The sequence below is a fragment of the Shewanella sp. AC91-MNA-CIBAN-0169 genome (assembly GCF_040310165.1).
Classification (GTDB): domain Bacteria; phylum Pseudomonadota; class Gammaproteobacteria; order Enterobacterales; family Shewanellaceae; genus Shewanella.
On sequence record NZ_JBEOPM010000005.1, the window covers coordinates 115,344 to 173,014 of the forward strand.

General features: G+C 41.4%; 49 protein-coding genes (2 of these 49 cut by a window edge). 32 read left to right on the forward strand and 17 right to left on the reverse strand.

Annotated features, from left to right (window positions below):
• Positions 1-978 carry the 3' end of a peptidase U32 family protein gene (locus AAEY98_RS06865; protein WP_335691958.1) on the forward strand. Its footprint begins 1,263 nt before the window's first position, so 978 of the gene's 2,241 nt are visible here — the last part of the coding sequence; its start codon lies beyond the left edge, outside the window; its stop codon occupies positions 976-978.
• 251 nt (positions 979-1,229) lie between these two features.
• Here AAEY98_RS06865 and AAEY98_RS06870 read toward each other — a convergent pair whose 3' ends face one another.
• Positions 1,230-1,358 (reverse strand): hypothetical protein, encoded by a 129-nt coding sequence (locus AAEY98_RS06870; protein WP_351015851.1) that lies wholly within the window; start codon positions 1,356-1,358, stop codon positions 1,230-1,232.
• Between the two features lie 270 nt (positions 1,359-1,628).
• Between AAEY98_RS06870 and AAEY98_RS06875 the strand changes: the two genes are divergently transcribed.
• Positions 1,629-4,613: a TonB-dependent receptor gene (locus tag AAEY98_RS06875; RefSeq protein ID WP_351015854.1), complete on the forward strand. Its 2,985-nt coding sequence runs from the start codon at positions 1,629-1,631 to the stop codon at positions 4,611-4,613.
• A gap of 596 nt (positions 4,614-5,209) precedes the next feature.
• A complete protein-coding gene (locus tag AAEY98_RS06880; RefSeq protein ID WP_101087147.1) occupies positions 5,210-6,088 on the forward strand; it encodes an NAD(P)-dependent oxidoreductase in 879 nt (292 codons plus the stop codon).
• Positions 6,089-6,787: 699 nt separating this feature from the next.
• Here AAEY98_RS06880 and AAEY98_RS06885 read toward each other — a convergent pair.
• Genes AAEY98_RS06885 through AAEY98_RS06895 form a run of 3 tightly spaced genes read right to left on the reverse strand, consistent with a single transcriptional unit; the run spans position 6,788 to position 9,949 of the window.
• Entirely contained in the window at positions 6,788-8,533 is a 1,746-nt protein-coding gene (locus AAEY98_RS06885) for a PAS domain-containing sensor histidine kinase (RefSeq protein ID WP_351015982.1), read from the reverse strand.
• Between the two features lie 3 nt (positions 8,534-8,536).
• Positions 8,537-9,538 carry a GAF and PAS domain-containing protein gene (locus AAEY98_RS06890; protein ID WP_351015857.1) on the reverse strand — a complete coding sequence of 334 codons (1,002 nt, stop codon included), beginning with the start codon at positions 9,536-9,538 and terminating at the stop codon, positions 8,537-8,539.
• A gap of 3 nt (positions 9,539-9,541) precedes the next feature.
• Positions 9,542-9,949, reverse strand: coding sequence for a response regulator (locus tag AAEY98_RS06895; protein ID WP_192114970.1), 408 nt, complete (start codon positions 9,947-9,949; stop codon positions 9,542-9,544).
• Between the two features lie 219 nt (positions 9,950-10,168).
• Between AAEY98_RS06895 and AAEY98_RS06900 the strand changes: the two genes are divergently transcribed.
• From AAEY98_RS06900 to AAEY98_RS06925, 6 genes are all read left to right on the forward strand, one after another.
• Positions 10,169-10,849 (forward strand): Hpt domain-containing protein, encoded by a 681-nt coding sequence (locus AAEY98_RS06900; protein WP_351015860.1) that lies wholly within the window; start codon positions 10,169-10,171, stop codon positions 10,847-10,849.
• Positions 10,850-11,092: 243 nt separating this feature from the next.
• Positions 11,093-11,446: a YkgJ family cysteine cluster protein gene (locus tag AAEY98_RS06905; protein WP_101031310.1), complete on the forward strand. Its 354-nt coding sequence runs from the start codon at positions 11,093-11,095 to the stop codon at positions 11,444-11,446.
• A gap of 247 nt (positions 11,447-11,693) precedes the next feature.
• A complete protein-coding gene (locus AAEY98_RS06910) occupies positions 11,694-12,284 on the forward strand; it encodes a hypothetical protein (protein ID WP_351015863.1) in 591 nt (196 codons plus the stop codon).
• An 80-nt stretch (positions 12,285-12,364) separates the two neighbouring features.
• Positions 12,365-12,952 (forward strand): class I SAM-dependent DNA methyltransferase, encoded by a 588-nt coding sequence (locus AAEY98_RS06915; protein WP_335691964.1) that lies wholly within the window; start codon positions 12,365-12,367, stop codon positions 12,950-12,952.
• 10 nt (positions 12,953-12,962) lie between these two features.
• Complete coding sequence (locus AAEY98_RS06920; protein WP_351015866.1) at positions 12,963-15,851, forward strand: DEAD/DEAH box helicase family protein; 2,889 nt, start codon at positions 12,963-12,965, stop codon at positions 15,849-15,851.
• 328 nt (positions 15,852-16,179) lie between these two features.
• Positions 16,180-17,475: a Xaa-Pro dipeptidase gene (locus AAEY98_RS06925; RefSeq protein ID WP_351015869.1), complete on the forward strand. Its 1,296-nt coding sequence runs from the start codon at positions 16,180-16,182 to the stop codon at positions 17,473-17,475.
• 372 nt (positions 17,476-17,847) lie between these two features.
• On the opposite strand, the gene AAEY98_RS06930 is transcribed toward AAEY98_RS06925, so the two are convergent.
• Positions 17,848-18,744 (reverse strand): CLCA_X family protein, encoded by an 897-nt coding sequence (locus tag AAEY98_RS06930; protein WP_351015872.1) that lies wholly within the window; start codon positions 18,742-18,744, stop codon positions 17,848-17,850.
• 611 nt (positions 18,745-19,355) lie between these two features.
• On the opposite strand from AAEY98_RS06930, the gene AAEY98_RS06935 reads away from it, so the two are divergent.
• The 7 genes from AAEY98_RS06935 (at position 19,356) to AAEY98_RS06965 (ending at position 26,074) form a co-directional block, all read left to right on the forward strand.
• Entirely contained in the window at positions 19,356-19,679 is a 324-nt protein-coding gene (locus tag AAEY98_RS06935; RefSeq protein ID WP_351015875.1) for a heavy metal-binding domain-containing protein, read from the forward strand.
• A 173-nt stretch (positions 19,680-19,852) separates the two neighbouring features.
• Entirely contained in the window at positions 19,853-20,305 is a 453-nt protein-coding gene (locus AAEY98_RS06940) for a DUF302 domain-containing protein (RefSeq protein WP_351015878.1), read from the forward strand.
• A 427-nt stretch (positions 20,306-20,732) separates the two neighbouring features.
• Positions 20,733-21,440 (forward strand): SDR family oxidoreductase, encoded by a 708-nt coding sequence (locus AAEY98_RS06945; RefSeq protein ID WP_351015881.1) that lies wholly within the window; start codon positions 20,733-20,735, stop codon positions 21,438-21,440.
• Positions 21,441-21,932: 492 nt separating this feature from the next.
• The gene (locus tag AAEY98_RS06950) at positions 21,933-22,763 is read left to right on the forward strand and encodes an EAL domain-containing protein (RefSeq protein WP_351015884.1); all 831 of its coding nucleotides are present in this window, start codon (positions 21,933-21,935) and stop codon (positions 22,761-22,763) included.
• 773 nt (positions 22,764-23,536) lie between these two features.
• On the forward strand, positions 23,537-23,923 hold the full coding sequence (gene gloA / locus AAEY98_RS06955; RefSeq protein WP_101087107.1) for a lactoylglutathione lyase: 387 nt from the start codon (positions 23,537-23,539) through the stop codon (positions 23,921-23,923).
• Between the two features lie 13 nt (positions 23,924-23,936).
• The gene (locus AAEY98_RS06960; RefSeq protein WP_351015887.1) at positions 23,937-25,037 is read left to right on the forward strand and encodes an alkene reductase; all 1,101 of its coding nucleotides are present in this window, start codon (positions 23,937-23,939) and stop codon (positions 25,035-25,037) included.
• Between the two features lie 176 nt (positions 25,038-25,213).
• A complete protein-coding gene (locus AAEY98_RS06965; protein WP_351015890.1) occupies positions 25,214-26,074 on the forward strand; it encodes a DMT family transporter in 861 nt (286 codons plus the stop codon).
• Positions 26,075-26,455: 381 nt separating this feature from the next.
• Here AAEY98_RS06965 and AAEY98_RS06970 read toward each other — a convergent pair whose 3' ends face one another.
• Together AAEY98_RS06970 and AAEY98_RS06975 are read right to left on the reverse strand one after the other, a co-directional pair.
• Complete coding sequence (locus AAEY98_RS06970; protein WP_409085805.1) at positions 26,456-27,220, reverse strand: mechanosensitive ion channel domain-containing protein; 765 nt, start codon at positions 27,218-27,220, stop codon at positions 26,456-26,458.
• Positions 27,221-27,574: 354 nt separating this feature from the next.
• Positions 27,575-28,408 carry a hypothetical protein gene (locus tag AAEY98_RS06975; protein ID WP_351015893.1) on the reverse strand — a complete coding sequence of 278 codons (834 nt, stop codon included), beginning with the start codon at positions 28,406-28,408 and terminating at the stop codon, positions 27,575-27,577.
• A gap of 622 nt (positions 28,409-29,030) precedes the next feature.
• Here AAEY98_RS06975 and hyaA point away from each other — a divergent pair.
• The 12 genes from hyaA to AAEY98_RS07035 all read left to right on the forward strand — a co-directional run bounded on the left by hyaA (position 29,031) and on the right by AAEY98_RS07035 (position 41,581).
• Positions 29,031-30,167, forward strand: coding sequence for a nickel-dependent hydrogenase small subunit (gene hyaA, locus AAEY98_RS06980; protein ID WP_101087103.1), 1,137 nt, complete (start codon positions 29,031-29,033; stop codon positions 30,165-30,167).
• Between the two features lie 2 nt (positions 30,168-30,169).
• A complete protein-coding gene (gene hyaB, locus AAEY98_RS06985; RefSeq protein WP_351015896.1) occupies positions 30,170-31,873 on the forward strand; it encodes a nickel-dependent hydrogenase large subunit in 1,704 nt (567 codons plus the stop codon).
• A gap of 31 nt (positions 31,874-31,904) precedes the next feature.
• A complete protein-coding gene (gene cybH, locus AAEY98_RS06990) occupies positions 31,905-32,573 on the forward strand; it encodes a Ni/Fe-hydrogenase, b-type cytochrome subunit (RefSeq protein WP_101087101.1) in 669 nt (222 codons plus the stop codon).
• A 15-nt stretch (positions 32,574-32,588) separates the two neighbouring features.
• A complete protein-coding gene (locus AAEY98_RS06995; protein WP_101087100.1) occupies positions 32,589-33,143 on the forward strand; it encodes a HyaD/HybD family hydrogenase maturation endopeptidase in 555 nt (184 codons plus the stop codon).
• Positions 33,130-35,154 carry a NiFe hydrogenase gene (locus AAEY98_RS07000; RefSeq protein ID WP_351015899.1) on the forward strand — a complete coding sequence of 675 codons (2,025 nt, stop codon included), beginning with the start codon at positions 33,130-33,132 and terminating at the stop codon, positions 35,152-35,154. Before AAEY98_RS06995 ends, AAEY98_RS07000 begins: the two co-directional genes overlap by 14 nt.
• 55 nt (positions 35,155-35,209) lie before the next feature.
• Positions 35,210-37,621: a carbamoyltransferase HypF gene (gene hypF, locus AAEY98_RS07005; RefSeq protein ID WP_351015902.1), complete on the forward strand. Its 2,412-nt coding sequence runs from the start codon at positions 35,210-35,212 to the stop codon at positions 37,619-37,621.
• Positions 37,622-37,907: 286 nt separating this feature from the next.
• Complete coding sequence (gene hypB / locus AAEY98_RS07010) at positions 37,908-38,627, forward strand: hydrogenase nickel incorporation protein HypB (RefSeq protein ID WP_059743617.1); 720 nt, start codon at positions 37,908-37,910, stop codon at positions 38,625-38,627.
• A gap of 2 nt (positions 38,628-38,629) precedes the next feature.
• Entirely contained in the window at positions 38,630-38,872 is a 243-nt protein-coding gene (locus AAEY98_RS07015) for a HypC/HybG/HupF family hydrogenase formation chaperone (protein ID WP_011637566.1), read from the forward strand.
• Positions 38,869-39,996 (forward strand): hydrogenase formation protein HypD, encoded by a 1,128-nt coding sequence (hypD, locus tag AAEY98_RS07020; RefSeq protein ID WP_162023212.1) that lies wholly within the window; start codon positions 38,869-38,871, stop codon positions 39,994-39,996. The genes AAEY98_RS07015 and hypD overlap by 4 nt, the downstream gene beginning before the upstream one ends.
• Positions 39,986-40,993 (forward strand): hydrogenase expression/formation protein HypE, encoded by a 1,008-nt coding sequence (gene hypE / locus AAEY98_RS07025; protein WP_351015905.1) that lies wholly within the window; start codon positions 39,986-39,988, stop codon positions 40,991-40,993. The genes hypD and hypE overlap by 11 nt, the downstream gene beginning before the upstream one ends.
• On the forward strand, positions 40,993-41,337 hold the full coding sequence (locus tag AAEY98_RS07030) for a hydrogenase maturation nickel metallochaperone HypA/HybF (protein WP_162023214.1): 345 nt from the start codon (positions 40,993-40,995) through the stop codon (positions 41,335-41,337). Before hypE ends, AAEY98_RS07030 begins: the two co-directional genes overlap by 1 nt.
• A gap of 79 nt (positions 41,338-41,416) precedes the next feature.
• Positions 41,417-41,581 carry a hypothetical protein gene (locus tag AAEY98_RS07035; RefSeq protein ID WP_174839639.1) on the forward strand — a complete coding sequence of 55 codons (165 nt, stop codon included), beginning with the start codon at positions 41,417-41,419 and terminating at the stop codon, positions 41,579-41,581.
• 199 nt (positions 41,582-41,780) lie between these two features.
• Here the strand turns inward: AAEY98_RS07035 and AAEY98_RS07040 are convergent, their stop codons facing one another.
• Positions 41,781-43,538 carry an acyl-CoA dehydrogenase C-terminal domain-containing protein gene (locus AAEY98_RS07040; RefSeq protein ID WP_351015908.1) on the reverse strand — a complete coding sequence of 586 codons (1,758 nt, stop codon included), beginning with the start codon at positions 43,536-43,538 and terminating at the stop codon, positions 41,781-41,783.
• Between the two features lie 371 nt (positions 43,539-43,909).
• On the opposite strand from AAEY98_RS07040, the gene AAEY98_RS07045 reads away from it, so the two are divergent.
• Complete coding sequence (locus AAEY98_RS07045; protein ID WP_351015911.1) at positions 43,910-44,845, forward strand: hypothetical protein; 936 nt, start codon at positions 43,910-43,912, stop codon at positions 44,843-44,845.
• A gap of 86 nt (positions 44,846-44,931) precedes the next feature.
• Here the strand turns inward: AAEY98_RS07045 and AAEY98_RS07050 are convergent, their stop codons facing one another.
• From AAEY98_RS07050 to aroA, 9 genes are all read right to left on the reverse strand, one after another.
• Complete coding sequence (locus tag AAEY98_RS07050; protein WP_101087092.1) at positions 44,932-45,483, reverse strand: DUF2058 domain-containing protein; 552 nt, start codon at positions 45,481-45,483, stop codon at positions 44,932-44,934.
• 27 nt (positions 45,484-45,510) lie between these two features.
• Positions 45,511-46,368: an SDR family oxidoreductase gene (locus AAEY98_RS07055; RefSeq protein WP_351015914.1), complete on the reverse strand. Its 858-nt coding sequence runs from the start codon at positions 46,366-46,368 to the stop codon at positions 45,511-45,513.
• Between the two features lie 109 nt (positions 46,369-46,477).
• Entirely contained in the window at positions 46,478-47,176 is a 699-nt protein-coding gene (pyrF, locus tag AAEY98_RS07060) for an orotidine-5'-phosphate decarboxylase (RefSeq protein ID WP_182743503.1), read from the reverse strand.
• Between the two features lie 68 nt (positions 47,177-47,244).
• Positions 47,245-48,405: a lipopolysaccharide assembly protein LapB gene (gene lapB / locus AAEY98_RS07065; protein WP_351015918.1), complete on the reverse strand. Its 1,161-nt coding sequence runs from the start codon at positions 48,403-48,405 to the stop codon at positions 47,245-47,247.
• 1 nt (position 48,406) lies between these two features.
• Positions 48,407-48,703 carry a LapA family protein gene (locus tag AAEY98_RS07070; RefSeq protein ID WP_162023219.1) on the reverse strand — a complete coding sequence of 99 codons (297 nt, stop codon included), beginning with the start codon at positions 48,701-48,703 and terminating at the stop codon, positions 48,407-48,409.
• A 122-nt stretch (positions 48,704-48,825) separates the two neighbouring features.
• Positions 48,826-49,113: an integration host factor subunit beta gene (ihfB, locus tag AAEY98_RS07075; protein WP_011637578.1), complete on the reverse strand. Its 288-nt coding sequence runs from the start codon at positions 49,111-49,113 to the stop codon at positions 48,826-48,828.
• A 77-nt stretch (positions 49,114-49,190) separates the two neighbouring features.
• Positions 49,191-50,858: a 30S ribosomal protein S1 gene (gene rpsA / locus AAEY98_RS07080; RefSeq protein WP_059743635.1), complete on the reverse strand. Its 1,668-nt coding sequence runs from the start codon at positions 50,856-50,858 to the stop codon at positions 49,191-49,193.
• A gap of 114 nt (positions 50,859-50,972) precedes the next feature.
• Positions 50,973-51,662, reverse strand: coding sequence for a (d)CMP kinase (gene cmk, locus AAEY98_RS07085; RefSeq protein WP_101087087.1), 690 nt, complete (start codon positions 51,660-51,662; stop codon positions 50,973-50,975).
• 180 nt (positions 51,663-51,842) lie between these two features.
• The gene (gene aroA, locus AAEY98_RS07090) at positions 51,843-53,123 is read right to left on the reverse strand and encodes a 3-phosphoshikimate 1-carboxyvinyltransferase (RefSeq protein ID WP_335691995.1); all 1,281 of its coding nucleotides are present in this window, start codon (positions 53,121-53,123) and stop codon (positions 51,843-51,845) included.
• 489 nt (positions 53,124-53,612) lie between these two features.
• Here aroA and AAEY98_RS07095 point away from each other — a divergent pair, with 489 nt between their 5' ends.
• The 3 genes from AAEY98_RS07095 to AAEY98_RS07105 form a co-directional block, all read left to right on the forward strand.
• Positions 53,613-54,803 (forward strand): amino acid aminotransferase, encoded by a 1,191-nt coding sequence (locus AAEY98_RS07095; RefSeq protein ID WP_101087085.1) that lies wholly within the window; start codon positions 53,613-53,615, stop codon positions 54,801-54,803.
• Between the two features lie 503 nt (positions 54,804-55,306).
• A complete protein-coding gene (locus AAEY98_RS07100) occupies positions 55,307-56,668 on the forward strand; it encodes an SLC5/6 family protein (protein ID WP_101087084.1) in 1,362 nt (453 codons plus the stop codon).
• Between the two features lie 212 nt (positions 56,669-56,880).
• Positions 56,881-57,671, forward strand: the 5' portion of a protein-coding gene (locus AAEY98_RS07105; protein ID WP_351015923.1) for a methyltransferase. Its footprint extends 289 nt past the window's final position; 791 of the gene's 1,080 nt are visible here — the first part of the coding sequence; the start codon lies at positions 56,881-56,883; the stop codon falls past the right edge of the window.

A 57,671-nucleotide genomic window follows, 5' to 3' on the forward strand; every position in this document is an offset into this window, starting at 1 on the left:
ACTGATTTAAGCCTGCCGTTTAGCCAGTTAACTCAGCTTAAAAACCAACTGTTATTACAGCTAACACAAAGAGAATACATAGGCGCAGTAACCTTACCCAAGTTACCTAAACATCCTAAAGTGACCGACACACCGACATTGTCTTTGCTTATTAGTGATGAAAAAGACGTCAACTTGTGTGATGTTACCGATGCCGATATTTACTTTAAGCTGCCAGAAAGCTTTAAGAAAAACGACAACAAGTATATTGATATCTTTTTACGTAACCCAAGGTTAATTCCGTGGTTTCCGGCAGTGCTTATCGGCAAAGATTACATCGAAGCGGTAAGAGTGTTAGAAGTAGTAAAGCCTAAGCGTATTGTCACAAATAATACTGGCGTTGCGTTTAAAGCCTATGAAATGGACATCGAGTGGATTGCGGGGCCGTTTTTAAACACCACTAACTCGTATGCCTTGCTAACATTACAAGAGCAATTGAATTGTGCTGGTGCGTTTATTTCGAACGAGATAAATCGTAACCAAATTAAAAACATCGCCAGACCAGAAAACTTCAAACTGCTTTACAGCATCTATCACCCTATTTTGATGATGACCAGCAGACAATGTTTTTTCCAACAAACGGTAGGCTGTAATAAGCCCAGCATTGAAGACGGTTGCATGCTCAAGTGTGAAAAAGCCACTACCATCACTAATGTGAAAGGTATTTCGTTTGCAGTAGACAAACAAAAAGGCGGTTACCCGAGCATCTATAACCACGAGCAGTTTTTAAACATCGAAGCCGTTGAAGATCTATCACACTTATTTGATGAGTTCTTTATCGACCTCACCAACATAGGATCTGGCTCAAAAGCGGAAATCGATAAAACTCAGCTGGTCGCTCACTTCGAAAACGTCCTTAAAGGCGTCACCGAATCTAAAGTAGAGCTAAATCAACTTGTGACCATTTCTACTAACGCCCAGTATCAGCAAGGTTTGTAATAAAATTTGTTAATGACTCAATCAATAGAATATGTAAATGGTTAACTCAATAACCTCAACTCGTGATAGAGATGAGAATATAGTTACTCTGTATTGATTGTCCATCATAGAAACAACAAGGGTCGCATTAGTGCGACCCTTGTTGTTTCTGAAGTGATCCACGGTTAATTCCGACAGAAACACTTTTTATCGACATTAATTTCAAGCTAACATATTGGCAAGCTATCTCGCGAAAAACCTCTAGCAACCTTCTAAAAGTGGCTACTTTGATGTGTTAACCACTGCAACGACAACACCCATCGACCACTTGTAATACCAATATACAAACCTACCTTACCAATATTTATCTCTAAATCTGACTCTGTAAAACCAGTATTCATCGCATATAAGCCTTATATCGACCGCATCAAGTGAAGAATCTCTGTTTTAAACGCGATAGTCACAAGCCAGAGTATGACTGCATTGTAGAATAATGGCTGACAAGTAACTCTCATCAACATAAAGATTAGTGCGATTAATTTTGGTAAGACAAATAAAATTATTTGGTAATGATCAATTGCAATTGTTGGTAACGTGTTATATAAATGTATCTGTTGATTAAAACAACAACATTGGTAATACCAAATCAAAAAATTTCTTTGGGGGGAATTATGAAGTTGAATAAAATAAGCGCCATGTTCAGTGGCGCAAAAAACAAAGCCAACAATATAACCATTTTTGGCGCGACTTTAACAGCCATGTTAACGATGCCAGCATTTGCAGCAGAACCTGTAGCACAAACTGAAGCGGAAAAAGTTAATACAAGTGAAATTGAAGTTATAGCCGTTCGAGGTATATTTGGCAGTTTAAAAGCCGCTAACTTACTTAAACGTACTGACGAACGTATTGTCGATGTTATCGTTGCTGAAGATATTGGTAAATTACCTGACAACAACATTGCCGAAGCATTGCAACGCATTACAGGTGTTTCTATTGAATCTGATTTTGGTGTCGGTGAATCTGTCACTATCCGTGGTGTATCAGAAAACCTTATTCTGCTCAATGGCCGCTCAACAGCAGGCCCAGGACGTGGCGGAATTAGTTTAGATGACTTCCCTGCTAGTTTCTTAAAAACAGTTGAAGTGATTAAATCTCCAACGCCTGAAATGATTGAAGGTGCTTTAGGTGGCACAGTTAACATGCAGACAGTACGCCCATTAGAACTTAGTGAGCCGCTAATTGCGATTACCCTCGACGGTGAATACGCAGACAAAACTGAAAATGTTGCACCTAACTTTACCGCCGCAATCGGTAATAGCTGGGATTTAGGTGATGCCGGTACCTTCGGTGCTGCAGCTAACGTATCGTACCAAGACCGTGAATTACGTCGTGACGAGTATTTTAACAAGGTCGATTTACAAGACGATATCGATTTAGACGGTGATGGCACTGTTGATGTATCTGGTGGCCCTAACGGCAAATACCTTCGTAGAACAGAAAGTACAGTAGAGCAAAAAACAGAACAACGTGAACGTACTGCATTTGGTTTATCACTACAGTGGGCACCAACCAGCGAAGAGCTTAATTTCTACGTTGACATGAACTCGACAAAACTGGATGGCGGCCAAGCAGCTTATTCAATTCTCGATGTTGGTGGTACCGTGGTGCCAAGAAGTGATTCCTACTACGATGGTAATGGACAACTGCAAAATTACGACCTAAGTGGCGTATTGGTTATTCCTAAAACCTGGAGTGACTTTACAACATCAGAAACAACTTCTCATGCTATTGGTGGTGAGTGGAATATTACTGATAACATCGAAATCTCAGGCGAATATTCAATTTCGAAATCAGAAGAACGTCAAACAGCTTCTGAATTTAACTTACGTCCAATTGAACGCACAGACCCTACCCTTGATTTAGTCACACATACCAGCACAGCAAGCATGACTAATGGTAGTGGCATTCCATCTTATGTCTTTGAAGACACAGGTATGTTAACTAATCCAGACAACTTGGTATTCCGTGAGTTTTACCACAAAACATTAGACACAGATAACGAAGAACAAGCATTACGCTTTGACTTTAAAATCCATGATGTAGGTGTAGATTTTATCTCTGCAATAAAAACGGGTGTTCGTTTTACCGATAGAGATTACAGTTCAAATCGCTTTGACTTAGCACCTAACGGAACCACGCTTAAAGATGCTTATAAAAAAGCTAAAAACGCAGACGGTTTATACAGCCCAACCTGGATTGATAACCCAATTATCAGCGATAGCTTTAAAACAATAAACGCCAGTAACTCGTTCGACCAAACCGGTATTGCGGGTCAAAACGACTTATTAACATACAACGTGTATGACGCTGAAAAGCTGCAAGATGCTCAAGCAACCTATTTGTTAGCTCAGCAAATGCTAGCAGGTACCACTTATGCAATGAACGGTACTTTAGCTGACAACATGGTTGAAGACACTGGCGCCTATAAGTTCATCAACGAAAAGACTCGTGCTATCTATGCACAGTTTCATTTAGATTTTGATGACATTACTGCAGTGGTTGGTGGGCGTTATATTCAAACAGAATTAGAATCAAGCATTGTCGATTCTGTAGACAGTAACGGTAACAAAATCCTCAATACTGGTAGTAACGATTATTCAGACTTTTTACCTAGCTTGAATGTCACTTATACTTTATCAGAAGAAACATTAATGCGTTTTGCGGCTGCTAAAGTGATGCGCCGTGCTGATTTTGATGAACTAAGTCCTGCATTATCAATCGATAACTCTTTAGTTACCGGTACTCAAGGTTCGTACCAGTTAGAACCGTATCGTGTTACTCAATATGACCTTTCTGTAGAGCATTACTTCGGCGACGGTGGTTTACTTTCTGCAGCAATTTTCTATAAAGACGTTAACTCGTTCACGCAAACCGACAGCAGCTGTTTAGCTGACTCAAGCACGATAAGCGGACAAAATACCACGCAGTGGAATAATATTTGTTTACTTAACACCGCGGGTCAAAGCCAAGGTGACATTGTTAATGCGACTCAAGACCAAGGTTTAGCATATGTTGATGCTCAAAAAGCCGCAGGTCAAACGGGTATCGTCATCGACACTGATGTGAATGGTGGTAGCGGTGAAGTCAGAGGTTTGGAATTAGGTTACCAGCAACAGTTCAGCTTTTTACCCGGCATTTGGGCAGGTTTAGGTGTTAACGCAAACTATACCTATGCAGATAGTGAACAACCCGATGGCAATCCATTACTGAATATTTCTAAGCACACCGCTAACACTCAAGTTTACTGGGAAGGTGAAGAAGTTCAGTTACGTTTAGCCTACAACTGGCGTGACCGTTATTTAGACGACCAAAGCACCAAGCGTGTACAAACTGTTGGCGCTTTAGGTTATAACGTTTTCAACCAGAATGACCCTTCTGCTGACAACTACGACCCTACCGTGGGTAACAGCTACCGAGAAGATAGAGGCCAACTTGATTTTTCAGTTAGCTGGGATATCAACGAAAACTTCACTGTTGTAGCCAATGCGGTAAACCTAACGGGTGAACCAATTGTTTATACTACTGAGCTAGATTCTATCTGGGCTTTCAGTGAAGCAGACCGTCGCTACACTCTTGGTGTTCGAGCTAAGTTTTAATCAACTGATGTCTTAAAGTAGAGCCTATCAAATTGATAGGCTCTACCATTAACGACAACAATATTATTGACCGTCACTACAAACGATATTAGAGCGTTAAATGGACCTGACACTAGCAGCGGCTTAACGCGGTACGTATGTGCAGGGTCATATAAACGATTTATTAGTTGATATAAATGTCGAATTACAAATAGCGATACCTTGCTACCACACCATCATTAATTCTAGTTTTAGTTAACAACCAACAACGCCATCCTTACCAATCACATTTTTGGTATAACATTGGCAAGATAATTGGTTGACAACAATCTTAGTATTACTTACAATTTTGTAATACCACTTGATAACCAATTCAAGCAAGAGTAAGCATCATTGTTACCGATATTTTCAGTCCGGCAATATTAAATGATAAATAATGAGTCGTTTTGAAGAGTAAACAGGAATACACCATTTGAAAGGACATTAACCCACTCAATTGGCTTATAGCAATCCTGAACTCAAGATGGCTCTTTATACAAATTACATAGCGCACTGGCACATTCGGTGAGCTGAATAAAATTGAAATACGCATTTACCAATATATTTAGGAGTTAGACATGACAAAACCAGTCATCGGTTTTATCGGCCTTGGCCTTATGGGCGGCAACATGGTTGAGAACTTACAAAACAGAGGTTACCAGCTAAATGTAATGGACCTTAATAAAGAAGCGGTTGCTACATGTGTTGCTCGCGGTGCAAAAACCGTAACGACAGCAAAAGAACTTGCTGCATCTAGCGACATCGTTATGCTGTGCTTAACCACATCTGCCGTAGTTGAAAAACTGGTTTATGGTGACGATGGTATTCTAGCGGGCATTAAAGAAGGTTCTGTACTGGTTGATTTTGGTACATCAATTCCGTCATCTACGCGTAAAATTGGTGCAGACCTTGCAGCAAAAGGCGCAGGTATGATTGATGCCCCACTCGGCCGTACTCCTGCTCACGCTAAAGACGGTTTACTAAACATCATGGCAGCTGGCGATCTTGAGACCTTTAATAAGGTTAAGCCAGTATTAGACGAGCAAGGCGAAAACGTATTCCATTTAGGTGCATTAGGCGCAGGTCACACGACTAAGCTAATCAACAACTTTATGGGTATGACTACCGTTTGTGCTATGTCTCAAGCCTTTGCTGTTGCAGATCTTGCTGGTGTTGACCGTGCGCAACTGTTCGACATCATGTCAGCGGGTCCATCTAACTCACCGTTCATGAAATTCTGTAAAAACTATGCAGTAGACGGTGTAAGCGATTTAGGCTTCTCTATTGCTAACGCTAACAAAGATCTTGGCTACTTCTTAAAAATGGTAGAAGACCTAGGTACTGAATCTAAAATTGCAGAAGGCTCTTCAGCTAACCTACAAGCTGCATTTGACGCGGGTTTAGGTAACGGCAATGTACCTGAGATATTTGACTACTTTGTAAAACTTGCCAAGTAATTCATAAAGCTGAGTGAATAAAACCTTTTCATCTGTGACGATTGCAGATGAAAAGGTCTATATCAAAACTAAAGCCAAAACTAAAACTTAAACTTAAACTATCATTAAGACTCTACATTGCCCTTCGCTACACAACCTTTCACTGCAGCACTTTTAACTTCACTACTTTTAACTACACCATTCTTCACTACACTTCTGTTGATTAAAAAAGTCACTCTGTATAAAGTCACTCGGTATAAGTGTTATTACCGCTGCCAATACAGCTGCCAATACCCGCTACGATTACCGCTACGATTACCGCTAACGTCTACAGTATCGATTCAATACTCATCAACGCTTCGACTTTATGTTCCGTGTAACACCAATGCATGCTGGTTAAACATAATATAATCGCAGACTTCAATATCCATGAGTGCATCAAAACACCAACTGATTTGCCGTACGATTACAGCCATCACTTCTTCTGTATTGATATTATTTAACAATGGATCAGGACCATTGCCTCTATCTAGTCATGTATGTCGACAACGGTTGTTTCAAATCTCACTCAGATTAAGTCACACTCAGATTAAGTCACCATTTTATTATTATCACTAGTGGTCAATACTAGCTGGTTGCTTTGAATAAAATGTTGTCGAAATATGTTGCCAAATCCACACTTATGTAGCGGTAGATTAAACTCACGATATTGTTTTTTCGTTAAACAGATAAGGGTAATCTAACAAAAAACCGAGCGCCACAGCCGAGTTCGGAGCGATAGTCAATGCTTCCGTTCATTGCTTCTACAAGCTCCTTACAAAGGGCTAAGCCTAAACCCGTGCCTCCTTTCACTTTAGAGCTGCTTGCATCTGCTTGCGAAAACTTTGCAAATATTTTGCTCTTAAAATCTTCAGGGATTCCGGCCCCTTGGTCTTGTACAGCAATTTCAATTTCATCAGCAGTGACAGTCGCAGACAACATTACACTCCCCGATTCGGGAGAAAACTTAACCGCATTGGATAGAAAATTAGTCAGAATTTGTAACAGACGATGCTCATCAACATATACAAACAATTCATCTATTTGCTTATCTACATGTAACGCCAAACTGATTTTATGCAGGTCTGCGTATGGTTGATGATCATTGATAGCTCTTTGTAAAAGTGGAACTACATTTAATCGTTTCATTTCAAACAACATTTTACCAGCAGCCAGTTTTTCAATATCTAATAAGTCATTGATCAAACGACTAAGCTGCTTGCAGTTACTGCTCGCAATCTCAACCAACTTCTCCGCTTTTGTAGGTAGTGTGACCAACTTACCAGACTGCAATAAACTTAATGCGCCATAAATTGATGTTAACGGAGTGCGAAGCTCATGACTCACGGTTGAAATGAATTCATCTTTAATTTTCTGTAATGTCATCCGCTCGGTAATATCTTGTACAGAACCTATCATTATCTTATCCGGATTCTGATCTTCGGCAACCAGCTGTCCTAATTCATGTACCCAGCGAACATCCCCATTAGGGCGGATGATTCGGTAAACTTCGTTAACAATACCTGTCGAACGAGTCTGCTGCTCATTTTTAAGCACTTTATCGATATCGTCAGGATGAACAGCATTTTTAAACAATGTAGAACTCGGCACCACATCTTCAGCGTTAAACCCAAAAATTTGATAAATAATAGGTGACCACCAAAATGTTCCATGCTCAAGCGATGCATGCCAATAACCAATTTTGGCTTGCTCACTCGCTAAATCAAGGCTTTGCTGAGTAACATTCAACTGAAGATTGAGATCCTCAAGTTTGAGATAGTATTCTTTAGTTTGGGTAATATCGTGAATATAGCCATGCCATAACGTACTACCATCTGGCATCCTTTCCGGTGTTGCTCTGCCTAATAACCATATTATCGATTTGTCATCCCGGTAAACACGATATTCCTGTTCCCATATAGTCAGTTGTTGGCTAGAGACTTCAATACTCTGAACAACTGCAGGTACATCTTCAGGATAAATTGTAGAAAATGCATTGGAAGCATCTGTAAGAACATCTTCCGGTTTAACACCATAAATATCTTCGATTCCAGAGCTAGCATATGGGAATGCGCTACGTCCGTCTGGCCACACCTGATACTGATAAACCACACCCGGAAGCTGCTGTGTCAGTTTGTACAATTGGTCTTGCAGTTTTTTTTCTTTGCTAACATCCATAACAAAACCGTCAAGATGTTGAACGACACCATTGCTGTCATATTCAGCAGCGCCGCGTTCTTCTACCCATATAACAGATCCATTTTTATGCAAAAGACGGCAATTTAATACCCAACTAGAATGACTAAGCACAGCTTTTTCGATGACTTCAAATACCAATGCCCTGTCATCAGGATGAACCATACTAACAATACTGCGCTGACCGTTATTGATAAAATCGCTGGCAGGATAGCCTGTAAGTGCATAAATATGTTAACTCATATACAGCATGGTCCAATGTTCATCATGCAGACATCGGTAAGTCATTCCCGGTATATTGGCAACCAAGGTCTTAAACTGATCTCGGCTTTGTAATAATGCTAAGTTACTATTATTTTCTTTGGTGATATCAGCATGTGTGCCATACATCATCAATGGCTTACCATCTGCGGTATAAGAAACGACTTTGCCTCGATCATGCGCCCATACAAAATGACCATCTTTGTGCTTCATTCTGCATTTAACGTCATAAAATGGAATTAAGCCATTGAGGTGATCATCTAAAGCTGCATCTGAATAGTCCAAGTCATCGGGATGTATCATGGATAACCAAGTATCAATGGTAATGGGTTCTAGCTCGGCAAGCGTATAACCGATAATATCAGCCCAACGTTCGTTGCAATGGGTTTCACCCGTTTGAATATTCCACTGCCAAGTACCGATCCTCGTTCCGTCAAGCACCGACCTGTACATTTGCTCGCTTGCCACTAATTGCTCATGTGCTTGATCTTGTAATCTATCAATAATTTCTTGTTCAATACTTTTAGCAAAACCGTATGCAATATCTCGTTCTTTGTCAGTGAACTGGCGAGGTTTGCTATCAATAAAGCAAAGTGTGCCAATTTTTTCACCATTACACACTAAAGGCACACCGGCATAAAATCGAATAAACGGCGCAGAGACAACTAATGGATTGTCAGCAAACCGACTATCAAGCAGAGCATCAGCAACTTCAAAAATACCATCGCCTAAAATGGTATGGCCACAAAATGAAATGTCTCTGCTTGTCGCGCATGCATCTAAACCTTGTTTCGACTTAAACCATTGGCGATTGGAGTCTACCAATGAAATAAGCACAATTTCCGTGCCTAAACAAAGTTGAGCTAAATGCGTTAAACGATCAAAACGTTCTTCTGGGCCCGTATCTAACAGCCCAGTATTATTTAGCGCGGTAAGTCTTTCTGTCTCGGAAATAGGAAATACAGGTGTTTGCATAAGTTACTCTTGATTGTGGATTTCTTGAGAGATTAAGCAAGCTTGATAAATAGATTCTAACCTATCACCTAGACTCATAGCATCGAAGGGTTTTTCAATCACAGCAACGGCACCAACATCCAAATATTCTTGTTTTTCAGACTCCTGAATCCTCGCGGTCATAAAAACAGCTGGAATGTTTAAACAATTTGGTTTTTTACGAATTTCAATCAGCGTTTGTATACCATCCATACCCGGCATCATGGCGTCTAACAATATTAAATCTGGTGCGAAAGCCTCCACTTGGCTAATGGCCTCATGTCCGCCATCACAAGCCAACAGGGTAAATCCAGATATATCAACGAGAGCCATTTCAACAATGATTCGAATCGACTCATCATCCTCTACGTGTAAAATTTTATCTAATTGCATGCCGACTCCAGTTTGATTGGCGTAAACCCCAAATATGTCGAATTTTATCGACTAATATTGCATTATAATTATTGTTGAAGCAAACTAAGCTATTGATTAACAATAAATCCTAACTTTTTATGACGATAGGACATCCATTGAAACTCAATAATACAGTAAACTGCTGTTATCTTTTCTATAGTGTACTTAGAAAGTCATCATGGTCCGAGAGTCATACATATGAAATCTACTAAAATTACTGCTCAGCAGCAGCCCCTTGATGAAATGAATAAACATGACATTAATAATTTTAGATCAGAATCTGATAATAAGGAGCTAGAAAGTTTACTTAAGCCTTTTGGTGGTAATGAAAAGTTTTATCGGCGTTTACTAAAGGTTTTTGAAGCAAATCTGGATCAGCAACTGAATAATCTAGAACAGATGATCTTGCAAAATAACACCAATGAGATATTGGTCATTGTTCATACCCTTAAAGGGACTTCTGGGACAGCTGGCTTAACATCAATCTATCAAGCCTTATGTGCCTGGGAGATAAAACTCAAGGACGCGAATAGTTCAAATGCTTTTGAGATACTTAGTGTCGAACTGGCGCCCCAGTTACGTTCAGTGACACAAGCTGAACTATCAAAAATCCATGCTTTATTAGCAGAAAAAGAAGTTGAAACACAACACCTAACAGTTGATTATTCAATCCCAGAGCTCACCGCGATGCTCGCAGAACTGAAACAACACCTCGAAAATAACAATCTAGAAGCGGTGAATATCATCCTAAACCTACAAAATATGTTGGCTAATAATTTATTGGTTAAGCATGAATTAGCAGTGCTATATGATGCAGTAGAAATATTAGATTTCGACAATGCGCTTGTTGCATTATCTTCATTATCCAACAAGTTGTAATAGCCATTTAGCCGTTACTTGGTGTAAAAGCAGATTTATCTTTGATGCCACTAGGCAAATATTAAACAAAAAGTGTTATTCCACTAATATACCATCCTGCACAAAGGGTCCATTGCTACTAAATAAGTGACTACTAAATAAGTGGCTACTAAATAAGTTGCGGCCAAATATATACCTTGGCAACTTTTAGTCAGCCCACTATCGACGTATAATGTCCGCGAACTCTTTAAACGTTAGGCATTAATGAAAAATAACATAGAGATAGTCGATCTGCTGCGTGAACGCATTCCGTCATTTGAATGTAAGCCAGGTTGTCACGATTGTTGTGGTCCAGTAACCACATCTTCTGAAGAAATGGCACGCCTCCCCTTTAAAACTAACGCCCAACATGAAGCCGCATTAAAAGAGTGGAATTGCGTATACTTAGGTCCAAATGGTTGCGAGGTTTATGAAGAGCGCCCATTGATATGTCGTGTTTTTGGCACAACACCACGCATGCCTTGCCCTGAGCACCGTCGACCGGAAGTGATGATTGATACAAAAACTGAGGCGCAGATCCATCACTATATCGCCAACACCCGCCAAGTATTAGTGTAGCCTTGCCTTGTTTACCGCAATTTCTGTTCTCAAGTTTATTGCGGTAAATGTCTCAGAATATTATCTCATTATGTTGGCAAATATCATTCATCTGCTGTATTAACATCGCGATTCCTCTCAAATGACCATTTTAGATGTTAAACAGCTTATTTTTGCCACTTTATGAGCCTAAATAACAGTTCAATCTGGTCAGCATAATCAATACACGTTATTGTTGTCCCAAATGAACGTACACGATGGATTTTGATTGTTTACCTATAATATCAACGGTAAAGCCAGCCGCTTTTTCACTTACGCAGATCTCATTAATTGTGGTGCAACTGCGCTCGAACATAATATTGAAAACCTGCCATTACAACCTGACACCTGGCGCGCCCTGAGTTTATTGGCCACTCAAATACTGGACCCAATTGTCGACAAATTTGGCCCATTGCGTTTAACTTATGGTTTTTGTTCACCTGAATTAGTTAGAAAAATTGCCAAAAATCGTAATCCACATATTGCCCCAAAGCTTGATCAACATTGCTCGCACGAACTCAATCAAAATCAAAAAATCATCTGCGATCGCCTAGGTGCCGCCTGTGACTTTACCCTAGTAAGCAGCAACAATGACCAACCGATTGATATGCAGCAAGTTGCACTATGGATGTGTGAAAACCTGAAATTTGATCGCCTGTACTACTACGGTAAAAATCGACCAATACACATCAGCATTGGCCCGCAAATGAATCAGTTCATACAAACCATGAAAACCAATGCCGACACCGGCCATCGAGTACCGTCTAAAAAAGGCCGTGATGAAACGGCAATCGCGGTGATCCAGCAAGTTGATTACTGATTGTAATAGGTTATAAAATCACACTGAAGCATTCAGACTTAATCATTCATATTTAAACGATTTAAATTATAGGGTTAACCATGTCTACTATTGCGTTTTATGATCAACATTCGCATGATTTTTTCGAGTCGACTGTGAATGCTGATGTCAGCGAATTGTATCAAGCCTTTGTCGCACAACTCCCTGCTAACGCACGTGTATTGGATGCTGGTTGTGGTTCTGGTCGTGACAGTAAAGCCTTTATTCAATTGGGCTTCAATGTTACCGCCATTGATGCCAGTGCCGAATTAGCCAAAGCGGCATCTGATTATATTGGCCAACATGTCACGGTTTGTACCTTTGATGAAATAGACACATCGCTTCAGTTTGACGGCATTTGGGCTTGTGCATCTCTGCTTCATGTTGAAGCAAGCGCTCTACCCAACACCTTTGAAATTTTGGCTAACAGTTTGGTTAATGGTGGCGTATTCTATTGTTCATTTAAATATGGTGATCAGGAGCGAATTCATAACGGTCGGTTTTTTACCGATGCTAATGAGTCACTATTAGAACAGTGGATTCAACAAACAGGTTTCATGATTAAACAGACTTGGGTGACTACAGATGTGCGCTCGGGTCGTGAAAACGAAAAATGGCTCAATGCCATCCTCATAAAGACGTTAAAATAGAGATGTAAAAATGAAGCTAGCAGAAGGACCTGTATTAACCAGCGGTGGTTTGGATGACCCTTTTTTACCAAAATTAACGCAAGCCATTAACCGTGCGACTAGCATTGAAATGTCGGTGTCGTTTATTCAACGATCTGGGCTAGATTTAATTTTTGATGCTTTATCCGATGCATTAGAACGCGATGCAAGCATTTCAATAGTCACCTCCGACTATCTTTTGATTACCGACCCAGTTGCATTGCGACACTTAATGATATTGCAATCTCGCGGTGCAAAAACCAAAATATTTACCTGTAATAGCAATCAAAGCTTTCATATGAAAAGCTATATTTTCGTCCAGCAACAAACCGGATTAGCAGATATCGGGAGCGCTTTTATTGGCTCAAATAACATCAGTAAAGCGGCATTCACACACGCATTTGAATGGTGCTTGCGCCATGACTTATTGCCGAATCAAGATCCTAAAGAGTTTAACCATATCCGCCAACAATTCTTGAATATTTTCAATCATTCGCAGGCAATCGATCTAAGTGATACCTTCATCAACGACTATGCCCAAAAACGTAAATTGTGTAAACCACCTTTAGCTATTGTTCATGAAACAGAGCCAGAAGAACCTGTACCTAATTCTGCCCAAGCAGAAGCCTTGATAGCATTAGCGGATACACGTTTAGCTAAGCAATCCAAGGGACTGGTTGTATTAGCCACAGGCATGGGTAAAACATGGTTAGCTGCATTTGATGTATTGCAATTCAACGCTAAAAAAGTGCTATTTGTTGCTCATAGAGAAGAGATATTAATTCAAGCAGAACGGACTTTTAGAACCTTATTACCTCAAAGTACAACTGGCCACTTTAATGCCAAAACTAAAGTCATTGATGCTGACATTGTATTTGCATCGATTCAAACATTAGGCAAACCGGAATATCTTAATCAACTAGATCAAGCTCACTTCGACTACGTCATTGTTGATGAGTTTCATCATGCTGGCGCCGTCAGTTATCGGTTATTACTCAACCACTTTACCCCGCAATTTTTACTCGGTTTAACGGCCACGCCAGAGCGCACGGATCAAGCTGATATTCTATCGTTATGTGATAATAATTTGGTGTTTGAAAAAAACATAATCGACGGAATTGAATCGGGCATTCTGGTACCATTTCATTACCAAGGTATTAAAGACGAGACGGTCGATTACCGAGAACTACCGTGGCGCAATGGTAAGTTTGATCCGCAACAATTAATGAATCTATTTGCTACACAGAAGCGCGCTAAACACGTGTTTGGCCATTGGAAAACCCACAAGCAGCAACGCACCTTAGCATTTTGCGTCTCTAAAGCTCATGCCGACTTTATGGCCCAATGGTTTTCTGCTCGAGGTATTAAAGCGGTGTCGGTGCATAGCGGCTCAGAAGTTAGACGCGGCGAAGCACTTAGCCAATTAAAATCGGGTGAAATAGAAGTGATATTTTCAGTCGATTTGTTCAATGAAGGTACTGATTTACCTTCAATAGACACTATCTTAATCTTACGTCCGACTGAATCTAAAATTCTATTTTTGCAACAGTTAGGCCGTGGGTTACGCACATCTCCCGAAACCAATAAAACCTTTGTCTCGGTTATCGATTTCATCGGTAATCACATCAGCTTTTTAAATCGTCCAGTGGCGTTATTGCAAGCAGCGAATGCCAATGAAGCGATTAAGCATCTTAACAATCCTGAAATCGATTCTAAGTGCTTAATCAATATCGATCCCGAATTGGTCGACTTTTGGCAACAGCTAAAACTTGATTACACCAAAGCAGATCAACAATACCAATTACTCAAAGATGATTTAGGTCACCGCCCTACTGCCACTGAGTTTTATCACAATGGTTATGTTTGGAGTAAAATGACCAAGCAAAATGGTAGTTGGTTTGAACTGGTATTAACCCAAGAACGTGAAGACAAAACATTACTGGCGTTAACGCCCTATTTGCCATTTTTGAGTCTAGGCGTTGAAAAAGCCACAATGACGAAATGCTTTAAAGCCATTTTACTCGAAGCATTTATTGAGTTAGACGGATTAAACTATCCCCCCACAATTGAAGCGGTATGCATTAAGAGTTGGCAGGTATTTAAACGTTATCCGAAATTGTGGACTCAAGATGTTAAAACCGATTTACAGCTAATCGACGCCGATTCCCCAAAATGGCGTAAGTATTGGTTAGACAACCCAATTACGTTTTTATGCAAACAAGATAAGTCAGACGCACAGTCTTGGTTTGCTGTAAAAGAAAATAGATTACATGCAAATGTTGATGTAAAAGTTGATGATATTGAAGTAATGTCTACCGCAATGAGCGAATTAAGCGAATTGTTGTTAGCGCGTTATAGCCAACGCCAATCAGCATCGACACTCACTCCAATAAGCAAAACTGTACAATCGAATGTGGTTACACTTCCAATTGAAGTGAGTCGCGATGAACAGGCATCCCTTAGTTATTACCCAGATCTAAAAATTGCTTGCGGTCATTTTAAAACGGGTACTGACGACAATAGTGAAACACTGACGTTAAACTCGACCTTTAGTAAACTCGATCCATCGATTTTTTTTGTTGCTCCAGCAAGTGGTGATTCGATGAACGGCGGTAAAAATCCAATTGAAAATGGTGATTTATTGTTACTAGAACGTATTACAGCAATTAATGCTGGTTCGATTACCGGTAAAATCATGGCGATTGAAATCCAAGATGATACAGGCAATAACCAATATTTATTACGTAAAGTGAGTAAATTCACTAATGGTCAATATCAACTTAATGCCCATAATCCAGCTTACTCACCAATACTCGCCAATGACTCAATGCAGACCTTTGCACGCTTAAAGCAGGTATTAAATGCCTCTGATTTTGTGTAAATCATAAACACCGACCATTTAGTACTTCTCTAAAAAACCACTCGCAAGTGGCTTTTTTATGCGTTTTTTAATCGGTCTCTCTATTACGCTCTTTCTATTACGCTCTTTCCGCCAAACTGGCTTCAATTACTGTCCGCTAATACAAATTGATACACAAAATGATTACGGTTAAATTTAACACGTTGTTAATATAAATTATCAGTTTTAGCCTTTACCTCTCGCATACTTTCCACCTTATTAAACTGATAAAGAATTGATTGTGCCTAGTACGATACAAAGTAAACAATGTCCGCGCCTAACAATAACAACACAGGATTTTAAAATAGTCATGCCTTTAAAAAACAACAATATTAATGCGATACCACTCGCCCTTAGCCTAATTTTAGGTACCACTTTTATCACCCCAGCGATTGCCCAAGACACGCTGATTTTAGCCGATGCGTATATCGACGTAGCCAAAGGTAAAAGCATTAATGATGCTGCGATTATCGTATCAAACAATCGAATCATTAAGGTTACTACCGCGGCAAACATCAACAATAAAGCCGATTACAGTTTGATTGATCTTAAGGGTAAAACGCTGGTGCCTGGTGTGATGGATATGCACGTGCATTTATCCTTTGATGCCGAAGATAACTTTTTAGAATCGATGAATTATTCAGTGCCTAGGCAAACAGTTAAAGCCGTCAAAAATGCTCAAAAAACCTTGCTAGCGGGCTTTACCACAGTGCGAGACTTAGGCGCATCGGGTTATTCCGTTATTGCCACTCGTGATGGAATAGATGCTGGCGATATTCCTGGGCCCCGTATTTGGGCTGTGGGCCATGCAATTGGGATCACTGGCGGGCATTGCGATGATAACTTTCCCGCACCAGAAGCCCATGCAAAAGCTCAAGGTGTTGCCGACGGCCCTTGGGAAGTACGCACAAAAGTACGTGAAAACATTAAATACGGTGCCAATGCGATTAAAGTCTGTGCCACTGGTGGGGTATTTTCTAAAGGTACTCAAGTTGGTGCGCAGCAAATGACCTACGAAGAACTCAAATCTGCTGCAGATGAAGCGCATATGCGCGGCCTTGTTATCGCCGCCCATGCTCATGGTACCAGCGGCATTAAAGATGCAATACGCGCAGGTATCGATAGCATTGAACATTGTAGTTTTATGGACGATGAAGCCATTAAGATGGCAATAAAAGCAGGCACGTATTTGTCTTGCGACATTTACAACACCGAATACACCCTCGCCTATGGCGCGGCTAACGGCGTACCAGAAGCCAATATCAACAAAGAAAAGCAAGTGTCGCAAGCTCAGCGCGACAGCTTTAGAAAAGCCGTTAAGGCTGGCGCTAAGATGGTGTTTGGTTCCGATGCCGCTATTTATCCTCATGGCGATAACGGTAAGCAGTTCTCGCGCATGGTGACCTTTGGCATGACGCCTATTCAAGCGCTGCAGGCCGCAACAATTAACAGTGCAGCCTTAATAAAACAAGATAACCTAGGCCAGATTAAAGCAGGATTTATGGCAGATATTATCGCTGTCGATGGTAATCCGCTGGATAACATTAGTTTGATGGAAAACGTCACCTTTGTGATGAAAGACGGTGTGGTATACAAACAGCTTTAGAGCACAAGCTAAAGGCTATCGCTATCTAGAATGAGTTTCTAAAATGAGTTTCTAAAATGAGTCTCTAAAATTGGCATCTTAAGGCTGCTATTAGCTTGAATATATCTAGCTGTCTAGTCCGGATGACTTATCTCAGGACTAGACTAGCAACAACATACCAAGGCCTGGCTTAATCGCTTGGCCTTTTTTTATTATTTATAATCTAAGTGAGCTGATATGACTTGTAGGGATGTAATGACAAGACCTTATGACTAAAGGCTGTTTGCCTTGTTATGGACTGCTTTTTCACGCTAGGTTTTTATAGACTCAAGATGATTATTCGCCCAAAGGCTGTTACTGGCTCAAGGCTGTACATTGATATCGAAGTTACTGTTAACCATTCTGCTTATCAAACGCTAGCCCTAAAGGTTCAAAATATTCCATCATGGCTTGATATATTTCACGACAGTGTTGTGCATCGGGATAAGCGCCATGCTTAGCAAGTGGCGAGTCGATAGTACTGTTAACCAGGTAAGGATTGGATATATTGGCATAATCCTGTGAATACATTTCAATGCAAGATTCAAAGGCGCGCGCCATCATTTCGGTCGGTTTAGCAAAGTAATGGCAGCGTTGCTGTTTATCGAGTGCGATGGAGCGACGCACATAATCATGTGGCTCTTGGCCGTTGGCGCTCAGCAAGGTCACTTTAAATAAGCTAGAGAGTTTCTTATTCAACGGGTGAGCGATTATGGATTTATCGGCCAGCCAATTGTCGCTGGCACAAGCAAATAAATTGGCACGACTTAAGTTAGCCCGAGTTGTAGTGGTAGTTTGCTCTGATATTAAAAGCGACGACAAATACGGGTCTAATATACTGTCGTCAATAAACATTTTATCGGCGATATAGTGATCGAATGCATGCCAAAATTCATGAGCTAACGACCCTGCTCCGGCATTTTTGGCTAATGCCAGTTCCCGGTATGCTGGTGCATAATGAGCTTGCACACCTTTTTGGCCGCCATGGCCAAAGGCAAAGCGTAAGCTACCGCGTAAACCAATCAACTCTGGCGGTACTGCTAATATGTTGGCTAAGTCTGCTAGTGAGTCAAATATCAAATTAGCCGCAAGTGCCGACTCCTCACGGTTAACCCATTTTCCAACACGGATATGCTGCAAACCAAAAGTGTGTTTAATGTCGAGAAAACTGACCGAATCGCCATTACGATAGTCGGGCCCGATACGTTCAAAATGACGTTGATGATTTAATAATGAATGATGTGAAGCCAAACATACCTCTATTGTCACTAAAGCGATTGCCAAAAATGTTTACACAAAAACGAATGCTGAACCTAGTGACTAATTATGCCATGTTTAACGCCATAAACCGCCCTATAAAAATAAAGTGATAGTAAAAAACACCGCTAACGTAGGCTAATGCCACCAGCACACCACTAGAATAACTATTCGTGATTATGCAAAAATAAAAGTATTACCCTCGGTAAGTTTTTAACCTTCATTCACTTTAATGCATATTTACTCAAAATAAGTCTGCGCAGGTTACATAAAAGTGATCTATAAAACACCGAGCGTATTTTACTCTGCCATTAAGTGTCTATTACGATACTCACTAAGTGACCTATTACGTCCACCAGCATTTTATGGATCGTCTAGATTACGATTCTGTATTATGCATCTACATTACGGCTATTGATTACGGCTCTTCATCACGACCCTTTATTACTTCTCTTCAATACGACTCATCATTACTTCCCTTTATTACAAGATGCGCCTAAAGCGTAAACAACAGTATTGGGGGTCAGTTAAGTATCACTAATTGGATTCCTATTTAAGCGTGTTAGCAGTACGATGGTTTACGATTGATTTTTCATGGAGGATTTATGATTTATACCACAACTGAAACCATTCCTGGTCGGGACATTTTCGAGATTGTCGGTGTTGTAACCGGTAATGTGGTTCAATCTAAACATATTGGTCGAGACATTATGGCCGGCTTAAAAAGCATTGTGGGTGGCGAAATCCGCGGTTACACCGAAATGTTATCTGATGCCAGAGATGTCGCAGTTGAGCGTTTAGTTGCCAATGCGGCACAAAAAGGGGCTGATGCGATTGTGGGGATCCGCTTTACGACAAGTGCCATTATGGATGGCTCGTCTGAAATTATGGCTTTTGGTACTGCGGTTAAATTAGGGCCAAGCAGATAAATACGCCTGAAACTAAACGGCTATTAATAGTATTTGCGAACAACAAATACTTAAGTCGATTTTTATATCCTTGATGTTAGCCGAGTTTATCGCCGAAATGCTTCTAATGACCAAACATAACTAGTATGACCAAACACAACTAGTATGACCAAACATAACGAATAGGTGATTTTATGATTAAAAATATTTCTTTAGCCGTTGCCGTCTTGTTGGCTTCTGCTCATGCTTATGCGGTAGAAAGCCTTATCACTGTTGAAAGCCATTACTCGGCCAAAGAAACGGCAGATAGGTTTGAGTCGATCATAAAAGACAAAGGTTTTACGGTTTTTTCCAGGATTGATCATCAAAAAAATGCCGCCGGTGTGAACTTAACTCTGAGACCAACTGAAGTGATTATTTTCGGTAACCCTAACATCGGTACTCAATTAATGCAGTGTAACCAACTTGTCGCGATTGACTTGCCACAAAAGGTATTGATTAGCGAGGATGCTGATAACAAGGTTTGGCTGTCGTATAACAATCCGCAGTACATTAAACAGCGTCATAGTATTGCAGGCTGCGATAAGGTTATTAACAAAATATCGTCTGCTCTCAATACATTAAGCATTGCTGCAACGTCTAAGTAGTTATTTCGCAGCTAGTCGTTTGAGCTAGTCGTTTGAGCAAGGCTATTGGCGCGAACATTTTGAACGAACATTTTGAACGAACATTTTGAACGAACATTTTGAACGAACATTTTGAACGAGTAAATTGAACGAACAGATTGAGTGATCATTTATAGCCACCAGCTTATTAATTCGGAGCGAGTATACGAGGAATAAGCAAAGCATAACGATGATCACTCAGCCATTGTGTGTTATCGAATGACGATTCTTATCGCAACACAGAGTAAACATATCGAATCACATCCACGGTGACACAACTGCAAGATGATATTTATCAATATTTTATATCTATATTTTACATCTATCTTTTTCACAAGAATTTACACAAGAATTTTTCAATAGAATTTACCAGAAAAGTTATATAAAACAATCGATTTAGAGGTTTTTAATGAATAGTGAAGTGGTATTAATCAGCGGTGCGAATAGAGGTATTGGTTTAGCGTTAACAGAGCAATATCTTGTCAACGGTTGCAGCGTCATAGCAACCTGTAGAGATGGCGCAACAGCGACTGAGCTTTTGTCGTTGAAGGCCCTGTTTGCTGACAAATTATTGATTGAGTCACTGGATATCACGAGCTCTGAATCAATCCAGCGCTTAGCGAATAATCTCCGTCAACAAAATATTAGTCTCGATTTAATCGTTAATAATGCGGGCTTTTTAGATCGAGATAATCACAGTATTCATGCTATTGATTATGCTGACGCTGAAATGTGTTTTAAAGTGAACGCGCTCGGGCCATTATTTTTAACACACTGCTTATTAGAACTATTGAATAAAAATCGTTTATGCAAAATAGCGATTATCTCTTCTTCTAAGGGATCACTATCACAAGTACAAGGTGTCGACTGGTATGGTTACCGAATGTCTAAAGCCGCAGCCAATATGTTAACTGTGAATTTATCGACTGAACTGGTTAATGATAACGTCGCGGTGGTATCTGTTCACCCAGGCTGGGTGCAAACTGATATGGGCGGCAGCTCTGCAAAGGTAAAGGTTAATGATTCCGCCCTTGGGATTATAAAAGTGATCAACAATTTATCAATTCACAATACCGGTCAGTTTTATGATGTTAACGGTGAGCAACTGCCGTTCTAATCAGCGTATCAATCCGTACAACAAACTACCGACCGCTTTATTGGTAATTCATTGGTCAGATTTGGGCTACTGTTAGTGCGTAAAGATGGTGAATATGATGTTTTTTTATTAAGCAATTAGCCAACAAATTGACCGATATACACCTAAATATTAGATAATGTGTAATGATGTTTGTGCGTGGCTTGCCTTAAAAATTGAAATAGGTAAGATTTTGTTTTAATGTCTTTATCGTTGATATTATGATGATGTCTGAGTGTTAACCCACACAGTGTGGCAACATCGATTAAGTCGACAGTTAATCAAATTAAAATTGATACAATTAAGATGAGTTTTATCTTTTCCTGCCGCATAGCGGCTAAGCTCAACAAACACTTAATGTTGATTTGCAACGCGCTGCATTGGTAATGTTTCTAGTCATTACCATGCAAGGTAGAATCCTAAGTTCGTTACGGCATAGCTTAAGCGAGCGTTATATTAATTGAGGTTGCTACAATGGAAACAAAGCCAATAATTTATGACAGATTTACTTGTAATAAATGTTTTGATAAAAGCAGCCTTGATTTTGATTTCACCATGGCTTTTCAGCCAATTATTAACTGTAAGACCAATACTATATTTGGCTATGAAGCATTGGTACGTGGTTTACAGAATGAATCGGCCTTTTCGATCATTTCTCAAGTCAATGATGATAATCGTTACCTCTTTGATCAACTTTGCCGCGTTAAAGCCATCGCACTGGCGGCGAAACTAAAGCTAGATTCAATGCTTAGCATTAACTTTCTTCCAAATGCTATTTATAAACCTGAGCGCTGTATTAGAACAACCTTAGAAGCCGCTAAAGAATATAACTTCCCAACCAACAGAATCATGTTTGAATTTACAGAAAATGAGAACATTAGCGATACTGCATTTGTTAAGAGTATCGTTGAGTATTATAAGAAATCAGGATTTATCACCGCACTAGACGATTTTGGTTCTGGCTATGCCGGTTTGGGACTGTTGGCTGATTTTCAAACCAACATTATCAAATTTGATATGAAGCTTGTTCGTAATATCGACCAAGATAAAACCCGACAAGCTATTATAAAAAACTGCTTAAATTTGTTTACTGAACTTAACATTACCTCTTTGGCTGAAGGCGTAGAGACAATAGAAGAAATGCAATGGTTACGCGATTGTGGCATTGAGCTGATGCAGGGTTATTTATTTGCCAAACCTGGTTTTGAATCCCTACCGCTAGTTGATTTTGACGAGATATACCGCAGCGAAAGTCAGATTAAGACTCAACCTACTCTGAGCTTAAATGACGGTGCGGGTATATAAGCTTAAGGTCGATACTCATCATTACCTCAATGCACATTATTATTTATGCCATTGAGTGTATTCCACACGAGTATGGCGCCAGTGTTCAAAGGCAATAGGGTTAAATGTTTCGTGCATAGGTTGAATGGCTTGTGGTATTTCTTAGTTAACAGTCTGTGACATAACCGGCATCGAAATAGCGGTAAAGATTATCGCAACAATGGTTAATCAGGTTTTCATGCTGCTGCCCAATATTTTTTGAGCCTAAATATTTCTACACTGCGTCATTAATGCGCCTATGCTATAGGCGTAATACTCTTTGCAACAACAAAAACGCACTATCACCATGGTTTAATGGTTAAAAAGCAGTTCATACATCTGTGCCTAAGCTAAAATTTAGACGATAAAGCGTGCCTCTTTTTTGAAAAAATCAGAGAGAGCACAGACCGTTTTCATTTGTATTTGAGGGCACATTGTCAACTTTCGGTTTGCTTTACATGATAATGTTTATTGTCACTATGATAACCAGCAAATAATTTGTTAATTATGTTCAAAAAATTTTGGAAATTAATTGTTAAACCCTCCATTGATAACGTTTTATTATTAAAAGGATAACTTTTAATAATTTATTGTTTAGCCTTGTTCACTGTATATTACGTCTATCGAACATCATTCATACGCACGCCTTATAGTGTAATTTATCCGATTGTTTATTCGGTTGTTTATTCGGTTGTTTATTCGGGAATGGGCACGTTCGCTGATGCGTTTAAAAGATATCGCTTAAAGAGAGAGTTATGAAATTTTTACACACTATGTTGAGAGTCATTGACCTAGAAAAATCAATTGAGTTTTATACCCATGTGCTAGGCATGAAAGTGCTAGAAAGAACCGAAAACAAAGACTATCGCTACACCTTAGTTTTTGTGGGTTATGGCACTCAAGCAGACAGCACCACGATTGAATTAACCTATAACTGGGACACCAATGAGTATGACCATGGTAATGCTTTTGGTCATATTGCGCTGGGTGTAGAGGATATTTATAGTGCCTGTAATGACATTAAAGCACGCGGTGGCAACGTCACCCGTGAACCAGGACCGGTAAAAGGTGGCTCAACTCACATCGCCTTTATCGTCGATCCTGATGGATACCAAATTGAGCTCATCCAAATTAGCAAGTAAAGAGGAATACAGAATGAACAATGCACTATTTCAACCAATACAGCTCGGTAAACTCTCTTTAAAAAATCGTATTGTTATGCCACCAATGACGCGCTCGCGCTCAACCCAACCGGGCAATGTGGCTAATGAGATGATGGCTGAATATTATGCTCAGCGAGCATCCGCGGGTCTTATTATTACAGAAGGCACCCAAATATCAGTCATGGGCCAAGGCTACGCATGGACACCAGGTATTTATTCTGCAGAACAAATTGCCGGATGGCAGAAGGTCACCAAAGCGGTTCATGCACAAAATGGCACTATCTTCGCTCAGCTTTGGCACGTTGGTCGAGTGTCTCACCCTGATAATATCGGTGGTCAGCAACCTATTTCGTCTTCTGCACTAAAAGCCCAAAATGTAAAAGTGTTTGTGGATAATGGTACCGACGAACCCGGTTTTGTTGACGTGGTAGTGGCTCGTGAAATGTCTAAAGCTGACATTGAACATGTGATTGGCGAATATCGTCAAGCAGCGTTAAATGCGATTGAAGCCGGTTTTGATGGCGTAGAACTGCATGCTGCTAACGGTTATTTAATTAACCAGTTTATCGATTCTGAAGCGAATAATCGTATCGACGAATATGGTGGTAGTATCGAAAACCGCCTGCGCTTCCTGGGTGAAGTGGTTGGTGCAATGACGCAAGCCATTGGCGCTGATCGTGTTGGTGTTCGTCTTGCGCCATTCACATCGCTAAATGGTACTGTTGATGCAACGCCGATAGACACCTACATTGCCGCGGCTGTATTACTTAATAGCCTCAATGTGGTCTATATACATGTGGCTGAAGTTGATTGGGATGATGCCCCAGAGACACCAACAGTATTTAAAGATACGGTTCGCGACGTTTATAAAGGTGTGCTTATTTATGCGGGACGTTACAACGGCGAAAATGGATCTCAGGCCATTGATGCTGGTGTAGCGGATATGATTGGTTTTGGCCGACCATTTGTCTCCAATCCTGATCTGGTAAACCGTATTAAGCATAACTATCCATTAGCCTCTCACAACCCAGAGACATTATTTGGTGGTGGTGAACGCGGATATACTGATTACCCCGAATACAGCCCAAGCTAATAGTAATCACACTGTTTAGTTGAGTTAATATGTGAGCGACTCTGACGTAAGGTAGGATCGCTTTATACGTATACATCATTTATTTATCACGACATATTTTTTGGTTTTCTCGTATCATTGTGACTTGCCAAGAGCCTTGCCCCTTTTCCCATCCCTCAGCTGGAACAAACGGTTTGATGAAACAAGAAGCGTTGCGCGGCAAAATATCCTTATTACTGGCCACAATGCTTGCGGCTGTGGGATGGATAGCCTCCAAACTTGTTATTTTAGAGATGCCTGGAGAGGTGTTTATTGCTGCTCGCTTCTTAATCGCGAGTCTGATTTTATTGCCATTTTGTTATCATCAAATTTTTGTTCTACGCCTGAAACAAATTGCCGCGCTTGGTGGCGTTGGCATGGTATTAGCCGCTTCGATTGAAGTATGGGTTCACGCGATTACCATCTCTAGTACTTTGTCTGAAGGTGCTTTTATCATGAGTTTGGCGATGATTATAGCCCCGTTTATTTCTTGGCTATTATTCAAAGTTAAACCCAACCGCATGTTTTGGATATCGCTGCCTATTACTTGTATAGGCATTATGTTATTGACCATCACAACTGGCTGGGAAGTTGATAATATCCAGTGGTTTTTCTTATTATCATCGGCACTGCTGTCATTGCATTTTGTATTGAATAAGCGGGTCTTAACCAATATAAAACCGTTAACATCCATCTGTGTACAATTATTCATGGTGGGCATTGTGGGTTGCGTGATTATGGCTGCGGTTTCACCTGAACATTTTGAGATAAATGGTCATGTGCTATTTTGGTTTGCGGTATCAACGGTTATCGCAACCAGTGTGCGTTATTTGCTTCAAACTGTCGGTCAATTTAGCGTTAAAATTGAAACCGCTTCGCTGATCATGATTTTAGAACCCATTTGGACATTAATATTGTCTATCAGCTTTCTTGATGAGGTAGTTGAAATGCAAAAGCTTATTGGTGGCGGAGTTATTTTATTGTCACTGTTTATTTACATCAAATATTCTAAAAAATAGTGCGTAAAAAGCCTTATTTACAACATCTATAACATCACAACATCTGCAACATCTACAACGCTGAGTATATCAATGTTGTAATAACCTATTTTTCGGTTTATTAACCACGGCGTTGTATTCGCTACGCAAATGCATACGGTTGGAGGTACACAACGCCTTATACACTGAGGTGTAACTCAATTGCTGAGACTAAGCTGAGATGAGTCTATAAACGCTACTGAAAGGTCATGATGACGAGTAATAGACACATGCAAAGACTTTGTATTGATGTTATTGATGCTAAAACACAGTGAAGTTAATGATTAATCCCAGTGTTGAACTGAGATTAATCATGCCGTGCGGAATAAACATGTGGAGCGATAGAGAGCGATTTCAGATGAATTAGCTAAAGTTTTCATGGTAAGCAATCATAAAGTCTTCTCTTATTAACTGCTCTAAATGTATGGCGCGTTCGGTGGGGCAAAAAATCATGATATGCACATTTTGCTCGCCGTTGATGCCGCTGGTGATATGAATATGCGGTTCGCTGCCAGGTAAATCGACACCAGCATGTTTTTCTATCACACCGTTGTAACGCTTAGCCACTTCGATAAAGTCTTCACAGTGCTGTTCTATTTGGCGGGTTAACCCAGGAAACAGTGTATAGAGATTAACAAACTGGACCACGGTAATGGTTATGTTGTGGTAAACATAACGTTTCATAAAGTTGAGGTTTTTCACCGCATAGGTAAAAAACATACTGTTAGGTAATGTCGCGGTTTTACCTGTGTAATGATATTGACCTTGATCAAGATCGATCTCTTGGATCACGGTGGCCATTAAGTTATGTTCAATCACTTCGCCATATATTTTCCCTACTTCAATCCAATCACCAATCACAAATGAACGTGAACTCGCGCGTTGTATTGAGCCGGTAAAGCAAAGAATGATTTCTTTTGATGCTATCACTATGGCAATGGCAATGGCGGTAACAGACAGTGCAAACTTGCTAACTTCGGATTGCCAAAGCATGAACAAAATAACCAGTATTAAAATGAAGGTGCCATTTTTAGTGCGTGACATCCATTTGCGTTGCACATCAGAAAGAAAAGCGACGTCGCCACGAATACTTGAAATGATAAAACGTTTTATCACTGAGATAAGCATTATTATTAACACCGTTAATAATAATTTGTGTTCGAGAAAAAAATCGACGATCAAAGCTATATTATCTATCAAACTTGTTACCTACGTTGTTTTTGTTTCCACACTCATGGTGCTGAATTACGGACATTCCGGCCGTCACTCTATTGGCAATAGCAGCAGAAGACAAGGTAATTAGGCCATAACAGTATGAGGTCTAACCTGGTGCAGCAGTAAACACTTAGTCAACTTCGGTAAATTAGCCCCTTCATAAACACGAAAAAACCATTAATGTAGCTGACATTAATGGTTTTATCCGTATCGAGATTCGCAATATTGAAGTGAATATTGAAGTGAATATTTTAGCTGGTGATCATTTTAGTTAGTTTGGTAGTAAATAACGGTTGGTGTTATCGCTATAACATCATCATATCGATACCCCAAAGCATTTGGCTGCCCTTTTACTGGCTTAACATCTGAGTTGTCGCTTAGCTTAACTCCCCAATGATTATTACTGATACCATCGAAAATAATATTTATTACGCCGTCACTTTCTTTAACCATCGCGGCAATGTGGTGCTTGGCCATAATGTCTCTTACCTTAGCTGAGCGTGATGAGCACAAATCACAGGCTTCTATATAGGTGACATTTTTAAAATATGTGGCATCTGCTGAAGGTACAAACCCAGCTACCGCTGACGGTTGATATTGAATAATGCCAGCTGGGGTGAAAAATGCATTATTGACTCTAAATACATTCTCATCTGAGCGCTGAACAATAGTGATATCGACGTTGTCCTTAAAAAAACGACTGATTACGTCTTGCTCTATCAGCAATATGTTGATGGCCTTAACCCTTTGGTCTCGACATGATTTTTCATTGCACAGCACTCTATTGGGCAAACTGGTGACAAATTGGGGATCGGCTTTAAATATCGCGTGACTCATTACACCTAAATTGAAGTTAGCAAAATCATTTTTATCCTCTGCAGAGGTAAATTTTGTTGGATGCACATCAAGCACACCATACGGTGAGGCTAACCCAGGTAATATTTCTGCAATGCCATTTTTAGGTAATAAACCCCGTAAATGATTAATTGTTGCACGGTACTCTTTATCAGAGTCTGCAGTGAGGAAGTTTGGTAAGTTGTTTGCGCTGGCAACTGTCGGCACGAGCAATGAGCATAACAAAAATAGATAAGTGGCTCTCATGGGTGAGTAACATCCTTTTAATGTCATTGTTAACGTCATAGTTAATGTCATTGATGTTTAAGTAAAACACATCGTTGTTGTCATAATGTTATAAAAACAAGCAAAGTTAAAGCTGTGTCTAATCAAATTGTGAGTTTATCTTATGGATAAATTAGCATTTTTTGTCCAGCTTACTTCGCTGTACGTTGTCATTATTAGCATTCTTTAATCAATGATACCTGCTCTGTATTCGGTAAACGGATGACAAGTTCACTCATAATAAGCAGAACCGTTATTAGCCGTTTAACCATGACGTTATCCTGTGGCGGAGATGGCTAGTGATAAGTATCCAACGAGCATTCGCTCCGTACACAACTAGATTGAACAAGATTTAACTCGCCAACATCAGCAAGTCTATAAATAATAACGTCAATAAAATGGTGATCTGCGACAATTTGTCCGATTTCATTTTTGTTAACTTGATCAACATCATGTATTCGACGATATAGCCCTACATATGCTAAGGAAATATCTTACAAGTTGATTTACATCAAAGACCATTTTTGGCTGAGTTTTAATATTGATACCGATGGATTGCAACTAATTATTAGCCACTGAGCTAACTTAAGCAGAAGGTATCAACATGGACACACATGCAGCCCTTTATAAACAGGGTCAAGACCGCCTTGATTATTTACGCCAATTTGCCCAACGTCAGCCCGTGTCACTACAACAAAAAATGGCCAACATTGGGATATCTCGTCGAGACTTCATTAAGTGGACCGCGTCGGTCACTGCAATGTTTGCCTTGCCCCTACCCTTTAGTAATCTGGTTGCCGAAGCGGCTGAATTAGCCGACCGAGTACCGCTAATTTGGTTACATTTAGCCGAATGTACTGGCTGTTCTGAGTCATTAATTCGTACCGACACGCCCAACCTCGACACATTGATTTTCGATCATATCTCGCTTGAATATCACGAAACCTTAATGGCAGCCTCTGGCTGGCAAGCAGAAGAGAACCTAGAAAACGCTCTTGAAACCTACAAAGGTCGGTATTTGCTGGCCGTTGAAGGTGCGGTCCCTACCGCCAATAACGGCACCTTTTTAACCGTGGGTTGTAAAGGTCATACGGGTTTACACATTGTTAAGGAAGCAGCGGAAAATGCTGCCGCGATTATCTCCGTTGGTACTTGCGCTGCTTTTGGCGGTGTACAAGCCGCTGCACCTAACCCGACTGGGGCAAAAGGTGTTTACGAAGTGGTCGATAAACCTGTGATTAACTTAGGCGGTTGCCCTCCGAGCGAAAAGAACATTGTTGGCACGCTAATGTATTTCATTATGTTCGGTAAGTTACCTGCACTGGATATGTTTAATCGTCCTAAATGGGCTTACGGCGCACGGGTACATGATAACTGTGAACGTCGTGGGCGCTTTGATGCTGGTGAGTTTGTTGAAGAATTTGGTGATGAAGGTGCTAAAGAAGGTTACTGCCTTTATAAAGTCGGCTGTAAAGGCCCATATACCTATAACAACTGCCCTACTGAGCGTTTTAACCATCACACCAGTTGGCCGGTGTTAGCGGGTCATGGCTGTATGGGTTGCTCTGAGCCGAATTTTTGGGATGACATGGCGGACTTTGAAAAACCGCTAGGACGCCAACTTTTACATGGCATAGATGCCACCGCAGACACCATTGGTGCGGTCATTTTAGGCGCTACCGTTGTTGGTATTGGCGCCCATGCAGTTGCTAGCGTATTTGCTAAGCCTTTGGAGGAATAATCATGAGTAAACGTGTCGTTATCGACCCTATCACCCGTATCGAAGGCCATTTACGTGTCGAAGTTGAAGTGGATGACAATAATGTCATTACCAAGGCTTGGTCTTCGTCGACCTTATGGCGAGGTATTGAGGTTATTTTAAAAGGCCGAACTCCAATGGATGTGGGCTTAATTGTGCAGCGTATTTGTGGCGTATGTACCTATTCGCATTATCGTTGCGGTACTGAGGCAGTTGAAAATGCCCTTGGGGTTAAGATCCCACTTAATGCTAAATACCTGCGCAGCATAATGCAGTCATCACTCTACATGCATGATCATATTGTGCATTTTTATCATCTACATGGTTTGGATTGGGTGGATGTGGTATCAGCATTAAGTGCCGACCCAGCCTTAGCGGCTAAAGTGGCAATGAATTACTCTGATGCACCGATTGCTGCCGGTGAAGGTGAATTAAAAGCGGTACAGGCACGAGTGAAAGGCTTGGTCGAAACCGGAAAACTGGGTCCATTTGCCAATGCCTATTGGGGTAATGGTACTTATCGTTTTACCCCTGAGCAAAACCTCATTGCGTTATCGCATTATTTAAAAGCACTTGAAGTACAACGTGTGGCAGCTGAAATGTTAGCTATTTTTGGCGGCAAATCGCCACATCCACAGTCTATTGTTGTGGGCGGCATAACCTCAGTACGAGACATGTTAAGCCCTGCCCGTTTACAAGAATGGAAACAAAAGCACGCTATCGTGCAAGACTTTATTGAGCGAGCTTACCAAGCCGATATTGTGATGGCAGCAGAAGCATTTGGTACAGAAGCCAGTGTACTTGGCGGCGTAAATGTTAACAGTTTCTTGTGCGGTGAAGATTTTATTACAACCGATGGCGAGTACTTATTTAACCAAGGGGTCATTTTAAACGGTGATTTAGCCAATGTATTGGATATCGACCCGAGCTTGATTAAAGAAGATGTGACTCACGCCTGGTATAAAGCTGATGGTCCGCAACATCCATATCAAGGAACCACCATTCCTGATTACACCGGGTTTATTGAGCGCGACACTGTGTATGGCAAATTACCCACCATTAATGGCGATGGTAAATACTCGTGGGTTAAGTCTCCGCGTTACCAAGATGAACCGATTGAAGTAGGTCCACTAGCGTGTTTGTTGGTTAACTATGCCCGTGGCAATCAAGTTGTGGTCAATGCGGTTGATGGTTTGTTAGCTCGCACTGGTTTGCCTCTTGAAGCATTGTTTACCACTTTAGGCCGTACTGCTGCACGTATGTTGCAAACGGTGTTGGTTGGCCAGGCCAGTTTGCAAACCTTTGATGCTTTACTGGTGAATATACAGTCGGATCAGTCTACTTACGTTAAACCTGAAATAGACCCAGACCGTGTTTACGAAGGTTATTCGATGATTGAAGCCCCTCGCGGCATGTTAAGTCATTGGATCCGCATTAAAGATGCCAAAGTCGAAAACTACCAAGCTGTGGTTCCTACTACCTGGAACGCAGGCCCTGTGGATGCTAACGGTAAAATGGGCCCATACGAAGCTTCGTTGATTGGTTTGAAACTTGAAGACCCAACTAAGCCGTTAGAAGTCATTCGCATTATTCATTCCTTTGATCCTTGTATGGCGTGTTCCGTTCACGTGATGGATTACAAGAAACACACCCTAGGTCAATTTAAAATTGATCCAAATGGGTTTTAATCAGAGGTAATGGAGTAGGAGGGATAAAAGTATGGAACATATTGCAACCCATAATCGGCAGCTGATATTTACTCCAGCGATTCGAATATTTCACTGGTTACGCGCTCTGGCCATTTTGGTATTAGTGATCACCGGATTTTATATCTCGTGGCCATTTTTAGTGGCACCTGCCAGCACTGATGTATTGGTACAAGGTTGGATCCGCTTTGCCCACATCATTTTTGGATTTTTGTTAACCAGTATTACCTTAGTGCGTTTTTACTTGTTTTTCTTTAGTCGGATTAACAATGAAAGACGATCATTTAAAGATGTGCTATCGCCTCGAAGCTGGATATCGCAAATAAAATCCTATTTTTGGATGGGCAGTTTAGACAAAGCCGGCGTTTACGGACCATTACAGTTTATGACCTATGTGGCCATTTCGTTTGTCGCCTTGATTATGTGTATCACCGGTTTAGTGCTGTACGCCAATGTGTACCATTTAGGTATTGGCGGAATGCTCGGTGATGTATCGGCATGGATAACCGGCCTCTGTGGTGGTTTAGCGCCATTGCGGATTTATCATCATTACTTAACATGGGCCTTCATCATCTTTGTGGTGATCCATATGTATATGGCGGTGTGGTCTGGTATTCGCTTTAAACATAATTCAGTCGATTCTATTGTGTCTGGTTATGACTATCACAAAGTACATAAATAGGATGAATGAATAATTGTGAAAAAAATATTGCTGTTAGGTATAGGCAATGTATTGTACGCCGATGAAGGAGTCGGCGTACATTTTGTCAATTATATCAAAGACAAATACCAATTCAGCCACCAAACTGACAGCATAGATATTGTCGACGGTGGCACCCTAGCTCAAGGCCTTATTCCGATGATAAGCCAGTACGACCATTTGATTGTGGTCGATACGGTTAATAGTGTTGGTGTGGAGCCCGGTGAAGTGTACTTTTTTGATTTTGATCACGCCCCTGCTGAAATCGATTGGCAAGGCAGTGCTCATGAAGTGGAAATGCTGCAAACACTCAACATGATGGACATTGTGGGTGATAGACCACACACGTTTGTATTAGGCGTTACCCCTACCGTGATTGAGCCAATGACTTTGGGGCTTACACCACATTTACATGCCGCCATTCCGCTAATGGAACATGCTCTGTTAACCCATTTGACCGACTTAGGGTTTAGCCAGCAGATTGTGGCTGATATTACTATTGATGAGGTGATTCCTGACGCCTATAAGCGAGGTTGCTATGTCGATGCATAACATTCGATTTGATTTTGTATGCCAACGCCATGTGCCCTTATATGAGCACTTGTGTAATCAATACCTAGAGCGTAACGAATTTAATATCAGTATTGGTGCTGAATCCGAGCCTCAAACCAGTAAAATACGTTACTTTATTGAGGCCTTTGCTACGCAAGCGCAACTTGAAGCATTAGCCGATGAGATTGCCAGTGATTTTTTGTTATCCGTTTGGTTACTTGACACCCACATTCAGCGGATTGAGCAACACAGCGGACAGCGAAAACCATTTAAGATTAAACCGCTTTATTCTGGTTTACCGCTGTATTTTTGTCAGCATTGCCAACCACAATTTGGCGATAATCAACATCCCTCTTTTGGTGATATTAATCTGCAATGTCATCATTGTATGGGACATGAAAAACTCAGTCGCGATGAAAAATCGTTAACTCAGGCCGACATCGCCGCGATGGCAAACCGCCTACTAAGCCATAAGTCTCTACCCTTACCTATTCTTGGGATCACGTTGTGGTTAACCCCACCCGCGGCCATATTCTCCTCAACCATACAACCCTCGACCATATCGCCAAATGCAGATGATCAACGCATAAACTCATCACAGACCAATGCGCCTATAACCGCAATAACCACAACAATAAAATATCAACGGCCGCGAATATTAGTCTGTAATCCGAATTCTTTGAATAGCCATTTTATTGTTAATGACAGCCAAGTGTTGGCATTATCTAGCATCGAAAAACCGTTACTAAGAGTGCGACCAAGTAGTGATCACCCCAGTTTATTAGCGCCGCTGTATGAAATTCAATTTGCTGAAAATCGTTTGTTAGTGATACTCACGGAAGTGTTACGCCAAAAAGGCATTAATTGGTTGCATGTCACTCATGATATTGACCTGCATACTAGCCAAGAAGCCTTGCTCAATAAGCCGCTGCGTTTGGCCAGTGTTAATCAACAATGGTTACCCATTACCACCCTAGGTAATGGCACCATACCGTTACCCACTAACGTAACCTGTTTGCATGATGAGCATCATTACCAAGATGATCTGCATACGTTTACGGTTCAAAGTTCTACAACTGACATTAATTGGCGAGTGAGTGACAACGATGCTAAACCTTCTAATTCACAGTCAGCTTCACCGTTAGCTGTACCAGCTGTTTTAGCGAGCTCTTTAGCAGATGATTCGAGCACGATCACTAACGATATTACTACCAGCTTATGTGCGTTAAATGCCGCGGTACTGCGCTGTGACCCCAATAAAAATCATCATAAAACACAATTTGTTAAGCATGCTGCGGTATTGTATTTCAGCCAACAAAATACTTGCCAAATTGTCACCCTCGACAGCCAAAGTAAGCCTGAGTTATTTTTTCAATTACCGACGTTGCCGACAACAGGTTATGAGATTTATCATAGTTTGTCTGAGTCTCCTCAAAAAAGCCTGTTAGATAAGTTTAAACAATTATTTCCTGCCGAATATAATCAATTATTGGACCTGCACATTCAAGCAAATGATGGTGCATTGTCTCAGCTAATGGCTGTTGCTACCCTGATTATTGGTGCCTATCCAGTAGAAACCGCTCAACGTGTGTCGGTAACCGAACTTGCCGATAAATTTATTGCTTTAGCGATGGCGCATCATGGCAACAATGCACCACGCATTGACTTTCCACTCACTAAAGGTGCCGCACATCGTAGCCTTAATTGGTGTAAAACATTGGGCTCGTTAATGAGTTTCAAGTTGGCAGGCGAGACTAACTTAGCAAAACTTGCGTTTGCATTTCATGACTCGTTTGCCGACTACTTAAGCCATTGGGTTGAACATTTAGATCAAAATATTGGCGTAAAACAATTAGTGATTGCAGGAAGCGAATTTGCTAATCCGGTGTTAACTGATCGGGTGCAATTACGCATTGGTAAAAACTTTCCGCTGCTGGTTAATCCATTACTGGATTTAGATGGCGTTAATATCGCAATTGGTGGGCTATATCTCAAACAAAGACGTGGATAAAAGGTATCTTAAGGTATATCAGTTATTGCTTATCCTTGTATGAGATTGAGTCCTTATGAAACCATTACAGCAAGTTACCATTATTGTTAAAGGTATTGTACAAGGGGTTGGTTTTCGCCCCTTTGTGTTTCGTTTGGCACATCAGTTAACTTTACTCGGTAGTGTGCTGAATAATCACCTTGGGGTGACGATTGTTTTACAGGGTAATAGCGAACAGATTGAACAGTTTATCGATACATTAGCTAAATCCCCGCCGCCATTAGCGCGAATTGATGCCATTGAGGTTACTCATCAAACTCAATTAAGTTTGTTTGAAAAATTTAGTATTATTGAAAGCCATGCCTCATCTGACGAACATGCAAATGTGGCTATTTCGGCCGACATGAGTATTTGCCGAGATTGTCTTAACGACATTAATGATCCTCAAAACCGTCACTATCAATATCCGTTTACTAATTGCACCAATTGCGGTCCGCGCTATACCATTATCAACGCCCTGCCTTATGACCGATGCAACACCGCCATGGCTGATTTTGAGATGTGCGAAGATTGCCACGCCGCTTATACCAACCCAATGAATCGACGCTACCATGCCCAACCTGTCAGTTGCCCACATTGTGGCCCACAGTTAACCTTTAGTGTTATCAATGCTCGTGCTGAATGTCTTTATGATTCATCGATGTTAATAGCATTAGAGCAAGCCGTTGAAATGATAAACCGTGGTGGCATCATCGCCATTAAAGGTTTAGGCGGTTTTCATTTGGTGTGTGATGCCACCAATAACGATGCGGTTGCAGCCCTGCGCGAACGTAAACAACGCCTCGCCAAGCCATTAGCGATAATGGTGACCAACTTAGCCCAAGCAAAATTATGTGTCAGCGGTACTGAAACGGAATGGCAAGTGTTAACCAGCCCTGAGAAGCCGATTACTTTGATGACCAAACGTGTTGTTAGTAATGATAACAGTGGTAATGGTAAAGATGATGGATCAAATAATGGGCCGATCAGACTGAGTCCACTGCTAGCGCCGGGTATTGATCGCCTTGGAGTATTTTTACCCTACACACCATTACATCATTTATTGATGCAGCGATTACAGAAACCCATTGTAGCGACTAGCGCCAATCGCAGCGGTGAACCCATTATTGGTAATCAGGCTGACATTGAACAGTATTTAAGCCATGTAGTTGATGGGATACTCGACCATAATCGGCCGATTATTAATGCTTGTGATGACAGTGTGGTACAAGTGATTGACGGGCAACTGCAAGTGATTAGATTGGCTCGCGGTTATGCGCCGCTAACCATTAATTTGCATACACCAATGCTATCAAACAGCCAAAACAGCGTGTTGGCTGTTGGCGCACAACAGAAAAATACGGTCGCATTCGGTTTTGCCGATAATTTGATTGTATCACCGCACATTGGTGATTTATTCAGCCTTGAAGCAGAGCAATATTTTAGCCGAAGCTTAGCGACGTTTAAGCGTTTGTATGACTTCAGCCCGAGTCATATTGTGCATGATAATCACCCGCAATATGCGCCGACACAATGGGCGGAAAATTACCAATCGGAACATCACCTTTTGCCATCTCATTGTATCGGCATACAACACCATTTCGCCCATGTGTTATCGGTTATGGCGATGCACCAACGCACTGAGCAAGTATTAGGATTCAGTTTTGATGGCACAGGCTTAGGTGATGACGGTGCATTATGGGGCAGCGAAGTGATGCTGGCTGATGTTGACGGTTTTACCACTGTGGCCCACTTTAGTTGCTTTAAGCTCATTGGCGGTGAACAAGCCATTAAACACCCGGTTAGAATTCTGCTGGCATTATTGTTTGAACGGATGTCGCTTGAACAAGTGCTTATACTCCCGATTGCCGCTATAGCCGATTTGGGCAGCAAAACTGTCACTAATTTGTATCAATTATGGCGTAACAATAGCCATTGTATTGAATGTCGATCCGTTGGACGTTTATTTGATGCTCTTGCGGTGGCGTTAGGCTTTATTGGTAGCTCGCAATACGAAGGCCAAGCCGGAATGATGATTGAAGCGGCAGCCAATGCCTATAATTGCAAGTCAAATATTGAACCTTTATCTGTAACACTCAACACCATAAGCGACGCTGACTCACAACCGATTCAATGGCACAGTAGCGACTTTATCACTCAGTTGGTGAACTGTGCTGTGGAGAACTCACATAACCCTCTAATTAACCAGCAAATATGTTGGCATTTTATCAATGCGATTAGCCAGCAATTGGATAGAATTGGGCAGCAATATCCCCAGTTACCGCAGGTATTTTGTGGTGGTGTATTTCAAAACAAAACCTTACTAAGCCAGTGCATTTATGATTGTAAACGTGGCCAACGGCAAGTTTTGCCCAGTGGCCATATTCCCATTAATGACGGTGGTATTGCATTAGGTCAATTGTGGTATGGCATACATCACATGGCTTAGGCTTAGGCTTAGGCTTAGGCGTATCAAATACTAATGACAATTTAACCACTGTAAGTAACTTGAATAGATTAATTTTTATCATAATCGGGCTAGCAGCGGTATCGCTAACGCTGCAATGCTACATCAATGTTGACCTTCAGATAATTGTGGCATCTGTCACATAATTAACGCAATAAACACTGTTGTTCACAGTGTTTATTGCAAAAACTGATGTGTATCAAAGAATCCTTAATCCACTTAACCGACACTAGTTAATAAGAATAACAACAAGGTTAAGGAACATAACATGTGTAAAGATTGCGGCTGTTCAATTACCCATGATCATGACCATACTCTTCATAGTAATCCTCAGCTTAACGATAAAAAGACCTTAGCGGTTATCCATAAAATATTGGATAAAAATGATGTCGAAGCACAACATAATCGTGATCATTTTGCGGCTCATCAGGTCAGTGCCTTTAATCTAATGAGTAGTCCTGGCAGCGGTAAAACCAGTCTTTTAGAATGTTTACATGAATACCTTGATGCTCGCTATGCCGTGATTGAAGGCGACCTTGAAACCTCACGCGATGCCGACCGTTTAATTGCCAAGGGTATCAACGCCTATCAAATTCAAACTGGCTCTGCCTGTCACCTCGATGCATTTATGGTTCACGGTGCACTGCATCACATTAATTTAGATGATGTTGATATTTGCTTCGTTGAGAACGTCGGTAATCTTGTGTGTCCTGCCAGTTATGATGTTGGCACCCATAAAAATATTGTGTTGTTATCAGTGCCTGAAGGTGACGATAAAATTGAGAAGTATCCGGTGATGTTCCGCCGAGCAGATTTAGTGGTTATCACCAAATCTGACCTACTTCCTTACTTTGACTTTAGTATTGACGAAGCCAAAGCACAGTTAAGTAAATTAAATCCAGATGTGGAATTACTCGTTGTATCAGTGAAAAATCCTGATTCGATGAAAGTATTAGCAACGTGGTTTGATGAACATAAGGAATATTAGCTATGTGCTTATCAGTTCCGTCAAAAGTAGTTGAAATTCATGATGATGCAACAGTCACTGTTGATACGCTTGGTGTTAAACGTCGTGTGAGTTGTCATTTGATATGCGATCCGTTGGCGTTAGGCGACTTCGTATTGATTCACATCGGTTTTGTGATGAATAAAATTGACCACAATGATGCGCAAGAAAGCCTCGATTTATATCAACAAATTGTCGCTGAAATGGAATTGGAGTCTGAGCAATGATTAGCCTAAATGACTTTTATCAAGGGTTTCGAGATCCTCAGACTATTCGTCATTTAGCGCAATTGATAGCTCAACAAGCGGCTAAAACGACTGAGCAAATAAACATTATGGAAGTGTGTGGTGGCCACACCCATACCATTATGAAGTACGGTTTATTACAGCTTTTACCCGACAATATTCACTTTATTCACGGTCCGGGTTGCCCAGTGTGCGTTATGCCTAAAGAGCGAATTGACCATGCCGCTACCCTTGCCTCTCAAGCCGATACCATTTTAGTCACCTTGGGCGACATGATCAGAGTGCCAGGTTCAATGGGCAGCTTGGCGCAGTTTCGCGCTAAAGGCTGCGATATTAGACCTATATACGATCCATTGGATACCTTAAAAATTGCCCAAGATAATCCTGACAAAACCGTGATTTTTTTCGCTATTGGTTTTGAAACCTCAACGCCCATGACGGCCGCCTTACTGGCACAGGCTGAAGCACTGAAAATAGACAATATCTTGTTTCATATTAATCATGTGCTGGTTCCACCCGCCATTGATGCCGTGATGTCCGATAGTCGCAGTAAAGTGAATGCTTTTATCGGTCCGGCTCACGTCAGCGTGATTAGTGGGGCTCAAATCTACCAATCAACTGTCGACCAATACAAAACCCCTGTTGTGGTGTCTGGGTTTGAACCGGTAGATGTGATGGAATCCATTTTACGTATCACACGCCAAAAAGTGGCAGGCAAAGCGGAGCTTGATAACCAATACAGCCGCTCAGTGAGTTACGAGGGCAATATTGCTGCACAACAACTTGTCGACAAATATTTTATGGTCCGCGACAGCTTTCGCTGGCGTGGATTAGGGCCTATTGCCAATTCGGCACTGACACTGCGTCCTGAATATCATCATCGCGATGCCGAACGCATTTATGCAAAAGTATTGCCGACAACCGAAATTGATGACCATAAAGCCTGTATGTGTGGCGATATTTTGCGAGGCTTAGCCAACCCTAAAGACTGCAAAGTGTTTGGCCGTGGCTGCTCACCACAAACACCGCTGGGCAGCTGCATGGTTAGCTCAGAGGGCGCGTGTAATGCTTATTACCGTTATGGAGAAGTTAATCATGCCATCTAAAAAGACGATTCAACTTAGCCACGGTGGTGGCGGTAAAGAAATGGATCAATTGATCCACGATTTGTTTTTTAAAGCCTTTGATAATCCGATTTTAACTTCGCAAGAAGACGCCGCCAAACTGAATATGTGTGGTCATATTGCTTTTACCACTGACTCTTTTACCGTTTCACCGTTATTTTTTGCTGGTGGCGATATCGGTAAACTCGCGATTGCCGGCACGGTAAACGATTTAGCCATGATGGCTGCACAACCCGAATATTTAAGCTGTAGTTTTATTATTGAAGAAGGTTTTCCACTGGATGACTTAACCACTATTGTGAATAGCATGGCTGCTGAATTACACAAATCAGGCGCGCGGATAGTTTGCGGCGACACTAAAGTGGTGCCTAAAGGCTGTGCTGACGGGCTATTTATTAATACCTCTGGTGTAGGGCGTATTTTACATCCGAATATTTCAGTGCGTAATTTACAAGTGGGCGACGCCATTATTGTCTCTCGTGACATTGGATGTCATGGTGCGGCAATTTTAATGGCCCGTGATGGCTTAACACTTGAATCTGAGTTGTGCAGTGACTGCGATACGCTATGGCCGATTGTTGAACAACTGCTGGTGGCAAATATCGATATTCATGCCATGCGAGATGCGACCCGCGGTGGTTTATCTGCAGTGCTAAATGAGTGGGCCAAAGCCTCGAACATTGGCATTGATGTTGAAGAAGCCTGCATTCCTATTTGTGATGAAGTAAAAGGCTTATGTGAGTTATTTGGCTTTGAACCTTTCGATTTAGCCAATGAGGGCACCTTTATTATGGCATTGCCAATGGATGTCGCCGAAGGGGCTATTGAGGTTATGCAGCGCTATGGACATTGTGAACACGCAGCAATTATTGGCCATGTTACTGAACGCCATCCTGGCAAAGTGGTGCTACAAACACCTTGGGGCAGCAGTCGCTATTTAGATTTACCACAAGGTGAATTACTGCCAAGGATTTGTTAATGCATGAATACTCGATTGTGATGTCATTAATGGAACAATGCGAAGCGCTTGCACAGCTGCATAAAGCCACACGAATTGAGCAAGTTGAACTAAAAATTGGGGTGTTAAGTGGCGTTGAGCCAACCTTACTGTCGACAGCTTTTGAAACGTTTAAATTAGACAGTGTTTGTCATGAGGCAAGATTAATTATTAATGTTCAGCCATTAGTGTTGCAGTGCAATCAATGCGAACAACAATCGCAAGTAGATGAACGAACCATTGTTTGCCCCATTTGCCAGTCAAATAAAACCACCGTGATTGACGGTGAAGACATGATGTTAATGCAGCTTGTCATGGACACATAACACAATTTTTATTAAAGCGTCATATTGAAATACCCTAACCTAATAACCAGAGTAACCTTAAAAATACAAGGACAACACCATGAAATACTTATCAATTGCCTTTATCCTTGCCACTATTCCATCTATTGCTATGGCGCATGAGGGACATGGTGGTGTTGGACTGTTTCACCATTTAATTCAATTAACACCCGCCATTGCTCTTGTGGCAGTTGTAGCGTTTATCTATTGGAAGCGCAGTAAGTAATTGCCCAACCTGTAGTCAACACGTTATGCGATGCTAAAGCTAAAATAGTTTGCTAGATCAACGCGATTAAACGTTGGTTATTTACCTTGGTTAGCACAACGCTTGAAACGCTGCTTAAACCCTTGATGATATAAAGGCTGCCAAACAAATAAGCCTTCCATCGGAAGGCTTATTATCTTGTTGCATTGCAAATGTAGACTTAGAACATTTCTGCAGGCATTGCCATTATCGATTTATCACCCTGATTAACTTGTGATAAATGATACTGAGATTTTGATAATAGCTTATCCATATAGAAGTCAGCCACAAACTGCTTTTGGGCAGCAAAGCTAGCATCTTCATGACTTGATGCCTTGTCAGCCATCAATAGCCAGAAGTAACCGTATAAGGCATAACCAAAGGCATCTAAGAAGTCGACAGCACAAGCGTTAACTAATGCTGGTTGAGTTTTCTTGTTGTCATTGACGTAGTTAGCTGTTGTGAGTAACTCCGCAAACACTTGGCTTACCATAGTTTTATGCTCAGCATTAGCCTGAGTTAATTGCGCAATACTTGCATTCACTTCAGCAACAAATTCAGTCAAAGTGGCGACATTATCGTAAGTAATTTTACGGCCTAAAAAGTCGATTGCTTGAATACCGTTAGTGCCTTCGTATATTTGTGCAATACGGGTATCACGAACAAATTGCTCGATACCGGTTTCACGAATATAACCATGACCACCAAACACTTGCTGACCCATAACCGTGGCATCTAAACCGCGGTCGGTTAAAAATGCTTTTGAAACAGGTGTAAGCAAACCAACGTACCTAGCCGCTTTAGCTTGCACATCGCCACTGGCATACTTTGCTAAATCCAACTGCTTACCGGTATAAACCGATAATGCTCGGCCCGCTTCCGTCATCGCACGGATAGTGAGTAACATGCGGCGTACATCGCCATGCACAATAATAGGATCGGACGTTGCGCCAGTCGCTGAACCTGCAGCAGCAACACCCTGTAGGCGATCTTTAGCATAGTCTGTGGCCATTTGATAAGCCGCTTGTGCGTTACCTAGACCTTGTAAACCAATGGCTAAACGCTCGTAGTTCATCATAGTGAACATACACACTAAACCGCGGTCGGGCTCGCCAACTAAGAAGCCTTTGGCGTTATCATAGTTCATCACACAGGTAGCTGACGCTTTAAGACCCATTTTGTGTTCAATAGAACCCACCGTAACACCATTAGCTTCGCCTAAGCTACCATCGGCATTAACGCTGATTTTAGGCACGACAAACAATGATATGCCATTCGAGCCTGAAAGTTTTGCGAGTACTAAATGAATGACGTTTTCAGTTAAGTCATGATCGCCGCCGGTAATAAAAATCTTGTTACCGGTAATAGAATAACTGCCATCATCAAGCGGTTCTGCTTTGGTACGAATACCTTTTAAATCAGAACCAGCATGTGGCTCAGTCATGTCCATTGCACCAGCCCATTGGCCAGAATATAAATTAGGTAAATAAGTTTGTTTTAATTCTTCATTGGCATGTGCGTTAATACATAACGCAGCACCAGCGGTCAGTGAGTTATATAACGTAAACGAATTACACGAGCTGTAATTCATTTCATCCACTAACACGCCAAGCATTTTTGGCATGCCCATGCCACCAAAATCTGACTCACCACAAAGCCCTACCCAGCCGCCTTCTGAAAACTGCTGATACACTTCTTTAAAGCCATCAGGAGTAATAATGTCATTACCTTTATGAACCACACCTTGCTCATCACCACTGCGATTTAAAGGGTGAAGCAGATCACGGCTGATCTTATTCGCTTCATCTAGAATGGCTAATGCAGTATCCATGTCGACAACATCTGCCATAGCTGGAAGTTGTTCCCATGTAGCTTGGGCATCAAATACCTGTTCCAACAAGAATTGCATGTCCTTTAACGGGGCTTGGTATGGGTTCATAAGAGTCTCTTAAACAAATAATTAAAACAGTTGTTTTAATTTATACTAAAGCGCTACAAAAAGAAAAGCTTTTTAGCAATTATCTAACCATAATTTGACGAATGTCGGCTAGAGCGAGCCTTTATCTCGATAGTTTACGTTTCTCAGCCCAATAGGGTTCCAATGAGTTACAATTAGCCGTACGATCCTTGAGTTAGCAGCTTATTTGATTGAGATCTGTGGTCTTTTTTAACTTTATTTGATGACCCAATAGGTCCAAACCCGAGTATTAAGCCCGAGTATTAAGCCCGAGTATTAAACCCGAGTATTAAGCCACAGAATTAAACACGAATATTAAACTCTAGTAATAAACCATAGCGAACAGCACTTTTATGCATACACGTACTGACGAGATCCCCCCATCATCTTCCCTATCTGAGCACTATCAACAGATCACCGTCATTGGTAATGCACATGGCGATTGGCAACCAGCCGACATTGGACATACTTTTATTTTCAATGGGACTGAACATGATGCCGAAAACGTTATTAACATTTGTAATGGTCCTTATGCTGGTTCGCATCAGGCCTTCGTTGTCAGTAATAGTTTAGATGACAATCAGTTAGTTTCATTGCTAACCGAAGTGGGTGAAAAACTCGAAGGACAACTTAACTGCTGGCCATCTTCGGGATTGGTGACCATTTTATTGATGTCGTTGATGGCAAAACAGGTCAATGTACAACGTATGTCTTTATTACCGTCTTTAGCGAGACCCAATGACATGCCTGCTTCAGAGCATTTGCCTTGCATGGTGCATAATTGGTTAGGTGAGCGTCGTATTGCATTAGGTTTGCAACTCACCAGTAATAATATTCAGTGGCCCGAATTGTTTGTAGATGATGCCTCTATACTATTGCTTCACGAAGCTGAACCCGTTGATATTAATCCGTTTGAGGTTCTATTGAGTGATGCGGTTCGTCGACGCCAAAATGAAGTGTTGACCCCAGATAACGCTGACCCGAAATTTAAAATCGCCCAGCGCTTAGCCTTGCAAGTGACGACTGAACAACCTGACAATCTTGATGTGCAATATGCGTTGTTAGCCGCCTTGAGTAACTTACCGAGCGTGCAATGGTTAACCTATGCTAACCAAAGCGATCTCATCATGGCAGAGTCTTTGTTTTATAATCAGTATCCACAAACAGCCAGTTATTGGTACCTTATCGATAATCAAGCATCACAATACTTAGATACTATCCGCCATCACCTTGCTTATTGTCAGCAAGTTATCGCGTTAACGGCAAAACAGGCTAATGCAGACTCGTAAAGTATTGGTTAACACCAAACAAAAACGCCTCTATTTAGAGGCGTTTTGTTGTTAATGATTAATGGTTAATGGTTAATGGTAACCACTTACCACATTAAATCATCTGGAATTGCATAATCTGCATATGGGTCATCGGCTCCACTCACCTGCTCAACAGAGTCTTTAGCGGCTTTATCCCATAAGTAACCACACCATTGCGGAACAAGTAACTTCACTCGTTCTGCGAGCTTATGCGGCACGATGTAGGTTTTATCTTCATAACGGACTATGCCTAAACTGCCATTGAGTAAATCAGCTTGGATTTTATCGGTAATATAAACCGAATAAATTTTGTTTTCTAACGTGAAGTTAAACTTAAGCTCAGCATCACGGGCTACGGTAATAGCAAACTTAGAAAACTCGCTGATTAAACCACGTACTTGACCTTTTTCAGATGCTTCAGCAAAGCGCTTTTCATTCAATGCTTTATCTTTTTTAGCTTGTTGCAACTTTTGCTCAGCAATTTGTTGCTTGAGCTCTGAACTGCCGTCATCAACTTTGGCTTTTTTGTCACGACGCTTTTGTGTTTTTGCATCGCGTACTTTTTGTTTACTGGCAAGACCTGCTTTAAGCAGTTGATCTTGTAATGCATTTGCCATGGTATTTACCTTTAAATTTATCGATTTTTATAAACCGTGCTTGGCGGCTATGTCGCCTAATTCTGTCATTGCAATACTGGCTCCACCCAATGACCAACCACCATCAACAGGCAAAACAACACCGGTAATGTATGACGCCATGTCAGATGCAAGGAACAAAGCTGCATTAGCAATATCTTGACCTTTACCATTGCGTTTTAGCGGCACACTATTAGCCACTCGTTGTTGCAGTTCCTCACTGGGGGCTAAGCGATTAAAGCCTTCGGTATCTTCTATTGGACCAGGTACGATAGAGTTAATTCGTATCCCTTCAACACCCCACTCTAACGCTAATGTACGAGTCAACATATCGACTCCGGCTTTAGCGGCGCAAACATGCACTTGTAACGGCATAGCGATATACGCTTGTGGTGCGGAAATTTGAATAATGCTGCCATTCGGGCGAGATAACAATGGATAAGCTTGTTTCAATACTTGAAAACTGCCAATTAAATCAATATCTATAACCGATTTAAAGCCATTGTTCGACAGCTTTGCCGCACTGGCCGGAAAGTTACCCGCTGCGCCACTCACTAACACATCAATATGACCGTAAAGGTCAGCAATTTTTGCAAAACCAACCGTTAATGCATCGTTGTCACGTACATCGAAACTGACACCTAAATGTTTGGCGTTCGGGTTAGCTTGGCTCAGTAATTCTACCGCAGCATTAACCTTATCAATACTGCGACTTGCGACCGCAACATTGGCGCCAGCAGTAGCAAATTGAATCGCAACTTGAAGGTTAATGCCAGATGTACCGCCAACCACAACAACATTTTTGCCTGTGTAATCAAACCCTGTTCTATCAAACCCTTTGTCATCAAACCCTTTGTCATCAAACATAGTCATCCCTTATTTCTGTGTGATTTGGTTAATGTAGATAAGTTTCCTTTAGCCACTAGATTGACCAAGTCCATGACTCAGTAAATTTTGCCGTTAGCGCGATAACAAATCAAACATGCAGTGATTGATAAATAGCTTTAAGTGCTGCTAATGGATCGGCTGCTTGAGTGATAGGTCGACCAATCACCAAATAATCTGACCCTGCCGCAATGGCCTGGGGTGGTGTCATGACGCGATGTTGATCACCAGCATCACTGCCTGCGGGTCTAATCCCCGGCGTGACTAAGGTAAAATCTTGTCCAAATGATGATTTAAGCAATTTAGCTTCTTGAGCGGAACACACAACCCCGTCTAACTCTGCTTGATGAGTCAATTTGGCTAAACGTAGTACATGTTCAAATGCAGGGACATTAATACCAAGTAATACTAAATCTTCATCTGACATCGATGTTAATACGGTAACGGCTATCAATATTGGTGCATCTTCACCAAATGATATCAATGCTTTTTTGGCTGCCTGCATCATGGCTAAGCCGCCACTTGCATGCACATTGGTCATCCACACGCCTAAATCAGCGGCGGCGGCAACGGCTTTTGCAACCGTATTGGGAATATCATGAAATTTTAAATCAAGAAATAAATCAAAATTACGACTGTGGATGTCTTTAACCAGATCGGGTCCGAATAACGTAAACATCTCTTTGCCGATTTTTAAACGACACATATCTGGGTCAAGTTTATCAATAAAGGTTAATGCGTCATTTTTATTGTCATAGTCGAGGGCGACTACAATGGATTTATCAGTCATTAGGACTCCAGCGGCAATAGCTTGTGTTAATGCATTTATTATAGGGATTCTATCTTGTGATGGCGACGTTATTCGCCATCGAGGCCTTTTATTCGCTTGATACTGCCCCACTGTTTACACGATGGACAATGCCAATACAAACCGTGAGAAGGGAAACCACAGGCAGTACACCGATAACTAGGGCGGAATTTAATTTGTTGTTCAACAAGTTGTTCAAGCATGGACAGACTTTGTTTGGCTTGACCATCTTCAGCTTGTTTAATGTGTAATTTCATTAAATGCTGAAAGCCTTTCATGGTCGGATGACGATATAAATTATCGAGCATCATGGTTTCAGCACTTTGATGCTGGCCGAGGCTAATTTTATGTTCGGCGAGTGCAACTACCACACTGGCTCCCGCGCCATCGGCAATCGCTTTGGCGAGCAGCTCATGAAAACCATTTGGATCTTGGGTATCTCGATACACTTGCTTTGCAATTGAAACACCATCGGCAAATAAATTAATATCTGCCACTTTTAACTCTTGTAGCGCCTGCTTACATAGCTCAAATTGGCCAGCATCAAGATACATTTTAGCTAAGGTTAACCAAGCACGGCCGCATTGGGCGTCTTGTTTAATGGCTTGTTGTAGTTTTTTGATTTTATCAGCATCATTATTGGCTTCATCAGCTAACTGACAATAAAAATGGGCCGTGGTGGATTTAAGCACTTGCTGACGTTTACGAGGTAGGCGTTTAGTGATATTGATGGCGTCTTGCCACTCTTTAGTCACTTGGTAGATTAACAGCAGTTGTGTTTCAGCTTCTTCACTGTGGTCATCTTGGCTGACTAAGTTAATAAAGATTTCTTCAGCACGGTCATAAAAACCTGCAGCCATATAATCTTTACCTAACTCCATCATCGCAATGTCACGCTGCTCATTGGTTAAGCTGGGCCTAGCAATCAAATTTTGATGGATGCGAATGGAACGATCCACTTCACCACGTTTACGAAATAACGAACCTAACGATAAATGGGTGTCGATAGTTTCATCGTCAACATCGAGCATGCTGATGAATAAATCAACCGCTTTGTCAGACTCGTTCGACAATAAAAAGTTAAGCCCAGTAAAATAATCTCGGCTTAATTTTTTAGTCTGCTGGCTATCGCTATGACGAATACTGCGTCGTCCCATGTACCATCCATAACCGGCAGCGATAGGCAATAACAAGAACAAGATTTCTAGCATACTAGGCGGCTTGATCCTTAGGCGTTACAACTACACTGGTTGCATCCGCAGCGGTGAGCTTTTTAAGCGCTTTGTTACTTTTACGCAATGCGAGTTTTAACTTTACGATGTGATAACTTGCAAATATCCAGCTGATAATAAACCCGCTGAAAAATACCACAGCAAGCACCATAGGCAATCGATACTGCCCTTCAGCAATAAAGTAACTTAAGGTTACGACTTGTTCATTTTTAGCGCCAAATAATAATGCTAGAACAAACATCAATCCAACCAGTACAACGACAATAAATGATCTCACGCTATTCTCCATGAAGGTGCATCAATATAATGATTATCCAAGAAATTTACTGGGCTGACCAGCATTGACTGCCATTAGATACAAAAAAGCCTCCAATAGGAGGCTTTTTATTCAAGCGTTAATCAAGGATTAACAGCATCGACACGTTCGCGCAGCTCTTTTCCCGGCTTAAAGTGCGGTACATACTTGCCTTCCAAGTCAACAGAGGTTCCTGTTTTTGGATTACGACCCGTACGAGGCGCACGATAGTGAAGTGAAAAACTACCAAATCCACGGATTTCTATACGATCACCGGTTTCTAATGTTGTCGCCATTTGCTCCAACATTTCTTTGATTGCACTTTCCACTTCTTTCGCCGACAGTTGCGACTGCCTAGTGGCGAGTTTTTCGATAAGTTCAGATTTTGTCATCTTAGCTATCCCATATTATCAAGCCAAACACAGTCGCCTAATGGGGACAAAGTCCCCATACAACAGACGATTTTCGATTACTTACGAGCTGCTTTAAAGGCTTCAGCCATTGCGCTGCTCATTACAACATCGTCTTGCTTGTTCAAAGTAGCAATCGCTTCTTTCTGTTCAGCTTCATCTTTCGCTTTGATAGATAAGCTGATAGAACGGTTCTTACGATCTACACCCATGAACTTAGCTTCGATTGCATCACCAACTGAGTATACAGTAGATGCGTCTTCGATGCGGTCTGCAGAGATGTCAGCTACACGAATGTAACCTTCAACTGTTTCTGCTAATTCAACTGTAACACCTTTTGCGTCAACAGCAGAAACAGTACCGTGAACTACGGTGCCTTTCTTCTTGTCAGCTAGGTATGCGTTGAATGGATCATCTTCAGTTTGCTTAACACCTAGGCTGATGCGCTCACGCTCTGGGTCTACTGAAAGAACTACAGCATGGATCTCATCGCCTTTCTTGTATTCAGAAACTGCGTCTTCGCCAGTACCGTTCCAAGAAATGTCAGATAAGTGAACAAGACCATCGATTCCACCGTCAAGACCGATAAAGATACCGAAGTCAGTGATTGACTTGATCTTACCAGATACTTTGTCGCCTTTGTTGTAACGAGTTGCGAAGTCATCCCATGGGTTAACTTTACACTGTTTAAGGCCTAGAGAAATACGACGACGCTCTTCATCGATGTCTAGTACTAACACTTCAACTTCATCACCTAAGTTAACAACTTTAGATGGGTGAATGTTCTTGTTAGTCCAATCCATTTCAGAAACGTGTACTAAACCTTCAACACCTTCTTCGATTTCAACGAAACAACCGTAGTCAGTTAGGTTAGTTACGCGACCAGTAAGACGTGTGCTTTCTGGGTAGCGCTTGCTGATTTCTAACCATGGATCTTCGCCAAGTTGCTTAAGACCTAGTGATACGCGAGTACGTTCACGGTCATACTTAAGAACTTTAACGTTGATTTCGTCACCAACATTAACGATTTCAGATGGGTGCTTAACACGTTTCCAAGCCATATCAGTGATATGTAAAAGACCGTCAACACCACCTAAGTCTACGAATGCACCGTAGTCAGTAAGGTTTTTAACGATACCTTTAACAGCTTGACCTTCTTGTAGATTCTCAAGAAGAGTATCACGTTCAGCACTGCTTTCAGATTCGATAACTGCACGACGAGAAACAACAACGTTGTTGCGCTTCTGGTCAAGCTTGATAACTTTGAATTCTAATTCTTTGTACTCTAAGTGAGCGGTGTCGCGAACTGGGCGCACGTCAACTAGAGAACCTGGTAAGAAGGCACGGATACCGTTTAATTCAACAGTGAAACCACCTTTAACTTTACCATTGATGATACCGATTACAGTTTCAGCATCTTCGTACGCTTTTTCTAGAACGATCCAAGCTTCATGACGCTTAGCTTTTTCGCGAGACAATTGAGTCTCACCGAAACCATCTTCAACAGAGTCAAGGGCTACGTCAACTTCATCACCTACTTGGATTTCTAAAACGCCTTGTGCGTTTTTGAATTCGTCAGCATTGATTGGGCTTTCAGACTTAAGACCAGCGTCAACAAGTACCATACCGTTTTCGATGGCAACAACTGTACCACGGACGATAGAACCTGGACGGAACTCTAGGGTTTGAAGGGATTGTTCAAATAGATCAGCAAAAGATTCAGTCATGTTTTAGGTTACTTTCATTAAATAAACCACCATCCATCCTAGATGTGGAGTCTAGTAATATTATTCGTGTCATCCTTAACACGAATACCTACTGCACAATAATCGACCATTCGATTACGCAACAGTAATTTTTTGTCCAACGTATTCAAGTACTTGCTTCAATACATCTTCAATACCTATGCCGCTTGTATCAATAACAAGTGCATCATCAGCTGGGACTAGAGGCGAAGCGGCGCGATTGATATCACGGTCGTCTCGTTCAATAATTTCAGCTAAAAGGCGGTCGATTTTAACATCGAAGCCCTTGTCCTGCAACTGATTATAGCGTCTTTGCGCACGTTCTTCAGCAGACGCAGTTAAAAATATTTTTACTGGTGCTTTAGAAAAAACCACTGTGCCCATGTCGCGTCCGTCGGCAACAAGTCCTGGAGCGGCACAAAATGCACGTTGACGGCGTAATAATGCCTCACGTACGCGTGGTAATGCAGCCACTTTTGAGGCAGCATTTGAGCATTCTTGTGTTCGAATGGTGGTGGTAACATCTTCACCTTCGAGAATCACTTTAATGGCATCTGCCTCGGTGCCCGTTAAAAATTGAACATCAAGGTGTGCAGCCAATAAGGTCAGTGCTTCTTCGTTTTCTAGCTCAACATCATGATGAATAGCGGCTAAGGCTAAAACACGATAAATCGCACCACTGTCTAACAAATGCCACCCTAAATGTTGTGCCAACAATTGGCATATCGTCCCTTTCCCTGCACCGCTTGGGCCATCGACTGTGATCACTGGAGATCGTTCAGACATAATTTCCTCCGAAAATAATCTATCTTCCTTGAAAAGATAAAGGGTTCATCAAAATAAGCGCGCGCATTGTATAACAAAAAAATCTTAATTACTGATGAATTTTCGGTTATTAAAACCAAGATCGCCCTTTAGCACATACCTGATGCGCTAAAGGGTCCGTTTTAATTCCGCGCTGTAATATTATTTTGCTAGCTGTACAAATTGAGCAAAGTAATCTGGAAATGTCTTAGATGTGCAGTCTGGATCGTTAATGGTGATACCACAATCAGCAAAAGCCATCATTGAAAAACACATTGCCATACGATGATCATTATAGGTATCAATTGCTGCAGTATTTAATTCTGCAGGTGGTGTAATGGTAATATAGTCATGGCCTTCTTCAACTGTCGCGCCAACCTTACGTAATTCAGTGGCCATGGCCGCTAAGCGATCAGTTTCTTTAATACGCCAGTTATATATATTGGTCAGTTTTGTGGTGCCCTTGGCAAATAAAGCCGCTGTTGCAATGGTCATTGCAGCATCAGGGATATGATTCATGTCCATTTCTATCGCGCGAAGGCTCGATTTTCTGGCAATAATGAAATCATCGCCCCACTCGATATCTGCTCCCATTTGGGCTAACGCATCGGCAAACTTAACATCGCCTTGGATACTTAAGCGTCCAACACCAGTGACTTTAACTTCACCGCCTTGGATAGCGCCTGCAGCGAGGAAGTAAGATGCCGATGAAGCGTCGCCTTCTACCAGTACTTTACCGGGTGAGACATATTGTTGACCGGCCTTAATTTCGAAACGTTGATATTGATGATTGATCACTTCAACACCAAACTGCTTCATTAGCGCAATGGTGATATCAATATAAGGCTTAGAGACAAGCTCGCCTTTAATATTAATGTTGACGCTGTCTTTGGTCAGTGGCGCGACCATGAGTAATGCGGTTAAAAACTGGCTTGATAAATCACCGGCAATGTCAACATTGCCGCCATTTAAGCCGGTTGCCTTAATGGTTAATGGTGGAAAACCGTCATTTTTAAGATACGTGACATCGGCACCTAATTGACGCAGCGCATCGACCAAATCACCAATTGGGCGCTCCTCCATGCGAGGCTCACCGGTTAAGGTAAATTCGCCATGGCCTAATGTGAGTGCGGCGCATAATGGTCGCATTGCAGTGCCTGCATTGCCAAGAAATAAACGCTGTGCGTCCACAGATGAAACAGCGCCACCTAAACCGGTTAATTCACAAACAGTATTATTGTCAGACAGCTGGTAATGCACACCTAACTGCTTTAATGATGCCAACATATAGCGAATGTCATCAGAGTCGAGCAAGTTAGTCAGAGTGGTTTTACCCTGCGCTAAAGTGGCTAGTAACAGTGCACGGTTTGAAATGCTCTTAGAGCCTGGAATGTTAATTTCGCCATTCATGCGAGTAATTTGGTCTAGACGCAGTTGTTTCATTAATACTCTTCTTTAGTGTTGCACTCATTAAACGTCTATCGACCGAGATATGAGTAAAAGGCTTCGCTGGAGAAATAAGTGTGACATTGTTAACGTGATGCGGATCGGTGCACATCTTAAAATACATGTCACTGGCAATTTTTCGGTACAGTTTGCTAATAATTTACTAAATAATTCTTCGTAACCCTACGTTACTGATTGTCAGCAAGGATTCAACCGTTATTTTGTGTTTTAGGTGACTTTTATACTCAAGTTGAATTTATTTTATCTTTATCGCTTTTTTTATTAGCAAATCGGACCACAACATTGGCTATTTCACCTGTCAGGCTTAGTTGCCAGAAATCGTAACAACCCTCTTGCTAATATCCCATCACAGCTGATTTAGCAGTTCTTTATTGATGTAAATCACGTTATGCTTAAGACCATAATGCATATATTGTTAGCTTATTTCGCCCTCATGCCTGTAATTTTAAATAAGAAGGTCAATTCATGTTCAATTCATTAACCGCGATGCCTGCCGATCCGATTTTAGGCCTATTGACTCAATACCGCGAAGACAGCCACCCAAATAAAGTCGATTTAGGTGTGGGCGTATATAAAGATCCTGTTGGTCATACACCTATTTTAGATTGTGTAAAAGCCGCCGAAAAAATTCGTTTAGATACCGAAACAACCAAAGTGTACATCGGCCCGACTGGCTCTGCGTCATTTAACCAACTTATGGGTGAATTAGCTTTTGGTGCTAGCCACAGTGCATTACTGGCTAACCGAGTGCGAACAGTGTCAACCCCTGGCGGAACCGGTGCTCTGCGCGTTGCTGCTGACTTTATTAAGCGTTGTAATCCTAATGCAGTGTTATGGGTTAGCGACCCAACGTGGGCAAACCACACGGGTTTATTTGAAGCAGCTGGTGTTACGGTGAAAACCTATCCGTATTATGACTACGACAGCAAAACCCTTAAATTTGATCAAATGCTGGCAACCTTAAATACCATTGGTAAAGATGACGTAGTGCTTTTACATGCTTGTTGCCATAATCCAAGTGGCATGGATTTAACGACTGAGCAATGGGATGAAGTGGTTAAGGTTACGGTTAAGCAAGGCTTTACGCCATTAATTGATATGGCTTATCAAGGTTTTGGTGACGGCGTAGATGAAGATGCTTATGGCGTACGTCAAATGGCTGCAGCAGTTGAAAGCATGATTTTATGCAGCTCTTGCTCGAAAAACTTCGGTTTATACCGCGAACGTATTGGCGCTTGCTCAATTGTGGCGAAAGATAGTGCAACTGTAGATGTTGCCCAATCGGTATTGTTATACGTAGTGCGCTGTATTTATTCTATGCCGCCAGCACATGGTGCTGCGATTGTTGAAACCATTTTAGGCACCCCAGCCCTCAAGCAACAATGGTTAGACGAGCTAAAAGTCATGCGCGACCGTATTAACGGTAACCGGGCAATGTTGGTCAATCAATTAACGGCCAATGGTGTTGACCGTGACTTTAGTTTTATCGCCCGCCAAAAAGGGATGTTCTCATTTTTAGGTGTTAAGCCAGAACAAGTGGCAACCCTTAAACAGCAATACAGTGTGTACATGGTCGGCTCAAGCCGCATCAGTATTGCTGGTATTAGTGAAACTAATGTTGATTATTTAGCGAAATCAATCGCGGCAGTGCTATAACCGATACTATTTAGATAATGGTTAGCAAGTAACATTACTGTATAAACAAGGTCGCTAAATGCGGCCTTGTTTATGCTCAGTCTAAAAAGTTGTCTGCTTACCCCCTCAAAATGACATAAAAATCAGTTATCAAAAATAGCCATTTTGTTATTCCATCATAATTCCCCAAGACCGCAATCCGAGTTAGGTTAACTTACCTGCCCTTGTAAATAGCAGGCTCAAGTGATGCCAAATATCAGCAATGCAATTTATCGAATTGAGTCAATATGCCTAATACATAATACCGTTAATTCTTGGGTCTCGATTTAAGTAATCGCACTGTTAAATCTATAGGTGATGGTTGTATATGAATTGAAGCTGCTTGTCGTTTTTAATTTACGCTCATCGGGATACAGCTCCCATTGCATGAACATGATTAACATAATGACTCTGTAACTGTTTAATTTTTCTTAAAAAGAGATAGCCTGACGCTGAATTTAATATATCAACAAAGCGAGTCAGCCATGCAAAATGAAACCATAAGTGTACAAGAGATCCCCGTATCCTCCGTTGTTTCAGCCACTGGCTGGTCACGCCAGGATACCACTTGGATGTTGAGCTTGTTTGGCACCGCGGTTGGCGCCGGAATTTTATTTTTACCGATCAATGCGGGAATGGGAGGGTTTTGGCCATTAGTGTTAATGGCACTCATGATAGGCCCAATGACCTATCTCGCTCACCGTGGATTATCTCGTTTCCTATGTTCATCAGCGATTCCTGGCAGTGACATCACTCAGGTCGTTGAAGAACATTTTGGTACTGGAGCAGGTAAAGCGATTACTTGGCTGTATTTTCTCGCCATATATCCTATTGTATTAATCTATGGCGTTGGGATAACTAATACCGTCGACAGTTTCATTATTAATCAATTAGGCATGTTTACCGAAGTCCCAAGAATGTTACTCGACGGTACGCCTGCACTGACGGAAGCTGGCGGGCAAATAATCGATAAAGTCAGTGGTATTCCACGTTGGCTTCTTTCGGGCATGCTCATCTTAGGCATGATGTCGGTGATGGTTGCGGGTGAAAAATTTATGCTCTCCGTGACGCGATTATTAGTCTATCCGTTAGTCGCAATCCTTGCTTTTATGTCCTTGTACCTCATACCAGACTGGAAGTTTGATGCATTAATGGTTGTGCCTTCGACAACTAATTTTCTTGGGACTGTCTGGTTAACTATTCCAGTGTTGGTATTTGCCTTTAACCATTCACCTGCTATCTCACAGTTCTCGGTTTCACTCAAAAAAGAACACGGCGCGAATGCCTCCCATAAAGCCGATGTCATCCTCCGCAATACAGCCATTATGTTAGTCGGATTTGTGATGTTGTTTGTGTTCTCCTGTGTTCTGTCACTAACACCGGCGCAGTTATTAGAAGCTAAAGCCGATAACTTGCCGATATTGTCTTATCTTGCCAACGTGCATGAAAGTGGCTTTATCAGTTATTTTGCCCCTGTCATTGCTTTCATCGCCATTATTTCATCTTTCTTCGGTCACTATATGGGTGCCACAGAAGGGTTAAAAGGCATTATTGTTAAGCAATTACCGGATAGCAGCAAGCCAGAAAACAGCACAAAAGTGGATAAATTTATTTTAGGGTTTATGTTTATCACCACCTGGGGCGTGGCGATTATGAATCCAAGTATTCTGGGTATGATTGAAGCGCTTGGTGGCCCGGTGATTGCGGCTATTTTGTATCTCATGCCAATGTATGCGATATACAAAGTACCGGCACTGAAAGCCTACCGCGGTCGAGTAAGCAACATATTCGTCGTCATTACCGGTTTATTATCTATGACTGCCATTCTATTCGGCTTGCTGAGTTAAATAAGATAATTTGGGCGGGCTCACACCCGCTCGAATTATTGATTGAGGCAGAGTTTTGTATAAAAAACTCAGTCAAATGTCATGTTATGCTTCAACTTCTATTGTTATACATTTATCAAAAAACAAAAACTAGAAGTAGCTCAAAACCTTACTAGCATTATCTTGCTACTATAAAACCCATATCACCTCCTTCCTTTGAGTTAATACGGTTAATGTCTTTTTACCAATCTCCCAAAAAAATGTCTGCATTTGATGCTAAGTTTGAAGCACAAAAAATAGCCTTCGCACCAGTAAGCTTTCAAGTCGCCCGTTGCTTAAGTCAATTTGGCTTACTGGCAAAAGTTGATGACGCCGGAGACGAAGGCATTAGCTTAATTCAACTGATTCAACATTTTGAACTGTCTGAGTATGCCATTCATGTATTGCTCGATATGGGGTTAAGCATGGGCATTTTTTGGTGTAAGGATGATCGTTATCGACTCGATAAAACGGGTTATTTCTTACTCCATGATGATATGGCCGCCAAGAACCTAAACTTCGTCCATGATGTTTGCTATCAAGGCTTGTTTGACCTTGATGATTCACTTAAGCAAGGCAAAGCAATAGGACTTAAACACTTTGGCGATTGGGATACTATTTACCCAGGGTTAAGCCAGCTACCTGAACAAACTAAAAAAAGCTGGTTTGAATTTGATCATTACTATTCAGATCATGCCTTTGACAGTTTATTACCTTTGATTTTCAAGTCAGATCCGGCTCATATTATTGATGTAGGCGGTAATACCGGTAAATGGGCATTTGCCTGCACCCGCTATAATAAAAACGTCAACGTCACCATAATGGATTTACCCGGTCAACTTGCTGTGGCAATGAAAAATGCCCAAGCATGTTTGGTTGCCGACCGAGTTCATCCATTTGAAACCGATTTGCTTGATAGCAACAAACCGTTTTACCAAGGAGGTGATTTGTATTGGATGAGTCAATTTTTAGATTGTTTTTCTAA

Bases quoted from the DNA above. Each gene is read 5' to 3' on its own strand.
- AAEY98_RS06870 (WP_351015851.1), bottom strand. From the start codon at position 1,358: ATGAATACTGGTTTTACAGAGTCAGATTTAGAGATAAATATTGGTAAG.
- AAEY98_RS06875 (WP_351015854.1), top strand. From the start codon at position 1,629: ATGAAGTTGAATAAAATAAGCGCCATGTTCAGTGGCGCAAAAAACAAA.
- AAEY98_RS06880 (WP_101087147.1), top strand. From the start codon at position 5,210: ATGACAAAACCAGTCATCGGTTTTATCGGCCTTGGCCTTATGGGCGGC.
- AAEY98_RS06890 (WP_351015857.1), bottom strand. From the start codon at position 9,538: ATGCAAACACCTGTATTTCCTATTTCCGAGACAGAAAGACTTACCGCG.
- AAEY98_RS06895 (WP_192114970.1), bottom strand. From the start codon at position 9,949: ATGCAATTAGATAAAATTTTACACGTAGAGGATGATGAGTCGATTCGA.
- AAEY98_RS06900 (WP_351015860.1), top strand. From the start codon at position 10,169: ATGAAATCTACTAAAATTACTGCTCAGCAGCAGCCCCTTGATGAAATG.
- AAEY98_RS06905 (WP_101031310.1), top strand. From the start codon at position 11,093: ATGAAAAATAACATAGAGATAGTCGATCTGCTGCGTGAACGCATTCCG.
- AAEY98_RS06915 (WP_335691964.1), top strand. From the start codon at position 12,365: ATGTCTACTATTGCGTTTTATGATCAACATTCGCATGATTTTTTCGAG.
- AAEY98_RS06920 (WP_351015866.1), top strand. From the start codon at position 12,963: ATGAAGCTAGCAGAAGGACCTGTATTAACCAGCGGTGGTTTGGATGAC.
- AAEY98_RS06925 (WP_351015869.1), top strand. From the start codon at position 16,180: ATGCCTTTAAAAAACAACAATATTAATGCGATACCACTCGCCCTTAGC.
- AAEY98_RS06935 (WP_351015875.1), top strand. From the start codon at position 19,356: ATGATTTATACCACAACTGAAACCATTCCTGGTCGGGACATTTTCGAG.
- AAEY98_RS06940 (WP_351015878.1), top strand. From the start codon at position 19,853: ATGATTAAAAATATTTCTTTAGCCGTTGCCGTCTTGTTGGCTTCTGCT.
- AAEY98_RS06945 (WP_351015881.1), top strand. From the start codon at position 20,733: ATGAATAGTGAAGTGGTATTAATCAGCGGTGCGAATAGAGGTATTGGT.
- AAEY98_RS06950 (WP_351015884.1), top strand. From the start codon at position 21,933: ATGGAAACAAAGCCAATAATTTATGACAGATTTACTTGTAATAAATGT.
- gloA (WP_101087107.1), top strand. From the start codon at position 23,537: ATGAAATTTTTACACACTATGTTGAGAGTCATTGACCTAGAAAAATCA.
- AAEY98_RS06960 (WP_351015887.1), top strand. From the start codon at position 23,937: ATGAACAATGCACTATTTCAACCAATACAGCTCGGTAAACTCTCTTTA.
- AAEY98_RS06965 (WP_351015890.1), top strand. From the start codon at position 25,214: ATGAAACAAGAAGCGTTGCGCGGCAAAATATCCTTATTACTGGCCACA.
- AAEY98_RS06970 (WP_409085805.1), bottom strand. From the start codon at position 27,220: ATGCTTATCTCAGTGATAAAACGTTTTATCATTTCAAGTATTCGTGGC.
- AAEY98_RS06975 (WP_351015893.1), bottom strand. From the start codon at position 28,408: ATGAGAGCCACTTATCTATTTTTGTTATGCTCATTGCTCGTGCCGACA.
- hyaA (WP_101087103.1), top strand. From the start codon at position 29,031: ATGGACACACATGCAGCCCTTTATAAACAGGGTCAAGACCGCCTTGAT.
- hyaB (WP_351015896.1), top strand. From the start codon at position 30,170: ATGAGTAAACGTGTCGTTATCGACCCTATCACCCGTATCGAAGGCCAT.
- cybH (WP_101087101.1), top strand. From the start codon at position 31,905: ATGGAACATATTGCAACCCATAATCGGCAGCTGATATTTACTCCAGCG.
- AAEY98_RS07000 (WP_351015899.1), top strand. From the start codon at position 33,130: ATGTCGATGCATAACATTCGATTTGATTTTGTATGCCAACGCCATGTG.
- hypF (WP_351015902.1), top strand. From the start codon at position 35,210: ATGAAACCATTACAGCAAGTTACCATTATTGTTAAAGGTATTGTACAA.
- hypB (WP_059743617.1), top strand. From the start codon at position 37,908: ATGTGTAAAGATTGCGGCTGTTCAATTACCCATGATCATGACCATACT.
- AAEY98_RS07015 (WP_011637566.1), top strand. From the start codon at position 38,630: ATGTGCTTATCAGTTCCGTCAAAAGTAGTTGAAATTCATGATGATGCA.
- hypD (WP_162023212.1), top strand. From the start codon at position 38,869: ATGATTAGCCTAAATGACTTTTATCAAGGGTTTCGAGATCCTCAGACT.
- hypE (WP_351015905.1), top strand. From the start codon at position 39,986: ATGCCATCTAAAAAGACGATTCAACTTAGCCACGGTGGTGGCGGTAAA.
- AAEY98_RS07030 (WP_162023214.1), top strand. From the start codon at position 40,993: ATGCATGAATACTCGATTGTGATGTCATTAATGGAACAATGCGAAGCG.
- AAEY98_RS07035 (WP_174839639.1), top strand. From the start codon at position 41,417: ATGAAATACTTATCAATTGCCTTTATCCTTGCCACTATTCCATCTATT.
- AAEY98_RS07040 (WP_351015908.1), bottom strand. From the start codon at position 43,538: ATGAACCCATACCAAGCCCCGTTAAAGGACATGCAATTCTTGTTGGAA.
- AAEY98_RS07045 (WP_351015911.1), top strand. From the start codon at position 43,910: ATGCATACACGTACTGACGAGATCCCCCCATCATCTTCCCTATCTGAG.
- AAEY98_RS07050 (WP_101087092.1), bottom strand. From the start codon at position 45,483: ATGGCAAATGCATTACAAGATCAACTGCTTAAAGCAGGTCTTGCCAGT.
- AAEY98_RS07055 (WP_351015914.1), bottom strand. From the start codon at position 46,368: ATGTTTGATGACAAAGGGTTTGATGACAAAGGGTTTGATAGAACAGGG.
- pyrF (WP_182743503.1), bottom strand. From the start codon at position 47,176: ATGACTGATAAATCCATTGTAGTCGCCCTCGACTATGACAATAAAAAT.
- lapB (WP_351015918.1), bottom strand. From the start codon at position 48,405: ATGCTAGAAATCTTGTTCTTGTTATTGCCTATCGCTGCCGGTTATGGA.
- ihfB (WP_011637578.1), bottom strand. From the start codon at position 49,113: ATGACAAAATCTGAACTTATCGAAAAACTCGCCACTAGGCAGTCGCAA.
- rpsA (WP_059743635.1), bottom strand. From the start codon at position 50,858: ATGACTGAATCTTTTGCTGATCTATTTGAACAATCCCTTCAAACCCTA.
- cmk (WP_101087087.1), bottom strand. From the start codon at position 51,662: ATGTCTGAACGATCTCCAGTGATCACAGTCGATGGCCCAAGCGGTGCA.
- aroA (WP_335691995.1), bottom strand. From the start codon at position 53,123: ATGAAACAACTGCGTCTAGACCAAATTACTCGCATGAATGGCGAAATT.
- AAEY98_RS07095 (WP_101087085.1), top strand. From the start codon at position 53,613: ATGTTCAATTCATTAACCGCGATGCCTGCCGATCCGATTTTAGGCCTA.
- AAEY98_RS07100 (WP_101087084.1), top strand. From the start codon at position 55,307: ATGCAAAATGAAACCATAAGTGTACAAGAGATCCCCGTATCCTCCGTT.